Origin of the sequence: Phaeobacter sp. G2 (genome assembly GCA_025163595.1) — a bacterium.
Classification (GTDB): Bacteria; Pseudomonadota; Alphaproteobacteria; order Rhodobacterales; family Rhodobacteraceae; genus Pseudophaeobacter.
The window spans coordinates 685,535-740,719 of record CP104100.1 but is presented as its reverse complement, the minus strand read 5'-3'; the positions used below and the strand labels follow the sequence as shown (position 1 = coordinate 740,719).

Genomic DNA, 55,185 nt, shown 5'->3' with positions numbered 1-55,185 from the left:
ACAGCAGCCAGCCCCAGTATCAAGTCCTGGCGCGGAAATACCGCCCCGAGACATTTGCCGATCTGGTGGGTCAGGACGCCATGGTCAGGACGCTGAAAAATGCGTTTGAAACCAATCGTATCGCCCAGGCCTTTATCATGACCGGCATTCGCGGCACCGGGAAAACAACCACGGCGCGGATCATCGCCAAGGGGATGAACTGCATCGGCCCTGATGGCAGCGGTCAGCCCACCACCGAGCCTTGCGGGGTCTGCGAACATTGCACCGCCATCATGGAAGGCCGTCATGTTGATGTGATGGAGATGGATGCCGCCAGCCGCACTGGCGTCGGCGACATTCGTGAGATCATCGATTCGGTCCAGTATCGCGCCGCATCGGCCCGCTATAAGATCTATATCATCGATGAGGTGCACATGCTCTCCACCAGCGCCTTTAATGCGCTGTTGAAAACCCTGGAAGAGCCGCCCGCCCACGTCAAATTCATCTTTGCCACCACCGAGATCCGCAAGGTGCCGGTGACCGTGCTGTCGCGCTGCCAGCGCTATGATCTGCGCCGGATTGAACCGGAAGTGATGATCGCCCTGATGCGCAAGATCGCCACTGCTGAAAACGCCGAGATCAACGAGGATGCCCTGGCTCTGATCACCCGCGCCGCCGAAGGTTCGGTGCGCGATGCCACCTCGCTGCTGGATCAGGCCATTTCCCATGGCGCCGGCGAAACCACCGCCGATCAGGTGCGCGCCATGCTGGGGCTGGCCGATCGGGGGCGGGTGCTGGATCTGATGGACATGATCCTGCGCGGCGATGCCGCCGGTGCCCTGACAGAGCTGGGCGCGCAATATGCCGAAGGCGCTGATCCCCTGGCGGTCCTGCGCGATCTGGCCGAGATCACCCACTGGGTCTCAGTGGTGAAAATCACCCCTGACGCGGCAGAAGACCCCACCGTCAGCCCGGATGAACGCGCCCGTGGCCAGCACATGGCTGAGGCCCTGGCGATGCGGGTTCTGACCCGGATGTGGCAGATGCTGCTGAAAGCACTGGAAGAAGTCGCCGCTGCACCAAATGCGATGATGGCGGCTGAAATGGCGGTGATCCGCCTCACACATGTGGCCGACCTGCCCAGCCCGGAAGAGCTGATCCGCAAATTGCAGGACACGCCTCCGCCGCCCCCTAACGGCGGCCCCAGCGGTGGAATGGCGACGACTGGCTATGGCACAGGCGGCTCTGGCATAGGCAGCTCTGGCCCCATGCAGGGCATGGGTACGCCTGCGGCGGGCGGCGGCGCTCCTGACGGAGCGCCCATGGCATCCGGTGGCGCGCCTCACGGCGCGCCGGTTGCGCAGGGTGGCAATGGCACCGCAACAGCGCTGGCGCCAGAAACCCTTCAGGCCCTCGCCCGCTACCCAAGTTTTGAGCATGTGGTCGATCTGATCCGCCAGCGCCGCGACGGGTTGTTGCTGGAGTATGTAAAAACCTATCTGCGTCTGGTTTCCTATCAGCCCGGGCGCATTGCCATCCAGCCAACGGCGGACGCCCCCAAGGATCTGGCCGCCAGACTGGGGCAACAGCTGCAAAACTGGACCCAGGCCCGCTGGATCATCTCGCTGGAGAATGACGGCGGTGGCGACACCATCACCGAGCTGGAAAACGCCGCTGAAAACGCCCTGCGCGCCAAGGCCAGCGAACACCCGCTGGTACAGGCCGTGCTGGAGAGCTTTCCCAAGGCCAAGATCACCCGCATCCGCACCGCACAGGAACTGGCCGCCGAAGTCGAAGCCGAGGCCCTGCCAGAGGTGGAAGACGAATGGGATCCCTTTGAAGAGGACTAACCCTGTGCTGCACTGTTCTGTTCTGGCCGGCCCCGTTGCTGCAGGGCCAAGAGGTTGCCGATGGCAACCTCCTGCCTGCGTAGTCTAGCTTCCGAAGGGTGGATCGCAGCGCGTCAGGCTATCAGGCCTTCAGAACCTCAGCGGTTGAAACAACCCGCGCATAGCTCATGGCGAGGGGCGCCATAAAGGCCGCATGGACCTGCTGGGCGCTCAGCTCGACACCACCAAACACCATGGCCCGCGCGGCGCAGGCATCTTCTACCACAGTAACGTCAAAGCCAAGATCACGCGCCGCCCGCGCTGTCGCATCAATGCACATCTGGCTCATGGCGCCACAGAGGGTCAACGCCTCAATCCCGGCCTCTTGCAACAGCTCCAACAGGCCCGTGTCGACAAAACTATTGGGCCGCGCCTTGGTCAAAACCGGCTCACCTGTTGTGGGGGTAACGGCGCTATGGATGTCAGCCCCGTGGCTGCCCGCGCGAAAGAACGGTGCCTCGGGCGACGGGTTTTCATGGCGGATATGCACCACCATCTGGCCAGCCTCACGGGCCGAGGCAAGCAGAGAGGCGGCATTTTCCGCCGCCTGCTCCATCCCATGCAGCGCCCAGTCGCCACCTGGGAAGTAATCGTTCTGAATATCCACCAACAGTAATGCAGTCTTGCTCATCTTGAGCCTCCTTTTGATATCATGACCTTTGAAATGCCCGGGCTTGACTGCAAAACACATTGGCGCGTACGACAATATATATGCAGAAACTGCCAAATATCTCCCTTGCGCTGGTTGATTATCCCGGCGTGCAGAAATCCGCGCTTTGGGGGCTGGCGGATCTGTTTTCGCTGGTGCCGCGCCTGGCCCCGGATGTGCCCGGGCCAGAGATAACCCTGGTGACCCCCGCCACCCTGCCCAAGCAAAGCTTCACCGCCTTTGTGTTCCCACCTTCGCTGGAACAACAGCGTGGCAGCCCGCAGGACCCGCTGGCCCATTGGGCCAGATCCCAGCACCGCGGCGGGGCGATTGCCTGTTCGGTCTGTGCCGGCGCCTTTTGGCTGGGCGCTGCTGGCCTGTTGCAGGGACGCCCCGCCACCACTCATTGGGCATTGGAGCAGGAGTTTCAGGCACGGTTCCCGCAAGTAGACCTGCAGGCAGAAGAAATCCTGATTGATGATCACGATGTGATCACCGCCGGCGGGCTTATGGCCTGGCTGGATCTGGGACTGCACCTTGCCGGGCTATGGTATGGGCCAACCATGGTGTCAAAGCTGTCGCGGCACCTACTGGTCGATCCGGCCGGGCGGGCGCAGCGGCATTACTCCAGCTTTCGCCCCAACCGCAGCCATGGCAACAGCGGCATTCTGAAGGCCCAGCGCCACATGGACCAGCATCTTGCCGCCCCCCTTGCCAGCGCCGATCTGGCGCAGGTTGCCGGCATGAGCCTGCGCAGCTTCAGCCGCCACTTTGATCGGGCCACCGGCTATACACCTGCGGCCTACCTGCAAAGCCTGCGCATTGAAAAAGCCCGCAACCGGCTGGAGCAAAGCACCGCCACGGTTGCCGAGATTTCCTGGGCCGTCGGCTATGCGGATCTGCCAGCCTTTTCGCGCGCCTTCAAAGCCGTCACCGGCCTCACCCCCGGTGCCTATCGCGACCGGTTTCGCACGGCGCCGCAGTCTTGCAGGCCTTAGGAGCACCACCCCTTTAATCGCGCGCTTACCCTTGTGCGCCTTGCCCTGGCTTCGTATTTAGGTCCCAACAGAACTTTTTAGGAGAAGACAGATGCTCAAAGGCCTCGGCGGGCTTGGCGATATGGCCAAGATGATGAAATCAGCACAGGAACTGCAGACCAAAATGGCAGAGATGCAGGAAGAACTGCACAATGTCATGGTGGTGGGCGAAGCAGGGGCTGGCCTGGTCAAAGCCACGGCCTCGGCCAAGGGCGAGCTGAAAGAGCTCGATATTGACCCGTCGATCTTTTCCGGGGATGACAAAGAAGTTGTCGAGGATCTGATCCTGGCCGCGATCAAGGATGCCCAGTCCAAGGCGGCGCTGAAGGCGCAGGAAGAAATGACCAACCTGACCGAAAGCATGGGCCTGCCCAAGGATATCAAGCTGCCCTTCTAACTGCGCAGCACATGACCCAAGCTCAAAGGGCGGCTCTCAGGGGTCGCCTTTTGTCTGTCTGCGGCTTTGACCCTGTGTCCGCTGGGCTATGCGCAAAACAAAAACGCGGCCTCCAAAGGAGACCGCGTTTTCAGAATTCTGGCTCGGAAAAGGCTTACGCCAGTTCGAGGTTCACAGCGGACTCACGACCGTCGCGGCCGGGTTCGATGTCAAAAGTCACTTTCTGGTTGTCGGCCAGACCGGTCAGACCGGAACGCTCAACAGCAGAAATGTGAACAAATACGTCTTTGCTGCCGCCATCGGGTGCAATGAAGCCGAAGCCTTTGGTCGAGTTAAACCATTTTACGGTGCCTGAAGCCATGTCCGTAATCTCCTATTAAATGCTGCCCGCGTTGGTGCGGCAGCCCGGCGTTGTAGGTCTGGATCGAAGACTGAACGCCGTAAACGGGAGACAGTGGGTCGAAAAAGAAAAACGTTAGCAGTGCCTATATGCGCGGAGGTCGATTTTTTTTCAAGGGTGAATATACGTCCAAGGCTGTTTAGCGCCTCTGCAATCAAAAATGGTGATTGCCCCTGAGCAGCGCCTATCATGCTAAAAATATGGCAAAATCTGCGTTTTTGCCCAACTTGCGGTCGTTTTCTGGCGCCTTACCTGTTCTTTGCCCAGCCTGTCCGCCTCTTCTGGTGCCAAAGTTTTTTTCGACCTTTTACGCAAATGGCAGAAACTGCTTGGCTAAAACCGCTGTTGCTGGGGCTTTTCAGGGCTTCGCCGGGTCTGGTTGCGCCCATTTGCCCTTGATTCGGAAACCTGTTGAGGCAGGTTTCCCGCCTTGCCCGCCTTATCTGTCTTGATCTTGACCACACCCGGAAACAAAGCCCGAGTGGTTGCACCATGGGTCTTGCAGCGCCGGTGTGCTTTGCGCCTATATGCAGCAATCGCAAAGGACCCAAGACATGAACGACGACAGCATCAGCGAGATCGAGCATTTGATTGCTCTGATGGCAAAACTCCCGGGTATGGGGCCGCGTTCGGCCCGTCGGGCGGTGCTGCATCTGATCCGCAAACGGGCGCTGTTGCTTACGCCGCTTGCCGAAAGTCTGGGACAGGTGGCGGCCAGCGCGCGCGAATGCCTGAACTGCGGCAATGTCGGCACCCGTGACATCTGCGGCATCTGCACCGATGAGCGGCGGGCCAACGGAGAGATCTGCGTGGTGGAAACCGTCTCGGATCTTTGGGCGATGGAGCGCGCCGCCAGCTTTAAGGGCCGCTACCATGTGTTGGGTGGCACCCTGTCGGCGCTGGATGCCATTGGTCCAGAAGACCTGCGTATTCCGCGACTGGTGGACCGGGTTGCCAGCGAAGGCGTGCGCGAGGTCATTTTGGCGCTCAACGCCACCATCGACGGCCAGACCACCGCCCATTACATCGCCGACCAGCTGGAGGATCAGGTCCAGCTCACCACCCTGGCACAGGGCGTGCCAATTGGCGGCGAGCTGGATTATCTGGATGACGGTACAATCATTGCCGCGCTCAAAGCCCGTAAACAGCTCTGAGATAACAGTACAATGGCGACCACCGGTGCGCCCTCCTGTCGGGGTGTCAGCCGTAAAACTGTTGCACGGCCTGGGTCACCAGTTCCAGCCCTGCGTCACTGACATCACGGTGCAGCACCAAACGGATCGGCCCTGTTTCCCCGGTGCCAATCACCACGCCGTTTTCGGCCAAATGCTCTTGAAGATCCATATTTCGCCCGTCGCCGGGGGTAAAGAAGACCATGTTGCTGGCCTGGGTTACCGCACCAGATTGCAGGTTTCCAAGCGTTGCGGCCAGAGCTGCGGCCCGCGCGTGGTCTTCGCTCAGACGGGCGACATTGTGGTCCAGCGCATATAGCCCCGCCGCCGCCAGCAGCCCGGACTGCCGCATGCCGCCGCCCAGCATCTTGCGCCAGCGGCGCGCCTTGCAGATCAGATCCCTGGGGCCCACCAGAACCGAACCTGCAGGTGTGCCGAGACCTTTGGAGAGACAAATCGAAATGGTATCAGGGATCTGGGCCAGATCCTGCTCGGCACATCCCAGCGCCGCGATCGCGTTAAAGAACCGGGCCCCGTCCAGATGAACCGCCAGCCCCGCCCGGCGCGCCGCGTCGGCGGCGGCTTGGGTCTGCGCCAACGAGACGGCCTGGCCGTTATGGGTGTTTTCCAGCGACAGCAACCGGCTGATCGCCATATGGCTGTCATCGGGTTTGACGGCAGCAGCAATTGCATCCGGGTGCAAACCGCCATCTCCTTGGATCGGCAAAGGGCATAGCGCAATGCCCCCCAGCACCGACGCCCCGGCGGCCTCATATTTGTTTACGTGGTAATCGACGCCCACCAGGATTTCTTCGCCGCGCCCACAATGGGCCAGCAGCGCAACCAGATTGCTTTGAGTGCCGGTGGGCAGCAGCAGCCCAGCCTCTTTGCCCAGACGTTCGGCAAGCAGGGCCTCCAACCGGTTGACGGACGGGTCTTCGCCGTAGACGTCATCGCCAAGATCCGCCGCAGCGATTGCCGCCATCATACCCGCATCCGGTCGGGTCACTGTATCACTGCGCAAATCACACAGCGGCTGATTGCGCCCCAGGCTGGGGCTCGTGCCTGCATATTGGTTCACTTTGCGCTCTCCTGTAGCTGATCCAGTGCGAAACTAGGGGCGGTCAGGCGCAAAAACAAAGAGATTATTGTTTCGGTCACAATGACCTTTCCCCACCGGCGTCAGCCACGCAAACCGGGCAGCAAAAAAGGCCACACCCAGGGGGCATGGCCTTTGAACCTCTGCGCATCAGAGCAGATACGATTAACCGCGTGGGTCATCCGAATTGTCTTCGTCGTCTTCGTCATCCGCATCGGGAAGGTTAAAGAAGCTATCCGCATCGACCATAGGATCAGCCGAGGGGCGCTCATTGCCGCCACCCAGAGTAAAGGTTTCGAGACCTTCAATCCCGGCAGGGATCTTGGGTTCGGCCTCCGCCCCCAAAGACTGCTCGGTGGAGACCAGCTTACGGCGCTCATCATCGTTCATCACGCCACCTTCGGCGGCCTTCTTGGCGGCGGCCTTTTGTACAATCGAGTCCAGTTCGGACTGTTTGCACAGACCCAGAGCAACCGGGTCAATCGGCTGCATGTTGGAGATGTTCCAGTGGGTGCGCTCGCGGATCGACTGGATCGTCGGCTTGGTGGTGCCCACCAGTTTGGCAATCTGCGCATCCGACAGTTCCGGGTGGAACTTTACCAGCCAAAGGATCGAGTTGGGCCGGTCCTGGCGTTTGGACAGGGGCGTGTAGCGCGGGCCACGGCGTTTTTCTTCGCCAGCCGCTGCGGCGTTGAATTTAAGCTTCAGCTTGTACAGCGGGCTGGCCTCGGCCTTATCGATCTCGTCCTGGGTCAGCTGATTGTTGGTCACCGGATCAAACCCTTTGACCCCAGTGGCCACATCGCCATCCGCAATGCCCTGAATTTCCAATTCGTGCATGCCAACAAAATCCGCGATCTGTTTGAAGCTGATCGTTGTATTGTCCACCAGCCACACAGCGGTTGCCTTGGCCATCAATGGTTTTGCCATGTGCTCATCTCCTAAACTGCACCCTGTCCCAACATACAACTTTCCCGCCGCCTGAATTAGGCTGCCCCGGTGATTTGGGGTCGGTTTCCATTGTCGGGGAACTTCAATCCTATATAGTCGCGCTGTTTTCATAAGGAAAGAGGCGATGCACAGGTTCTTGTTCGCAGCTATTTTGGCTCTCACCGGGGTATTTGCCCCCGCCGCCTGGGCAGAGGGCGACAAGGCGGGTGAGTTTGACTATTACGTAATGGCGCTCAGCTGGTCGCCCAACTGGTGCGAGATCGAAGGCGATGCCAAAAACTCCGATCAATGTGATCCGCGCCATGATCATGGCTGGACCCTGCACGGGCTTTGGCCGCAGTTCCATCGCGGCTGGCCCTCCTATTGCAACACTGCCGAGGCCCCACCACGGCGCAGTGATACTGCACAAATGGCTGATATCATGGGAACTCCCGGTCTGGCCTGGCACCAGTGGAAAAAACACGGCACCTGTTCTGGCCTCAGCGCGCGGGCCTATCTGGACCTGTCACGCGCCGCCTATGACAGCGTCAACCGGCCCGCGATCTTTCGCAAGCTCGAGCGCCCCGTGACCCTGCCTGCCACATTGGTGGAACAGGCGTTTTTGCAAGCCAACCCGCAGTTTGATGCCGACAGCGTCACCGTGACCTGCCGTGATCACCACATCCAGGAGGTCCGCCTGTGCCTGTCCCGCGACCTGCAGCCGGTGCCCTGCGGGCGTGACGTGATCAAGGATTGCTCGCTGAAGGACGCGGTCTTTACCCCTGTGCGCTGAGGCCAAAACGGGGGCATAGAATCACAGGATCAATCAGCACGGGGTCAGATACAAACGCTAAAGGCGCGCTCAAGGGTGTTGAGCGCGCCTTTGCCATCTTTACGGTCTCGTCTTAACGGTGCGTTTGGCTCAGGTGAGATCGCCAGCGACCTGCAGAACGATCTTGCCGATATGGCCTGAGCTTTCCATCCGGGCATGGGCGGCAGAGGCCTCCTCCAGGGGAAAGTCGCTGTCCATTACCGGCGCCAGTTTGCCCGCCTCGATCAAGGGCCAGACCACCTCGAACAGATCCTGGGCAATGCGCGCCTTGGCCAGATCGCTTTGTGGCCGCAGGGTGGATCCTGTTACCGTCAGGCGCCGGGCCATGATCTGGGCAAAGTTCAGCTCGGCTTTGGGGCCGGACAGAAAGGCGATATGCACCATGCGGCCATCATCGGCGAGGGTCTTGATATTGCGGGGAATGTAGTCGCCGCCCACCATGTCGAGGATCAGATCGGCACCGCCCGTCGCGCGCAGCACCTCGACAAAATCCTCGGTTTTGTAGTTGATCGCCCGCTCGGCGCCGAGATCCAGACAGGCCTGGCATTTTTCATCCGACCCGGCGGTGGTGAAAACCCGCGCGCCCAGCGCAGTGGCCAGCTGGATCGCCGTGGTGCCAATGCCGGACGACCCACCATGCACCAAAAACCGCTCGCCCGCTTTTAGTCCGCCACGGGTGAAGACATTGGACCAGACGGTGAAACAGGTCTCTGGCAGGCAAGCCGCCTGTTTCAGGCTCATACCACCCGGAACAGGCAGACAATGGGCTGCCGGGGTTGCCACATATTCGGCATAACCGCCGCCGGGCAGCAGGGCACAGACCCGGTCGCCAATTTCCAATCCGGTGACACCAGCACCCAGGGCGACAACTTCGCCTGAAGCCTCCAGCCCTGGCAGATCGCTGGCACCGGGAGGCGGATTATAGGCCCCGGCCCGTTGCAGCGCATCCGGGCGGTTGACCCCTGCGTAGGCCACTTTCAGCACCACCTGACCATGCGCTGGCTGCGGCATTGGTCGTTGGCAAAGGGCCAACACCTCTGGCCCGCCGGGGGTGGAGATTTCAATGGCACGCATTGTGTCGCTCATATCTGGATATCCTTATTGCTGTGGTCCGGCGGTCAGCTCCGGCCGCTCTCTTGATTTGCACGCTACCCTGATCGTTTTGCCGGGCAAAGCCCAGCCGGATCCTGCGTCACAAACCGATGGCGCTGAATTCAGGCCTAAACCTACCCCGCCCCCAGGCCCTAGTCCTGGCGTCCTGGCAGATCATCCTGCACCGCAGGCGGTTTGATCTGGGAGGACAGCCATTCAGGCCCCGCCAGCAGCGGCTTGAGCAAAGGATTTTTGCGCAGGCCTGCCTTTACCTTTTCAAACTGCATCACGTTGTCGATGCGCCGGTCCAGAAACTCCCAGGTCGCCTGATGGTCAGGGCTGTCGTCCCCCAGCCAGTACAGCAGCGTCGAGGAGTAGACCCCCGACAGGATGGTGCGCTTGCTGTACCAATTCAGATCATCCGAGGCGTCGCCCAGCGCTGTCCAGATCGCATCACAAGTGCCCCAAACAGCCTTGGCTCCCGCTGCGGCATGTTGCGGCAAAGCAAACAGCGTCACCCCCCGGCGCACCGCTTCTTTGTCGTCGGCCACTTCCAACCGATAGCGCACCATGGCAGCGATTCGGTCACGGAACCGCAGCGCCGACAGGTCGCTCTGCGCCAGACGTGCCAGCATCATCTGATCGCCGCGCCGGTGATAGGCCAGGGCCAGATCCACCGCACCACGGGGGCATAGCGCCCGCGCCAACACCGGGTTGGTGCCGGTGTCGGCAATCGCCGCCTCAAATGTTGCCTCGGACCAGCCATCAAACACCACATGCAGCAGCGCTGCATCCAGCAATTGGCTCATCAGATCGCTCGGCTGGTCTGTCTGATTTTCCTGGCTGCTCATGGGGGATCTCCCGAAATGAAAGTGATGAAGCCCCCGGTATCCGGGGAGTCGCGCCCTGATATCACAGTACTAGACAACATACAGGAGCTTTGCTATATGGCCACTTCCTGCAAATCCTTGCAACTCTATCTAGAAAGGTGGTGAAAACCACATGCAGGTTAGTGTTCGTGACAACAATGTCGATCAGGCGCTCCGCGCTCTGAAGAAAAAGCTGCAGCGTGAAGGCGTCTTCCGCGAAATGAAGCTCAAGCAACATTTCGAAAAGCCGTCCGAGAAAAAAGCGCGCGAGAAAGCTGAAGCGATCCGCCGTGCCCGTAAACTGGCGCGTAAGAAAGCACAGCGCGAAGGTATGCTCTAAGCTCCTTCTATCGGCCTTTTTGGCTTCCAGTTCTTTTCTGGACACAAAGTTGATGACCCCCGCGCCATGGCTCGGGGGTTTGTCATTTCTAGCCCCCCTTATCCAGACCGCCAGCTATCCCGTCTACCGCCCTTCCGCGCAGGCCGCTTAGCACCATGGACGCACCCGCTTTGCTTGCTGAGCAAAGGCGTGACGGCCTGTCTTTTCAGCCTGTAGGCAAAAAACCCCCCACAACTAAACTTAAGCGTGTATTTTTTTCACACAGGTTCTATACTGGATGCATTGGGCGACACCTCTGGGTTTCCCCGCCCATGTGCTTGCAGCCGGATTTGGAACACCCGGCTCTACCCGAGGTGACATAGCGCACCCCCTAGTTATTAGGCGCGCCTTGCCCCCCTGCGCTCAAGGCATATGTCACCTCGGGACCTTTTCCTTCTTTCCCCAGGCCTTGCCCGTATTGCTCCCCGCGACTGCCGGGTTTCAAATTGCTTACCTCACCCCCTTGCCCGGATCCGCTCACCAGCTGGGCGCTCAGTTTGGCGGGACGGACCAGGTAACCGGAACTGAGATTGGTCCTCGAAAGGCCCAGCCGCCGAACTGGGTATCTCCTGAAAGGCGCAGATCCTGCGCCGCCTCGAACAGCATCGGCAGCGCCACTTGGCTGATGAGCGCCTTGGACAGCCAGGCCCCGGCGCAAAAATGCGGCCCGGCCCCAAAAGAAATCGCGGCAGCGCAATCGCGGTGCACATCAAAGACATCGGGCCGTTCAAAGATGCGTTCATCCCGATTGCCCGAGCCATACATCAAAAACACCCGATCCTCTGGCAGCAGGGTCGCCCCCTGCAGCTGGTATTCTTGTGCCACCCGGCGCGGCGACATCCCAATGGGAGAAATCCATCGCGCGTATTCCTCAAAGGCCTGCATCCAGGAAATCTGCCCCGACAGAACCTGTTGCAGCTGGTCGCGGTGGCGCAACAGGGCCCAGACCGTGCCGGCAATGGCATCGCGTGGTTCATTCTGGCCGCCAGAGATGGCCAGCTTGATATTGGCCCGTATCGCCGCATCCTTGAGCCCTGCCCGTTGCTGCACCGCCAAAAGAGAGCGATCTTCGGGATCCAACGGTTGCGCCAGCCTGGCGCTGATGCAGGTATCAATCCTGTCGGTTGCTGCGTGGCAGCGGCGTTCAATATCGGCATCGCCTGCATAATTGGCACAGCCATCAATCATATGCTGACTGACCTGATCCATCTCAAAAGCTGTCAAATTGGTCAGCCCGGTGATCCGCTTCAACGCCTCACCCGAGACAACCATCGCGTAGTCACGCACCAGGTCACAGCCGCCCCGGGGCACCAGCTCCGCAAGCACATCCTGGGTCAGGGTCTGAAACTGCGCCAACCAGTGATCACGCACCGTTTTGGGAGAGACCGTGGGGAAAATCGCCCGGCGCTCTTGCATATGCGCGTCGCCATCTTTGCGCATCATGTTTTCACCCATCAACTGGACCATCAACCCATCCGGCTGCTCAGAGGAGAAAACCGCCACTTTCTTTTCTTGGTGAAAAATGTCGTCGCGGCGTGTGATCAAATAGGCCTGCAGCTGCGGCACATAGACCACCGCAGCCCGCTTTCGCATCTGGGCAAGGTCGGGATAGGGGTCCTGCCAAAACCGATCAAGGTCAATATCATACCGTTCAGCCCGCTCCATCACCGCCCCCCTTGTTGTGCATGTCTTCACTGAAAGGTGAATGAGTTGTCATGTCAACACGCGAGCTCTAAGATGGGGCCATGAGTGAGAGACAATCCCTGCCTGACGATATGTTCCTGGTCACCGCCACCGGCAGCGCGGAAGATCCAGCCGCGCCAACGCTGAGTCTGCGCAACAGCCCTGTTGTGCTGGTGACCTTTGCCGGCAACCGGCTGACCCGGGAAGCCACCCGCGCCTATCAGGCCGAATTTGGCATCGGCGTGATGGACTGGCGTATGCTGGTGATGCTGACCCGCAGCCCTGGCTGCTCTGTCGCCCAGGCGGCCCGCCTTACAGGCATCGACAAGGCCGCCGTCAGCCGGTCTTTGCAGCGGCTCGAAAGCACCGGGCTGGCACAGTCTGAGGCCCAGGGCGGAGATGAGCGGCGCAAGTCCTGGAGCCTCACCCCAAAAGGCCAGGATCTTCACGGCAAAATCCTGCCCCGCGCGCTCGAACGTCAGCAGGATTTGTTAAAAGGATTCACCCCCGAGGAGACCGCCCAGTTTATCACCTACATGCAACGGTTTCTGGCCAATATCGAAACCTCACCCTAGGCGCCCCTGCGCTGTGCCCTCAGGCACAGCGCCAGGCCCAACAGTGTGGGGCCTTCGTCAGAAGGTCGCTAAGCTGGCGGGAGCCCCCCCTTTGCCTTTATGACCTTAGACCTTAGTAGATTTTTGGCACATACAGCTCATCCGGCAGCACCCGGCGTTCATAGTCAGGATTATACTCCCGATCCGGCAAAGACACTTTTTCGCTGCTCACCTCTTTATAGGGGATCTTGCTCAAAAGATGCTCGATGCAGTTCAGGCGTTCGCGCTTTTTGTCGTTGCCTTCAACGATATACCATGGCGCCTCGGGGATGTTGGTGCGCTCAAACATCTCTTCTTTGGAGGTGGTATACTGTTCCCAGCGGATGCGGCTTTCCAGATCCATCGGAGACAGTTTCCACTGTTTCATCGGGTCGTGAATGCGCATCATGAACCGCAGCTGCTGCTCTTCATCGGTGATCGAGAACCAGTATTTCAACACGATGGTGTTTGAACGCACCAGCATACGTTCAAATTCCGGCACATCTCGAAAGAAGGTTTCCACCTGGTCGTCGTCGGCAAAGCCCATCACCCGTTCCACCCCGGCGCGGTTGTACCAGGAGCGGTCAAACAACACGATCTCACCGCCCGCAGGCAGATGTGGCACATAGCGCTGGAAATACCACTGGCTTTGCTCCCGTCGGCTGGGAGCCGGCAGCGCCACCACCCGCGCCACCCGCGGGTTGAGCCGCTGGGTGATCCGCTTGATCACCCCGCCCTTGCCGGCACTGTCGCGCCCTTCCATGATCACCAGCACCTTGGCACCAGTCTCTACCACCCAATCCTGCAACTTGATCAGCTCGGCCTGAAGCCGCAGCAGGTTGCGGAAATAGACTTTGCGATCCAACATCTCTGGGTGCTGTTCGCGGTAGATCTTGCGCAGCTCCATGGACAACATCGGTTCGGCAAATTCAATTTCGATATCCTCGTCCAAGGTGTCCTGCAGCTCAGCCTCAAGCCAATCATAGGAGTCGGAGTCGATATCGCTGGTCACAGGCGTATTCCTTATATTGTGTTGTCTTTTGTCGATCCCACTACCAAGCCAGTGTGATCCTTTGATGTCACGCGCAAAAAAACTGCGGGATCGCGACTGTTGAGCAAAGCCGCGTCTGGTCAGTCAAATCGGGACCCGTCACGGCACTCTGCCATGGGTCAATGGAACCGCGTTTCCCCCTGGGGTGCAACCGCAATTTCTGCGGTTGCGACATCCCGGCACCACTGCATCGCCTCTCTGCTCAAAGGATCAGCAGCGCTATCCGCGCGCAGCCGCAAGGATCAGATCCGCAGCCTTTTCGCCGATCATGATACTGGGGGCATTGGTATTACCGCTGGGAATGGTGGGCATGGCGCTGGCATCCGCCACCCGCAGCCCTGTGACCCCTCGCAGGCGCAGCTCTGCATCCAGCGGCGCCGTGTCCTCCGCCCCCATATGCACGGTGCAGGTGGGGTGAAAAATCGTGGTGCCAATTTCCCCGGCGGCCTTTACCAGATCCTCCACCGCATCCGAAGCCCCTCCGGGCTTCATCTCCTGCGGGCCATAGCCCTGCATGGCCGGCTGCGCCATAATCTGGCGCGCCTGACGGATTGCCGCCACCGCCACCTGACGATCGCCCTCGGTGGACAGGTAATTTGGCGCAATCTCAGGCGCCTGATGGGGATCGTCCGACGTGATCTGCACCGTGCCCCGGCTTTCAGGCCGCAGGTTGCAGACACTGGCGGTCAGCCCGGGGAAATCATGCAGCGGCTGGCCAAAGGCCTCCAGTGTCAGGGGCTGCACGTGATATTCCAGATCCGGAGTTGCCAGATCAGGACGCGAGCGCGAAAACGCCCCCAGCTGACTCGGCGCCATCGACATCGGCCCCGAGCGCTTCAGCGCATATTCCAAGCCAATCTTGGCCTTGCCCAGTGTTGAGTTCGCCAGGGTGTTCAGGGTCTTTCCTCGCTCCAGCCGCCAGGCACAGCGCAGTTGCAAATGGTCCTGCAGGTTGGCGCCCACCGCTGGCATATCCCGCTGCACCGCAATGCCGTGGCGCTGCAACAGCTCCCCCGGCCCCAGCCCGGACAGTTGCAGGATCTGCGGCGAGTTCACCGCCCCGGCAGACAACACCACCTCAGCACGCGCCCGCACCTGATGAGTGCTGCCGCCCTTGTCATATTCCACGCCAACCGCGCGGCCATCCTCGATCAGGATGCGACGGGTATGGGCCTTGGTCTCAACCTTCAGGGTGCTGCCAGTGACCGTGCGCAAAAAGGCCTTGGCGGTGTTCATCCGCCAGCCGCCGCGCTGATTGACCCGAAAATAGCCGACGCCCTCGTTGTTGCCGGTGTTAAAATCGGTGACTTTGGGCAGGCCCCAGCTGGCGGCAGCCTGCATCCAGTCGTCCAGGACATCCCAGTGCAGCCGCTGGTTTTCCACCCGCCATTCGCCGCCAGCGCCATGCATTTCAGACGCGCCGTCCACATAGTCTTCGGACTTTTTGAAATAGGGCAGCACATCGTCCCAGCCCCAGCCCGCCAGCCCACGCTGGCGCCAGCCGTCATAATCCGCCGCCTGCCCGCGCAGATAAAGCATGCCGTTGATCGACGAACATCCCCCCAGAACCTTGCCACGGGGATACAGCAGGCTGCGCCCATTCAGCCCTGCCTCGGCAGCGGTGCGATACATCCAGTCGGTGCGGGGATTGTCGATACAATAGAGATAGCCCATGGGGATATGGACCCAGTGATAATTGTCTTTGCCGCCCGCCTCCAGCAGCAGAACCTTATGGCCTGCTTCGCTCAGCCGCTTGGCGACAACACAGCCAGCGCTGCCAGCGCCCACCACGATATAGTCCCACTCCATCGCCCGTCTCCTGCCTCAGTTTTTCCGCAACAGACCACAGATGCACCCAGCGCGACAGAGGGAAATCTGCAAAACCCACTGTCATCAAAGCCTTGACCATCAGAGCCTTGTCCGCAGCCCCTAGACCGGCAGCGCGGTGGTTTTGAACACGGTCCGCAGGGCAAAGCTCGACTGCATCTGCGCTACCCCCGGCAGCCGGGTCAGGTGCTGGCGATGGATGCGGGCAAAATCATCGGTATTTTCGGCGACAACCTTAAGCAGGTAGTCTGCGGTTCCGGCCATCAGATGGCACTCCAGCACGTCCGGAATACGCGCCACCGCCCGTTCAAATGCATCCAGCAGCTCATCCGCCTGGCTTTGCAATGTAATCTCGACAAAAACCGTGGTAGGCACCGCCATCTTGCGGGCATCCAGCAGGGCAACGTAGCTTTTGATATAGGCATCGCTTTCCAGCCGCTGCACCCGCCGATGGCAGGCCGAGGCCGACAGGTTTACCCGCTCGCTCAGCTCGGCATTGGAGATCCGCCCCTGCCGTTGCAGAACCTGTAGAATCCGACGATCCGTGTTATCAAGAGACATTTCTTCAAAGATCCTTGCTAGGTTCCGCCGGTTTAGGTGAAGATTCTTCGAATGTCATGTTTTTATTCCGCCCAAAAAAGCAGCATCTGTTGCCAGACCTGCGTCAGACTGACGCTAAGGAAACGGAGGATAGATAATGAAAATCGGCTGCCCCACAGAGATCAAGCCACAGGAATTCCGGGTTGGCATGACGCCTGACGCGGCCCGCGAAGCGGTCAATCATGGCCATCAGGCCCTTATACAAAAGGGTGCCGGTCTGGGTGCCGGCTTTACCGATGAGGATTACATCACCGCCGGGGCAATGATCCTCGACACCGCCGAAGAGATCTTTGCCAATGCCGACATGATCGTGAAGGTAAAAGAGCCGCAAGCGGTTGAGCGCAAGATGCTTCGCGAAGGTCAACTGCTGTTCACCTATCTGCACCTGGCCCCCGATCCGGCGCAAACCCAGGACCTGCTGGCAAGCGGCTGCACCGCCATCGCCTATGAAACCGTCACCGACGCCTCCGGCGGCCTGCCCCTGCTGGCGCCCATGTCCGAAGTAGCGGGCCGTCTGGCGCCGCAGGTCGGCGCCTGGACGCTGCAAAAGGCCAACGGCGGTCGCGGCATTCTGATGGGCGGCGTGCCCGGCGTGGCCCCGGCCAGGGTTGTGGTCATTGGCGGCGGCGTTGTCGGCACCCACGCGGCCAAGATCGCTGCTGGCATGGGCGCGGATGTCACCATTCTGGACCGCTCTCTGCCCCGGCTGAAATATCTCGATGATGTCTTTGGCCGCGACTTCAAAAACCAGTATGCCACCGCCGGTGCCACTGCCGAGCTGGTCCGCGAGGCCGACATGGTTATTGGCGCTGTGCTGATCCCGGGCGCCGAAGCCCCCAAGCTGGTATCGCGCGCCATGCTCAGCGATATGAAGCCCGGCGCGGCATTGGTGGATGTGGCCATCGACCAAGGCGGCTGTTTTGAGACCTCCCGTGCAACCACCCATGCAGATCCAATTTATGAGGTCGATGGCATCATGCACTACTGTGTCGCCAATATGCCCGGCGCGGTTGCCCGCACCTCGACCCAGGCGCTTGGCAATGCGACCCTGCCCTTCATGCTGAGCCTGGCAGACAAAGGCTGGCGTCAGGCCTGCGAGGATGACCCGCATCTGTTGAACGGTCTCAATGTCCATGCCGGCAAGCTGACCTACTATGCCGTCGGCAAAGCCCTGGGGCTGGATGTGATCTCGCCGACCCTGGCGCTCAAATCCTAAAGCCCCCCGCCAAACTGATGGCCCGCCAGTTTCCACCGACCGGCGGGCCGTTTTGTGCTCAGACGGTAACACGCAGATACTGTTGCCGGGCGCGGATCATAGGCATAATTTACAGACGCAGGCCCCCAGATCACTTTGGGGGCCTTTTCTTATGGATCTCCCCTTGTCTGGATCCGCCCACCTGTGCTTCATCCGCGCAAAACCACATAACCGGAAGAGTGAGACTGATATGGACGACATGATTGAAAAGGGCTTTGCCTACTGGCCCATGGTGCTGAATGGCGGCAAGGCCCTGGCCGTTCTCATCATTGGTTGGATCGCTGCCGGAATGGTGAGCAGCGCCCTGCGCAAACGCATCAATGCCACCCCAGAAATCGACGCCACCCTGGGTAATTTTGCTGCCAGCATGGTGCGTTGGGTACTGATTGCCGTGGTGATGATTGCCGTACTGGGCATCTTTGGCATCGAAGCCACCAGCCTGGTGGCGATGATGGGCGCGGCCACTCTGGCGATTGGTCTGGCGCTGCAGGGCACGCTGAGCGATCTGGCCGCCGGTTTCATGCTGGTGTTGTTTCGCCCCTACAAGATTGGCCAATACGTCGATATTGGCGGCACCGCAGGCACGGTCAAAGATCTCAACCTGTTTGTGACAGAGCTGGCAACACCGGACAATGTGCAGATCATTATTCCCAATGGCCAGGCCTGGGGCGCGGTGATCACCAATTTCTCGCACCACGCAACCCGCCGTGTTGATATGGTCTTTGGCATCGACTACGGCGACAGCGCCGATGCGGCCAAAGCGATCATTCTGCAACAGGCCGCCGCGGACAGCCGTATCAAACAGGACCCCGAGCCATGGGTGCGGGTGACCAATCTGGGCGATAGCTCGGTTGATCTGACCACCCGCGTCTGGGTGGATGCAGCCGATTACTGGGAAGTGAAATTTGCCATGACCCAGGCGGTGAAAGAAGCCTTTGACACCAAGGGCATCTCGATCCCCTATCCCCACACTGTGGAAATCAAACGCGACTCCTAATTCTCCCGCCCGTCATCGGGATTTTGAAAAACCCTCTTCCCGTTGGGCCCAGCACCCCGCCTTTGGCGGGGTGTTTTTACGAAAACGGAGGGCTACCACCCAGATTTGTCATGCCATCGGCATCTGCAAAGGCCCAACGAGAGGCCAGCAGCTGGAAGCTTCTGTGGTCCCAGCCGGAAACATCCCGCTGAAACCGCGACCGCCAAGAGCCTTCGACATGTATCGGCAGCCGGATTGCATTGACCTCTGGTGGCTTGCGGCCTGCTTTTGCAGCTGCTTGGCTGGCCTGGACAAACATGGCTTTCACCCGGCTCTCGATTGGCAGGGCCTCTTTGGCACGGCGCCCCGCAAATATCACAAAGACTTCTCTGGTGTTGTCGAGGTAGCCACGCACCACAAGGTCGCCGCGACTGCTGCGTTTGATGTGCGGCACCAAAGCAACCCGAAACTGACCCAGGTCCTTTTTGAACAGGCCCTGGTCTTCACTTGTGGCTGTAATCTCTTTCGGCGCGCGTCGTCGGTTCTGCATAGGTATCGTCCGTTGGAGCCCCAGAGCGGGGCTCACCAAGTGGTGGGATAAGAATGTGCTACGCCACAGTCTAGACAGCGCCCGTTAACGAGTGGTTTTTGCCGAGGCCAAACGCCTTAAAGAGCCGCAGTTTTTTGACGGGACATAATCAGGATCCTGTCGCCAAAATATGTGGCCTCTCCGGAGGTTTGATACCCTTGTTTTGCCGCAACCTGCTGCGAGGCCGCATGTTCAGGTGCAAAAATTGCCACCGTCTGCGCCCAGTCCTGCGTCTGGTCGGCCCAGTTGTGGATGCAGGCCACCGCTTCGCTGGCAATTCCGCACCCTTGGGCCTGTGTCGCCAGAACCCAGCCCGCCTCGGGGACATCCGGCAGCGGTGGTGCCACCGCGCGGCGATAGTTGGCAAAGCCAACCTCACCCAGGAACGCGCCGCTGTCACGATCGCAAACCACCCAATAGCCATAGCCCAAAGCCTGCCAATGGCCCATGTAGCGCAGCAATCGCGCCCAGGACTGTTCAGGGCTGTTGGGCGTGCTGCCGATGTATTTCACCACGACCGGGTCGGCCCAGAGCGCCGCCACATCGTCAAAATCCTGCACCCCATGTGGGCGCAGGATCAGCCGCTCTGTCCACAAGGTTGGAGCTGTCATTTGGGCAGCGTGCCCTGCAACACATAGGTCAGGATCTCTAACACCTGGCGTGGCTCATCCGTCACCGCCAGGGCTGCGGCATGGACCTCTTTCAGGGCGTGCTGATGCTCAGGCTGGCTCAGCACGATGATGGATTTCCCCAGCGCCGCCGCATAACCCGCATCAAAGGCGGCGTTCCACTGTTTGTATTTCTCGCCAAAGCGCACCACCACCACATCCGCATCCTCCAGCCCCTTGCGGGTGCGAATGGCGTTGAGCTTGGCGCCCTTGTGATCGTGCCAGAATTTGTTGTCCTCAGCCCCCAGAATCGCCACGCCACAATCATCGCTGGCGGCATGGTCTGTCACCGGGCTTTGAAAGCTCACATCCAGCCCCTTGGCACCTTCGGTGATCTGCTCGCGCCAATCGGTGTGGATTTCGCCAGAAAGATAAACGTTGAGTGTCATGTTGCGCTCCTGCTCCAGTTGGTTTGCCCCAGACCTATGTCGGATCGCCCAGCCGCACCAGAGCACAAATCATAGACGGCGCGCCACGATATAGCGCCCCAGCGTCGAAACCGGGTAATTTGCGGTTTCAACCAACTCAAAACCGGCGGCCTCAATCGCTGCTTCAAGCGAGGGGATATCGAAAAAATGCACCGGGCTGGTTGGCGCTTTGCCAAGAAGACGCATCACCGGGATCATGACCTTGAATGACCAATATTTGGCACTGCTCCGCGATTCTCTTAGGCAGGGTGTCTTGGATATGAACAAAGCGCCCTTTGGCAGGCGCGCAGAGACCAGCGCCAATGCGGCCTGCAAATCGGGCAGCAGGTGTAAAAGGTTATGCGCCAAGACCACATCATATGTGCCCTCTGGGGCCTGCGCCACGCTGCCCTGATGAAACTGCATGTTGCCCACCCCGGCGGTGGCGGCCCGCTCCCGTGCAATGGCAAGCATGCCCTGTGACAGATCTGAAACGGTGATCTCTGCCACTTGGCTCGCCAGCTCAATTGCTGTCGAGCCCGTACCGCAGCCCAATTCTAAAACCCGATCATCAGGTTTGAGGTAGCTACAGGTACGCGCCAACGCCTGACGATAGGCCGCCACATCGCGAATAGGATTTTGAGCATATTTGGGGGCAATTTTGTCCCAGAACGGTGCGTCGGTTTTCATCCAGTCTCTCCTGATTTACGCCCAGCTTATCCATACAGAAACAACATATAAATTGCTAAAATTCGGGGATAACTTATACACATTTGCATGAACAAACCTGACTGGACCCATATTCGCGCCTTTCTCGCGACTGCCGACGCTGGCACGCTGTCAGCAGCAGCGCGCCAACTAAACCTGACCCAGCCAACCCTGTCCCGGCAGGTCTCGGCACTGGAAGAAAGTCTGGGCGTCATGCTGTTTGAGCGCCTTGGGCGCAGACTTGCCCTAACGGATGCCGGGCGGGAACTTTTGCCGCATGGGCGCAAGATGTTAGAGGGTGCCGATGGGCTCTGCCTTGCCGCCAGTGCCCAGGCGCAGTCCATCGAAGGCACAATCCGCATCACCGCCAGCGACATGATGTCAGCCTTTGTGCTGCCTCCTGTGTTGCAGATACTGCGCCAACAGGCCCCACGTCTGTCCATTGATATTGTGGCCGCAAATGACATCCGCGATTTGATGCGGCGTGAGGCTGATATTGCCATTCGCCATGTGCGCCCTGACCAACCAGAGCTAATCACCCGTCTGGTGCAAGAGGCCACGGCGCATTTCTACGCCGCGCCCAGTTACCTGGCTCGCCGGGGTCAGCCCGGCTCACTGGCCGCGCTGTCTTCCCATGAATTTGTAAACTTTGGAGATATCCAGCGTTCTATCGAATTTCTTGCACCGCTTGGCGTCCACCTGACACCAGATAATTTTCGCATCGGGTCCAACAGCGGGCTCGCGGCCTGGGAGCTGGTCCGGCAGGGCTTTGGCATTGGCGCAATGGCAGATGATGTTGTCGAACGCTCCAGCGGCGTCGAACGGCTGTTGACCGATCAGCCCCCCATCCGCTTTCCCGTCTGGCTGACAACCCACCGTGAGCTACACAGCAGCCGACGCATTCGTCTGGTCTATGATCTTCTGGCCGAGTTCTTTGCAGCAAAATAAAACGCGCCCCGAAAGGCGCGTTTTACTGCGCTGGATCTGATAGCGCCTGACCGGCACTAGCCCCGCAGGGTGCCGCCTGTGGCCTTGGTCACCTTGGCAATGATCTTCTCGCTCACTGCCTCGATGTCCTTTTCCTTCAGCGTCTTGTCACTGGGTTGCAGGCGCACCGTCAGGGCCAGGCTCTTTTTGCCCTCGCCCAGCGACCCACCAATGAATTCGTCAAAGATACGCACATCGGTGATCAGCGCCTTGTCGGCACCAGAAGCGGCATTGACCAGCGTCAGCGCTTCGACCTCGGCATCGACCACAAAGGCAAAATCACGCTCGACCGCCTGCAGATCGCTTTGTCCCAGTGCAGCCCGGGTGGCGCCATTTTTGCGCGGCAGCGGTACTTCATCCGGCCAGATGCTGAAGGCGACAACCGGGCCTTTGATCCCCATGGCATTGATCACCTTGGGGTGCAGCTCGCCAAAGATTCCCAGCACCTTTTTGGGGCCGAGGCAGATCTTGCCGTGACGGCCGGGATGCCACCAGTCCTGTGCGCCGCGCAGGATCTGCACCTTGGCAGGGGCACCGATGGCGGCCAGGATGGCTTCGATATCGGCCTTGGCGTCAAAGGTATCAACGCCGCGCGCCGCGCCATGCACATCCTTGGGGCCGGTGTTGCCCACCAGAATGCCCGAAATCAGATTGTGCTGCTCGCCCGGCTCGCCGCCGTGGAAGGCCGGACCAACCTCAAACAGCGCCAGATCCATGAAGCCACGCGCCTGATTGCGCGCTGCCGCCTGCAACAGGCCCGGCAGCAAGGCAGGGCGCATATGGGACATTTCCGACGAGATCGGATTGGCCAGCATAGTGGCGTCATCGCCGCCGCCAAACAGGGCCGCCGAAGCCTGGTCGATAAAGGTGTAGCTTACCACCTCGTTATAGCCGAGGCTGGCTGCGGTGCGCCGCGCCATCTGCTGGCGGCGCTGCTGCGGGGTCATCACGGCCTTGGGGATTCCATCCGTCATCCGTGCCAGCGGCTTGCCCTGCAATTTGGTCAGCGAGGCAATGCGCGCAACCTCTTCCACCAGGTCCGCCTCGCCCTGCACATCAGGGCGCCAGCTGGGCACATGGGCCATATTGCCTTCCAGGCGGAAACCAAGGCGGGTCAGGGTCTGGCGCTGATCGCTTTCGGGGATATCCATGCCCACCAGCGACTGCACCCGTTCCGCATCCAGCCTATAGGCGCGGGAGTGATCGGGCACATCGCCTGCAATCACCACCTCCGAGGCCTCGCCACCGCAAAGCTCCAGAATCATCTGGGTCGCCAGATGCAGGCCCTGGATGGTGAACTCAGGATCGACGCCGCGTTCAAAGCGGTAGCGCGCATCCGAGTTGATCTTGAGCGCGCGACCGGCAAGGGCGATCTGCACGTGATCCCAAAAGGCGCTCTCCAGGAAGACATCCACGGTCTCATCCGTACAGCCGGTGTCTTCGCCCCCCATGATGCCGGCAATGCTTTCGGCGCCGTTGTCATCCGAGATCACCATCTGCCCGGGCGCAAAGGTATATTCTTTCTCATCCAGCGCCTTCAGGGTCTCGCCGCCTGCGGCGCGATGCACCCGCAGATTGCCAGCGACCTTGGCCGCGTCAAAGACATGCAGCGGGCGGTTCTGGTCATAGGTGAAGAAGTTGGTGATATCGACCAGCGTCGAGATCGGGCGCAGACCAATCGCGGTCAGCCGATCCTGCAGCCACTGGGGGCTGGGGCCGTTCTTGACGCCTTTGATCAGGCGACCCGTGAACAGCGGGCAGCCATCCTGGGTATCCTCATCAATGGTAACCTTGATCGGGCAGGCAAAGTTGCCGACGACCGGGGCAAAGTCTGAGGTTTTCAACGTACCAAGCCCACGGGCCGCCAGATCACGGGCAATGCCGTGAATGCCCAGCGCATCGGGGCGGTTTGGAGTGATGGCAATCTCGATCACCGGATCCACCTTGGCGGGCTGGTTTTCCGCCAGCCAGTCAACAAAGCGATCCCCCACTTCGCCCGAGGGCAGCTCGATAATGCCGTCGTGTTCATCCGACAGCTCCAGCTCGCGCTCAGAGGCCATCATGCCAAAGCTTTCGACGCCGCGGATTTTGCCGACGCCAATGGTGATGTCGAGGCCGGGAATATACATGCCCGGCTTACAGACCACCACGGTGATGCCTTCGCGGGCGTTGGGGGCGCCACAGATGATCTGCATCTCGCCCTCATCCGTGTCCACTTTGCAGACCCGCAGCTTATCCGCATCCGGGTGCTTTTCGGCGTGTTTCACATAGCCCAGGGTAAAATCCTTGAGCCGATCGCCAGGGTTGCTGATTTCTTCGACCTCAAGGCCAAGGTCAGTCAGGGTTTCAGCGATCTCATCCACTGATGCGTCAGTGTCGAGGTGATCTTTCAGCCAGGAAAGAGTGAATTTCATCGGTCAAGAGTCCTATGGCAAGCCATGCGTATACAGGCATAGGCAATGACAAAGATTGCCGCCCGGCGCAAGTCTTGCTGACCCTAACCGGCACACTGGATCAGGACTGCGCCTGAAATGTGCTGGGGGCAACGATCAATGAAGTTGGTTCTCTAGGGCTTCTCTTCTTCCGGTGTCTTGACAAAAAATACCTTTGCCGCATTTTCGGCGACTTCCCTAGTTTCACCAAGCTCCATCCGGATCGCAATGAATGCCTTTTTTCGTGCTGATTTGACTTCCAAGTATAAGTCAGAACGGTATTTATTAGGCTCTTTCTTTACCCATTTCTGAGCACGCTCAACTCCGCAATCCGCTTCAACCTTAGTTTTGTATTCGAGCAATGTCTGAAGATACATTTGGCAACGATCAAGAGCATTGTGGTGTTCGCCAGCAGGAACATATGCAGCAAGATCCGCAGTGACAGATATCAATTCAAAATAGCTATCCGTGACACCTGTCAGGTCCTTTGTCCAATGCGCAACAGTCAAACGCGCATAGTGCTCATTCGCCGCCTGCAAAAATCGCCGATACGCTTCTCTTCTCTCATGCGCTTCTTGAAGGATTCGGTCCGCGATTTTCTGAGCTGGATATGCTCTATAAGCAATCCAAAGGGCCGTACCTGATGCCAAAAATGCGGCACACAATGTCAACGCGCCCTGAATGACTCTTGGGCTACTAAGTACTAGCCAAGAAAAATCCCTGCAAACATTCTCACAAGCCGTCATCACTTCAACAGAAGCCATTCGCTCAAACCCTCAAATCAGCGCTTTGCAATTTTGAGGAGAGCATAGCGCCCGAACCGGGGTGGGCGCAATCGCGCCCGCCCATGGGGCGGGTCGGGCGCGACGCGGGGCTGACGCCCCACGAAACAGGTATTATTAACGGCTCAGACCACCATGCAGGGTCGGCACATCCAGGCATTGGAAGCCGTAGTGGCGCAGCCAGCGCAGGTCGGAATCAAAGAAAGCGCGCAGGTCGGGGATGCCGTATTTCAGCATCGCCAGACGGTCGATGCCGATGCCAAAGGCAAAGCCCTGATAGATATCCGGGTCGATACCGCCAGCGGCGATCACCTTGGGGTGCACCATGCCAGAGCCCAGGATCTCCATCCAGTCGTCGCCTTCGCCGATCTTTAGCTGGCCATTGTCCCAGCTGCAGCGAATATCGACCTCGGCCGATGGCTCGGTGAAGGGAAAGTGTGAGGCGCGGAAGCGCAGCTCGACGTCGTCCACCTCAAAGAAGCTTTTGACAAACTCTTCCAGCACCCATTTCAGGTTCGCCATCGAGATGTCCTTGTCCAACGCCAGGCCTTCGACCTGGTGGAACATCGGCGTGTGGGTCTGGTCATAGTCGGCACGATAGACACCGCCAGGGCAGATGATGCGCAGGGGCGCGCCCATTTTTTCCATCGACCGGATTTGCACCGGGCTGGTGTGCGTGCGCAGCACATGCGGCGGGCGGTCGTCGCCTTCCGCACGGTGCATGTAAAACGTATCCATCTCGGCGCGGGCCGGGTGGTGGCCGGGGATGTTCAGCGCGTCAAAGTTATACCAGTCGGTATCAATGCGCGGCCCTTCGGCAACGGAAAAGCCCAGTTCGGCAAAGATTGCGGTCAGCTCTTCCTGGGCCTGGCTGATCGGATGCAGGCTGCCCTGACGCGAAGGGCGGACCGGCAGGGTCACATCCAGCCATTCGGTGCGCAGACGTTCGTCCAGCGCGGCATCCGCCAGACCAGCCTTTTTGGCAGCAAGGGCCGAGTTGATCTCATCCTTCAGCGCATTCAGCGCCGGGCCGGCCACCTGGCGCTCTTCGGGCGTCATCTTGCCCAGCTCGCGCATCTTCAGTGCGACTTCGCCTTTTTTACCAACGGCGGCGAGACGGATGGCCTCCAGCGCGTTTTCATCGGCAGCATCGGCGATCTGCCCTAGATATTTTGCTTTAAGATCGTCCATGACGGTCCCCTGAGTTTTGGCTTATGCTCTGCTACCACAGGTGGGCGCGAAAGCAAGACCATGGCTGCGTTCCGTACCGCCCTGACGCGGGTTGAACCACAACAAACGCCCCGGAAACTGAGTTGCCGCTTGCATACCAGGGTTACGCGCCCTCCCCATGGCGCTGTTTCACAGTGCAGGGCGCAATCGACGGCCTGTCCGGCGGGCCAAATCCTCACCTCTGACAGGTCCGGCGTTTGCCCCATATAAAAAGCCCGCTCCCGATAGGAGTCGGCTTGGTCGCCGGTGCTGTTTCAGACCTGATCTGCGTGGATTCAAATCAAGCAGGTCTAGTTCAGCAATTTGACCGCTGTGCCAGTAGACACCCGGCAAGCCCAGCTAAAGGGACAGACCTGGATATTGCCAAACCGCGCATTGATCACCGCATCCGCCTTCAGTTTACACCTTTGATGTTCATGAGATTTTACCTGCTTCCCTACTGTTCAGCGGCAAACCTATAACAACAATCGACACAAGCAGCCTGAAATTGAAATGAGCCGATCAAAAACCACCGCTCCAGCTGCACTCATCGCGCCGGTTTTTCGGGTTCAGCCATAGAAAAAGGCCGCCCCCAAAGGAGCGGCCTTTCAAATCTGTAAAGCTATAAAAGCCTTAAGCTGCCAGTTCAGATTGCCAGCTTACGCTGCCAGTGCGGACTGGGCCTGGCGCACGATGGCACCAAAGGCTTCGGGCTCGTGCACGGCCAGGTCGGCCAGAACTTTACGGTCAACTTCGATGCCGGCCAGGGTCAGACCGTTGATGAAGCGGCTGTATGTCAGCGCTTCGTCGTGGCTGCGGACGGCGGCGTTGATACGCTGGATCCACAGAGCGCGGAAATTACGCTTGCGCGCCTTCCGGTCACGTGTTGCGTATTGATTTGCCTTGTCGACGGCCTGACGGGCGACTTTAAAGGTGCTCTTGCGGCGGCCATAATAACCTTTGGCTGCCTTGATGACCTTCTTGTGACGGGCGTGGGTTACGGTACCACCTTTAACGCGGGACATATCTCAAACTCCTCTTAGCGATCGTAGGGCATATAGCCCTTGACGATTTTGGTGTCGGGAGCGGAGAGCTCCGATGTGCCGCGTGCGTTACGGATGAATTTTTTGGTGCGTTTGATCATGCCGTGCTGTTTGCCGGCCTGAGCAGCCAGGACCTTACCGGTCGCTGTCACCTTAAAGCGCTTTTTGGCGCTCGATTTGGTCTTCATTTTGGGCATTTCCGTCTCCTTCAATGCGGGTTCGGTCTATGCGCGACTCGGCATGCCACTTCCGGCCGGCCACGCGAACAGGAGGGCCATGTACGAAAGCTGCTGCCAAAGGGCAAGCGAATTATCAGAATAAACGTCCCAAAACCGAGAAAAACACATCCGGGATCTGTTCCAGGCGGTAGCCACCGGGATGAGACAGCATCGCATAGGCGATCAGCCCCGCCCCCGCGAGCAGAAACAGACTGGGCACACGCGGCGGCTGGGTCTCGCTCACGGCTGACAGGATGGAGGGGATGGATAGCCCACCAAGGGCTATCCCCAGGATCAGTGCAAGATCAGTATCCATTTCACCCTCTTTAACAGCAGACTTATCACAACTGCTGAAAGGCTACTCTGGGTCTGTGCTGTAAATCAAACGCTCATCACAGGGTGCGACTCGCAGGATATTGGTGGTGCCGGGCACATTAAAGGGCACCCCAGCAGTGACCACGATCTGATCGGTTTCATTGGCAAAGCCACCAGCGCGGGCGGCACGGGCGGCGCCAACAACAGCGCCTTTGAAACGCCCCTGTTCAGAGGTCAGCACACAATAGCAGCCCCAGCTCAGCGCCAGCCGCCGGGCGGTGCGTGGCAGGGGCGTTAGCGCGATAATCGGCACGCCTGGGCGTTCGCGCGCCGTCAGCAGGGCGGTGGTGCCGCTTTGGGTAAAGCAGCAGATGGCCTTGATTTCGGTCTTTTCAGCAATCTCGCGGGCGGCAGCCACAATGGCATCCGCCACGGTGTCGCCCTTGGCAGAGCGCGAGGCGGCAATGATCTGGGCATAGGTGGGGTCGGCTTCGACCTCAACCGCGACCCGGTCCATGGTCTGCACCGCCTCGATGGGATAGCTGCCAGCAGCGGATTCCGCGCTCAGCATGATGGCATCTGTGCCTTCATAGATCGCCGTGGCGACATCCGAAACCTCTGCGCGGGTTGGCATTGGGCTGTCGATCATGCTTTCCAGCATCTGGGTCGCGACAATCACCGGCTTGGCCGCAGCACGGCATTTGCGCACCAGACGTTTCTGGATCGGCGGCACCGCCGCCACGGGCAGCTCAACCCCCAGATCCCCGCGCGCCACCATGATGCCATCGGACGCATCGAGAATTTCACTAAACCGGTCCACTGCCGAAGGTTTTTCGATCTTGGAGAGCACCGCCGCGCGGCCATCCGCCAGCCCCTTGGCCTCGAACACATCCTTGGCCCGCTGCACAAAGGACAGCGCCAGCCAATCCACCCCCAGACCACAGGCAAATTCCAGATCCGCCCGGTCTTTCTCCGACAGCGCTGCCAGGGGCAGGACGACATCGGGCACGTTGACGCCCTTGCGGTTAGAGATGATGCCGCCAATCACCACTTCGCAATCGGCAAAATCAGCCCCACAGCTCACAACCTTGAGACGGATCTTGCCGTCATTGACCAAAAGATGCGCACCGGGTTCCAAAGCGGCAAAAATCTCTGGATGCGGCAGGCACACCCGCGACAGATCGCCTTCGGTGGTGTCCAGATCCATCCGGAACCCCGCGCCGGGCACCAGGTTTTCTTCGCCCTTGGCAAAGACACCAACCCGCAGTTTTGGCCCCTGAAGATCCGCCAGAATCCCGATAGAGCGGTCCAGGTCCTGTTCAACCTGGCGAATGATGGCATGTTTTTCCGCGATCTCGGCCTGGGTGCCGTGGGACATGTTCAGACGGAACACATCTGCTCCGGCCTCAAACAGCGCCCGGATGGTATCATAGGTTTCCGACGCGGGCCCGAGGGTGGCAACAATCTTTACATTGCGCGAGCGTTTCATCAGGTTTCTCCTTCAGGGCATATCATGGGCCACCGTGCGGCCATGTGACTATAGAGCAAATGTTACCGCAAACGGTCTTTGGAGAGCTTATCACCCAATTCCCATTCTGCTGCAACTGCAGTAAAGCTATTCCCAACAACAGGCGACAAATCCATGACATACAGCCCATTTATTACCGAAGGGGTAAACCGCCCCAGCCGCTGGCTCATCACCTGCGATCACGCCAGCAATGTGGTGCCGCCCTTTGTTGGCAACGGTGACCTCGGCCTGCCGGCGGCCGATATGCAACGTCACATCGCTTATGACCCCGGCGCGCTGGCGCTGTGCAAACTGCTGGGGGAACGCCTGAACGCCCCGGTTGTGGCCTCGAATTTTTCTCGGCTGGTGATCGACCCCAATCGGGGCGAAGATGATCCCACCCTGGTGATGCAGCTGTATGACGGGACAATCATCCCCGCCAACCGTCACGTCGATGCGGCCGAACGCGAAAGGCGCCTTGCGCGCTGCTATCGTCCCTATCATGGGGCTTTGGCCGAATTGGCCGCGCGCCGCCCTGACACCGTGCTCGTCTCGGTGCATTCCTTTACGCCGCAGCTGCGGGGGCGCGCACCGCGCCCCTGGGAGGTCGGCATCCTGCAACCAGAGGCTGAGCGGTTCTCGCCCCATCTGATCGCCACCCTTCAGGCCCCGGGGGATCTCTGCGTCGGGATCAACGAGCCCTATACCGGCTACCTGCCCGGTGATACAATTGACACCCATGGCACCAAGATGGGCCGCCCCAATACCTTGATTGAGCTGCGCAACGATCTGATTGCCGATGACGCCGGACAACAGCTCTGGGCCGATCGGCTGGCCACATCCCTGTCGCAGGCCCTGATCGCTTCGGGGCTGTAGGGCGCTTTCACCGCATTGTGTGGCGACGTTGTGCCCTTTGGGCGGGGTTGCTAGAACATCACAGGACCCCAGCACAAATCAGGAGCCCCCAATGGACAAGCAGATCGCCCCACAGATCGACCCACAGACCGAGATCGAACTCCAGGCCGCCGCCTTTCGCCGCCTGCAAAAGCACCTGATGGAAGACCGCACCGATGTTCAGAACATCGACATGATGAACCTGACAGGCTTTTGTCGCAATTGCCTCAGCCGCTGGTATCAGGAAGCCGCCAATGAGCGCGGCATCGAAATGGACAAGGCACAAGCCCGCGAAATCTACTACGGCATGACCATGGATGAGTGGAAAACCAACTACCAGACCGAAGCCAGCCCGGAAAAACAGGCCGAATTCCAAACCGCCTTCAAAGAAAACGTAACGGACAAAACCTAGGGGGAAGCCCCCCTCCCTCTCTGCACCAATAGACTGGCGCGGTCGCACACAGGTGCTGTGCGGCCAGAGAGATGTAAACGGGCTGCGGCGGGGCCTAGGGTATCAGCACATATCGCTCGCCCCGGAGAATAACTATGGTCCAGTCTGCCGCCAGAATGCCCGCCTATTTCATCTCTCACGGTGGGGGCCCCTGGCCCTGGCTGCCCGATTGGCGGGCCGAGTTTGCGCCTTTGGAAGCCTCCCTCGCGCAAATGCCTGCCCAGTTGCCACAGCGCCCCAAGGCGGTGCTGATGATCTCTGGCCATTGGGAAAGTGATTGTTTTGCAGTCATGTCGGCTGCCAAGCCGCCGATGGTTTATGACTATTCCGGCTTCCCGGCTGAAACCTATGACATCACCTACCCCGCCCCCGGCGCCCCAGATCTCGCCACGCGCGTCGCGGATCTGGTCGCACAGGCGGGGCTGCCCAGCAAATTGGATTCGCAGATGGGGTTTGACCATGGCTGTTTTGTGCCCATGGCCATTATGTATCCTAAGGCAGACATCCCCCTGTTTCAGGTCTCCCTGCGCCATGGCTATGACCCGGACCAGCATTTCAGGCTGGGCCGCGCCCTGGCGCCGCTGCGCGACGCAGGTGTTCTGATCGTGGGTTCCGGGCTCAGCTACCACAACCTCGGCCTTTTTGGTCCTGCAGCCAAACAGCCGTCGCAACAGTTCGATGCCTGGCTCGACGCGTCTTTGGCCCTGCCGCAACCTGCGCGCACTGCGGCGTTGCTGAACTGGGAACAAGCGCCCGCCGCCCGCACCTGTCATGCAAAGGAAGACCACTTTGCGCCAATCTTTGCCGCACTGGGTGCCGCCGAAGATGAGACCGCGACGCGGATCTACCACCAAACTGGTATTTTTGGCGGCGTGACGGCCTCTGGCTATCGCTTTGGTTAGGGGCGCGCGGCGCAGCCCCCGGTGAAAATCGCCCCAGTGACTCTGGTCATATCTTATGGTCGAATAAACGTGGCCCCTGCATGACGCGGCCGTAGCCCTGCCCGCAACTGAAACGGCATAGGGCCCGCCCTGAGTTCCAGAAGACCAAGAAACGGACCCATCCCAGATGACCCGCAATGACGCCCTGACCCAAGCAACCGAGTATTTTGAAAGCGGGCGCCTTCAGTCCGACCTGGCCGCACTGGTGGCCTATCGCAGTGAAAGCCAGAACCCCGATCAGGCTCCGGTGCTGCAGCAGTATCTGCAAGAGGCCATGCAACCCCGGCTCGAGGCGATGGGCTTTGCCTGTTCGATCCACGAAAACCCACATTCACAGATGCACGCAGGTCCCTTTTTGCTGGGCACACGGATCGAAGATCCAGCCCTGCCGACGGTGCTGACCTATGGCCATGGCGATGTGATCTGGGGACAGGACAGCGAATGGCGCGACGGGCTCACTCCGTTTGAGCTGATTGAAGTGGAGGACCGTCTGTATGGCCGCGGCGCGGCGGACAACAAGGTGCAGCATTTGATCAATATCGCGGCGCTTGAATCTGTGCTGGCCGTGCGTGGCACGCTTGGCTTCAACGTCAAAATCGTTCTGGAAATGGGCGAAGAAATTGGCTCACCCGGCCTGGCAGACATGATGGACAGGCACCGCGACACTCTGGCAGCGGATGTTTTGATCGCCTCTGACGGACCACGGCTCAGCGCCGAAACTCCCACGATGTTCATGGGGTCACGTGGTGGGCTGGGCTTTGATCTGGTGGTGGATCTGCGCAAAAGCGCGCATCACTCGGGCAATTGGGGTGGGTTGCTGGCCGATCCCGCGATCATTCTGGCCCAGGCCTTGGCCAGTATCACAGATGCACGCGGCCAGCTGCAAATTCCCGAATGGCGCCCGACCAGCCTGACACCAAGAATACGCGCGGCATTGCGGGATTTGCCCGTGGGCACCGACGGAGGATCCACAGTCGACAGCGATTGGGGCGAAGAAAGCCTCACCCCTGCAGAACGCGCCTATGGCTGGAACAGTTTTACGATCCTGGCGATGAAAGCGGGGCTCCCCGAAGCCCCGGTCAACGCCATCGCCCCAATGGCCTGGGCCCGGTGCCAGTTGCGCTATGTGGTTGGCACCGACATTGAACAGACGCTGCCGGCCCTGCGCCGCCACCTGGACGCAAAAGGCTTCGACAAGGTCCAGATCAAACCTTTGGACGAAGCTGTGTTCGCCGCCACCCGACTAGATCCCGACCATCCTTGGGTGACCTATGTGCAGGCCTCTCTGCAGCAGACAACAGGCAAGCCCCCCCATGTTCTGCCCAACCTGGCCGGATCGCTGCCCAATGACTGCTTTGCCGAGGTGCTGGGCCTGCCGACCATCTGGATCCCGCACAGCTATCTGGGGTGCAATCAACACGCCCCGGATGAGCACGTCCTGAAATCGGTGTGCCGCGAAGCCATGCAGGTTATGGCAGGCCTGTTCTGGGACATCGGGATCCACGCCCCCGGGGGCGCAACGACTTAGCAGGTGATGCAGGACCCTATACCCAGGCTGCGCAGCTCTGCGCACCCTGGGAACCTGACAGCCCTAGAATTTTGAAAGCACCGAAACAACCCGGTGGTCAGCTGACAAAGCCTCCCCTCCGTTTTACCGCGTAAAGCCTAAGCATCAGGAGCTTGGCGGCTGTTTCAAGCCTGTTGTCACCGCCTTGAAAACCGCTGCCAGCAAATCACGGCGCTGGACCGGTTTCATCAGGCGTATGTCCTCGGGGCGCAGACCATTGCCATGAATCGTTGATTCACTGGCATACCCAGACATGAAGACAACAGGGAGCTCTGGCGCGAGCTCTCTCAGACGTCGGCTCAGTGTCGTCCCCTGCAGCTTGCCAGGCATCACGATATCCGTCAGCAGCATGTCAAATCCGTCTGGGTCACGTGTAAAGATCTCCAAAGCCTGATCCCCTGATGCGGCCTCAACAACCTCGTAGCCTGCCTTTTCAAGAACGGTTACCAAGATCGCCAGCACTTCAGCCTCATCTTCAACCGCAAGAATTCGGCCACTTTGGGTATGATCCGCATCGCTGCGCTCAATTGGGGGCGCGACAATGGCGTCAGGCTCATCTGCATTTACCGGGAAATACAGCTTGAAAGTTGTTCCGACATCGGGCTCGGAATACACTTGGACTGTGCCCCCTGATTGCTGCATAAAGCCTTCGACCATCGACAGCCCAAGCCCAGATCCAGCCCCCGGCGCCTTGGTTGAATAGAAGGGCTCAAAAACATGCTGAACTGTGTCTTCTGACATGCCATGCCCAGTATCCGACACGGCCAACATGACATAGCGCCCCGGTTCCAATTCCGCCAAGCGGCTGTCTACATAGGTCTGGTCAATGCGCATATTGGCTGTTTCGATCGTCAAACTACCCCCTTCGGGCATCGCATCCCGGGCATTCACAATCAAATTCAACAAGGCGCTTTCCGTTGAGCTTGGATCCGCTGTGATCTTCCACAATCCAGCCAAAAGCGTGGTTTCGACTGAAATGCGTGCTGACAAGGTGCGCCCGATCCAATTGCCTGCGTCACTCACCAAACGGTTGAGATCAATGATTTCGGGTTCCAGTCTGGCCTTGCGGGCAAAGGCCAGCATATTGCCGGTCAGATCCGCCCCGCGTTTTGTAGCGTTGATACTGCCGGTTATCAGCTGCCGGTGCTCTTCTTGTTCGATGTCATCCAGCAACAGTTCAAGATTGCCCATGATCACCGCAAGCAAGTTGTTAAAGTCATGGGCCACCCCACCGGTCATTTGACCAATGGCCTCGTTCTTTTGCGCACGGCTAGAGACCTCGCGTTCGTGTTCAAACCGGTGCTGCGCCTCGATCTCTCGTGTCACATCCAAGAAGAACGCCTCGACGACTTTTGCGCCATCGCTTTTACTGCGGGGTTGACTGCCAAAGAAATCCAGCCAGCGGGTCACTCCGCTTCGAGAGGTGATCTTGTACCGATGCTGGAATTGCGCACCTGTCTCGAGCGCCTGACGTCTGAGCTCTCTAAATTGTACCAGGTCGTCGGGATCATGGGCACGGCTCAAAATGCCAGGGTCCGCCAGGATTTCCTCGGCGCTGGCCTCCCAGATCGCCTCGCACTGCGGACTGACATAGGTGATCTTCACCTGCCCCTCTGCGGCATACTCACTTTGGATAACGGCACCGGGCAAATTACGAATGATCAGGTCCAGCCGCTCTTCGGCAGCCCGTTGCATCATTTCGGCTTCGTGTCGGTCTGAAATGTTTCGAATGACAAAAATCGTCTCTTTGCGGTCGGAAACCGGGCAGACCCGAGCCTCGAAATGTTGGGTCTTTCCAGCGACGCCTAAAGTGTACTCCCAGGCCGGAACCCCGCCGGTTTCAACAACCTTCAGACGGATTTCTTCAAATTTCGCCCCAAGATCCGCGGGCAGAATATCAGTGAACTTACTGCCCAGAAACGTTTCAGGCGACAAATAGAGATCGGCCTCATTATAGGCCCGGTAGTCGAGTATTTCCCCTTCGGGCCCAACGCGGAAATATGTGTCAGGCAAGGCCTCCAGCAGCGCGGACATCGTTTCAACCCGGTGCTGCCTATCGGCTTCTGCCTCTTGGCGTTCGTTTGAAATGCCCCGGATACTCTGCGTCAGGGCATCTATTTCAGTCACCGACGACGCGCTGACCGGCTGCGCGGCAGAGTCGGATCCACCCTGGCGATCCACCAGGCGAACTACCTCTCGATGGAGGGCATTAAAGGGTTTGTAGACAGTGCGCTCCATCACCCTGGCGGCAAGCCTCCAAAGCAAGACGACCACGGCAGTTATCAGGGCCAAATGGAGCAAAATGCGGTTGCGGCCCCCCTGCAACGCCTCATCACCTGCAAGCCCCAAGCTGAGAAACAGCTTTTGATCGGCACCTCCATCGTAGAAAACGCGATGAGAATAGACACGACGAACGCCGTCCCCGGCATCAAAGGTTTCAGCCGTTTCGGTCCTTTGCCAGTCTTTGCCCCCGCCAAAGTTTTTGGCGGCTCGGCCGTGCAGGTCCTCCTGTTTGGGAAAGGTGGCAACCATTTGATTATGAGAATCAATAATGTAGGCCACGGAATTTTCGGGCAAGCTCTCCTCTGCCAGCCTGTCGCTCCACCAGTCCAAAGCCACAAAGGCAATGAGCACCCCGGCAATGTCACCCGTGTCTTTTGTTCGAACCGGATAGGAAAAGCCAATGCTCGCCTGTTGCAGGCCCCTATCAAACATATATGTCCCGGCGTTAAAGCCTCCCTCTTGCATTGTTTTTTGGAAATAGCCCTGATCGCCGAGATCAACAGGCTCGGCACCTGCTGCCCCGGCACAGACCATTTTACCCGATGCATCTGACACCCCAAGGTTCAGGTAATTCGGAACAAGAGGCAGCACCCCTGCTAAAAACGCCCCGCATTCTGGCGATCCGGGATCTTGCAGCGCAGGCGCCTGTGCAAGCTCAATCAAAAACGCACGGGTTTCATCTATTCGCCGCGCCTGCGCCCGCTCTATCCGCGCGGTGATCGCATCTGTTTTTTCAGCTCGTTCTTCCAGGAGCCTAGCGCGTTCCATAACCCCCATTTGGATCATGATGGCAATCGCCGGCACGGCAATGATCAACAAGAGAATTTCCAACCGAAACCGAAGGGACTTAACGATTTCAGAGCCTTTCACAGCTGCTTTGATTGGCACATCTTCTAGTGGCTGATCATTCATTTACTTTCTCAACATGGCGGGAAGCGCAGGATATTTTATGACATCCGCACAGCTGCTAAATACCTTTCAGCAGCGGCTCACCCTCGACATGAAACTTTTATCTTTGCCAGACGGGGCTTTAGACAAAAACAGGGGGTGAGGCAGGCTTTCTAAAAACAGTAAGCCGCCAGTGGACAATGATGCAAGGACAATCCGTGCCCCCAAAAAGCTGGCGCATCCGCCGAATGTGATCTGCCCCCTGCCCACAAACACCAATGCACCAGCAGGGCAAAAACAAGGCCCCCGCCAAGCGTTGGCAGGGGCCTGTTCAAGAATACAAAATTCACTGCCCGTCGGCGCGGGATCTCTAAAGGAGCGTCAGCTCTTCAGATTTAGATCGCCGCCTTCAGGCTTTCATCCAGGTAGATCTCCCGCAGACGCTTGGCAATCGGCCCGGGCGTGCCATCCCCCAGCGCCACACCGTCGATTTCAACCACTGGCATCACAAAGGCGCTGGCAGAGGTGGTGAAAGCCTCATCCGCCTCTTTCGCCTCGTCAATGGTGAACAGACGCTCTTCCACTTCCATCTGCGCCTCAGCCGCCATGCGCAGAACCGCCTTGCGAGTGATGCCATGCAGGATATCGGTGCTCAGCGGGCGGGTCACGATTTTGCCATTCTTGACAAAATAGGCGTTGTTCGAGGTGCCTTCGGTGACATAGCCGTCCTCGACCAGCCAGGCGTCATCCGCGCCGGCTTTCTTGGCCATCATCTTTCCCATCGATGGGTACAGCAGCTGCACGGTCTTGATGTCGCGACGGCCCCAGCGGATGTCCTCAATCGAAATGATCTTGGCGCCTTTCTTGGCAGCCGGGTTGTCCGCCAGACCGGGCTTGTTCTGGGTGAACAAAACGATGGTTGGTTTTGTCGTCTCGGGGTCGGGAAAAACAAAATCGCGGTCGCCATCAGATCCACGGGTGATCTGCAGATAGACCATCCCCTCAACGATACCGTTGCGGGCAACCAGCTCCCGGTGAATCTCCAGCAGCTCATCCTTGGTACAGGCCGCAGCCATGTCCAGCTCGTTGAGCGACCGCTCCAGCCGCGCAGCGTGGCCTTCAAAATCGATCAGCTTGCCATCCAGAACGGATGTCACCTCATAGACGCCATCGGCCATCAGAAATCCGCGGTCAAAAATCGAAACGGTTGCTTCGGTCTCGGGCAGGTATTCGCCATTCACATAAACAGTACGGGTCATCGTGGTCTCCTCAACCCCAGAGCGCGGCCTTCGGCGGATGCACCCCGGCGGCGTCAAATTTCAATGGTTCATCGCGGTCTTCGGCCAGCAGAAGCGGCCCGTCAAGGTCTGTTACCAAAACACCCTGCGCCAGCAATGTCGCAGGGGCCATCGCCAGGGACGAGCCAACCATGCAGCCAACCATGACATCATAGCCCAGCGCCAGCGCCTCCTGGCGCAGTTTCAACGCCTCGGTGAGGCCGCCAGTCTTGTCCAGTTTGATGTTCACCACATCATATTTACCTTTGAGTTTTGGCAGGCTGGCGCGATCATGGCAGCTCTCATCCGCGCAAACCGGCACCGGACGCTCCATGCCAATCAGCGCGTCGTCCTCACCGGCAGGCAGCGGCTGCTCCACCAATTCCACGCCCAACCGCACCAGATGTGGCGCCAACTCGGCGTAGACCTCCGCAGACCAGCCTTCATTGGCATCAATGATGATCTTCGCCTCTGGCGCACCCGCACGCACGGCCTCAAGTCGGGGCATATCATCTGGTGTACCCAGCTTGATCTTCAACAGGGGACGATGGGCATTTTCCGCCGCCTGTTTTTGCATCTCTTCGGGGCTGGCCAGCGACAGGGTATAGGCGGTGATCTCAGGCCCCGGCGCAGGCAGCCCGGCCAGTTCCCAAACCCGCTTACCAGCTTGCTTTGCCTCCAGATCCCACAGCGCGCAATCCACCGCATTGCGGGCCGCCCCGGCAGGCAACAGATCTTGCAATTCTGCACGGGTAAACGCCGCCGGCAGGCCGGCTATCTCAGCGGTGACGCTTTCCAGGGTCTCATTGTAACGCGCATAGGGCACACATTCGCCCCAGCCCACAAACCCTGATTTTTCCACCTTTACCGTCAGCACCCTGGCTTCGGTCCGCGATCCCCGCGAGATGGTAAAAACCTGCGCCAGCTTAAATACATCCGCAGTCACTGTGATTTTCATAAAGCAGCCCTTTGTTCATGCCCCCTGAAATCACCAAAGAGCCATGGCTAGAGCCGCTGTAGAACGCGGCCCCATCTTTTCATCTTGCCAAAAATACCTCCGCCGGAGGCTCCAGTCCTAAAGGACAAGCACCTCCGGCGGGGATAGTTAGATCAGATCGCAGCCAAAGCGTCTACCAGACGGCCAGCCCCGTGACGGTATGGGTCGACCGCAGGCAGACCCATGCGCGCTTCGGTCTCTGCCAGATATTTTGTCGCTTCATCTTCAGACAGATGTTGCGTGTTCACAGAGATCCCAACGATCTTGCAAGCCGCATTGGCCCGCAGCGCCAGCGGCAGGGCCACATCACGCAGCTCTTCCAGCGAAGGAACCGAATAATCCGGCAGACCGCGCATATGCGACCGGGTCGGTTCGTGGCACAGAATCAGCGCATCTGGCTGACCGCCATGAACCAAGGCCATGGTCACACCGGAATAGGACACATGGAACAACGACCCCTGACCCTCGATCAGGTCCCAGTGGTCGTCGTCATTGTCAGGGGTCAGATACTCAACCGAGCCCGCCATGAAATCAGCGATGACCGCATCCAGCGGCACACCGTGACCGGTGATCAGAATACCGGTCTGGCCGGTGGCCCGGAAGGTCGATTTCATCCCGCGCTTTTGCATTTCGGCGTCCATCGCCAGAGCGGTGTACATCTTGCCAACCGAACAATCAGTGCCAACCGCCAGGCAGCGCTTGCCGGTGCGGTTCACGCCATTGGCAATCGGATAGCCATCGGTGGGCACCCGCACGTCATGCAAGGTGCCGCCATGGGTCTGCGCCGCTGCCACCAGATCGCCTTCGTCGCGCAACAGGTTATGCAGGCCCGAGGCCAGATCATAGCCCATCTCGAGCGCCTGAATCAGCACTTCTTTCCAGGCGTCGGAAATGACGCCCCCGCGGTTGGCCACGCCAATCACCAGCGTCTTGGCCCCCGCCGCCTTGGCCTCAGCCAGGGTCATTTCGGTCAGGCCAAGATCCGCGCCACAGCCAGGCAAGCGAATTTGGCCCACCGCGTGTTCCGGACGCCAGTCACGGATGCCAATGGCAACCTTGGCTGCCAGCATGTCAGGCGCATCGCCCAGGAACAACAGGTATGGTGTCTCGATCATCTCGGGCCCTCCATCAATTTACGTTTCCTCGCGACTCTAGTTGACTCGGCAAGCGATGCTGTCCCGTTTTTGCTTTTTCACGATCAGGATTTCGAAACATCCACCCCAAAACCCAAAAACCATCGAAGATTCTTCGTCAGGAGGCCAAACCACCGCCGATCCTTGCGCTGCAACGCCGCAAGTGACGCATATGCCGCGATAGCAATGCTGCAGATGCAAAGTTGCCCTTGCAAGCCTTCGCGCAATTTCTTACCACTTCCAGAGACAAAATCGTAATTTCCTTACTCAAAGGATTGCCGCTATGAGCTTTCGCCTCCAACCCACCGCCCCTGCCCGCCCCAACCGTTGCCAGTTGTTTGGCCCTGGCTCCAATACCAAACTCTTTGCCAAAATGGCCGTCTCTGCTGCCGATGTGATCAACCTTGATCTCGAAGATTCCGTGGCGCCCTCAGACAAAGACATCGCCCGCGCCAATGTCATAGAGGCGCTCAACACCGTGGAGTGGGGCAACAAATACATGTCCGTGCGCATCAACGGACTGGACACCCCCTATTGGTACCGGGACGTGGTGGATCTGCTGGAACAGGCCGGTGATCGCATTGACCAGATCATGATCCCCAAGGTCGGCTGCGCCGAAGACGTCTATGCGGTTGACGCGCTGGTCACCGCCATCGAGCGCGCCAAGGGCCGCAGCAAACCAATTTCCTTTGAGGTCATCATCGAATCGGCTGCTGGCATCGCCCATGTAGAAGAGATCGCCGCCTCCTCTCCACGACTGCAGGCCATGTCCCTGGGCGCGGCCGATTTTGCCGCCTCCATGGGCATGCAGACCACCGGCATCGGCGGCACTCAGGAAAACTACTACATGCTGCGCGACGGCGAAAAGCATTGGTCCGATCCCTGGCACTGGGCCCAGACCGCCATTGTTGCCGCCTGCCGCACCCACGGTGTGCTGCCGGTCGATGGCCCCTTTGGCGACTTCTCCGATGACGAAGGCTATATCGCCCAGGCCAAACGCTCTGCCACCCTGGGCATGGTGGGCAAATGGGCCATCCACCCGAAACAAATCGGTCTGGCCAACGAGGTCTTCACCCCCTCAGAGGCGGCTGTGGCTGAAGCCCGCGAGATCCTCGCCGCTATGGAACAGGCCAAGGCCAATGGCGAAGGCGCCACCGTCTACAAGGGCCGCCTGGTCGATATCGCCTCGATCAAACAGGCCGAGGTCATCGTCGCCCAGTCCGAACTGATCGCCAGGGGTTAATCCTATCGCAAGGGCTAACCCTATCGACGACGTCTGATATGTGACTAGAGTGAAAGGAGCGCCAATCCGGCGCTCCTTATTCCGTTTGGAGGCGCCCCTTGACCGCACTCACCCTGTTTCACACCGCCGATGTGCACGTAGCGACCTTTGACCGTCTGGCCCCAAAGGCAGACCTGACCCATGTGGTGCGCCCGGACTGGCTGGAGCGTGCCCAGGGCGGCATGGATACAGACCTGAGACAGGAGATCACCCAGGCCATCAAGGCTGCACCGGGGGCAAGCCTGTGCACCTGCACCACCATCGGCGCGGTGGCCGAAGACGCAGGTGCCACCCGCATAGACTGGCCAATGATGCAAAAGGCTGCCGAAATCGGCGGCCCGGTGATGCTGGCCTACTGCCTGGAAACCACTCTCGCGCCCTCCACCGCGCTATTGGAGCGTGCGTTCCTGGACCAGGGCATAAGCCCCGAAATCCGCAGCCTACCGCTGACAGGCCTGTGGCATCACTTCGCGGACGGAGAAAGCGACAGGTTTCATAGGCAAATCGCCGAGTGGATCACAACATCGCTGACCCTGGTGTCCGATACCAAATGCGTGGTGCTCGCGCAGGCCTCCATGGCGGGGGCGGCCCAATATATCGACAGTGACGTGCCGGTGCTGGCATCGCCCGAGATCGCAGCACGCGCCCTGCTGGCGAACGCCTAAGCGCGCATGTCCTTGGGCGAGCCCATGACAACATAGGTGGTGATCGCTGTGACATAGGGCGAGGTGCCCAGAATATCCGTGTGAAACCGTTTGTAGCTGGATAGATCAGCGCATTCGACCCGCAACAGATATTCGATGGTGCCGGTGATATTGTGGCATTCCACCACCTCGGGTGCTTCATCCATGGCCCGTTCAAAGGCCTGTTGCGCCTCTTTGGTGTGCTCCCCCAAACCGACGCCGATATAGGTGACAAACCCCACCCCCATGGCGTCGCGATCCAGCACCGCCCGGTAGCCGGTGATCACCCCTGCCTGCTCCAGATCCTGCACCCGGCGCAGACAGGCAGAGGGAGACAACCCAACCCGATCGGCCAGCTCCAGATTGCTGATCCGACCATCGCGTGACAGCTCCTGCAATATCTGCTGGTTTATGCGATCATTCTTAGCCATTCATTGCAAAAATAGACACAGAGCGCACAAAAACGCAATTTCATTCCGGGCAAAACGCGTCACTTTCACCAAATGACATATGACCTCTTCCTCGCCCTCGCGCTTTTTGCCTTTGTTTCCTCAATCACTCCTGGCCCCAACAATCTGATGTTGATGGCCTCGGGCGCCAATTTTGGCTTTCGCCGCACCATTCCGCATATGCTGGGGGTGGCGCTTGGCTTTGTCTTTATGGTGGTGCTGGTTGGCGCAGGCTTGGTGCAGGTCTTTGATGCCTTCCCAATCAGCTACACGGTGCTGAAAGTGGCCTCGGTGCTCTACCTGCTCTACCTCGCCTGGAAGATCGCCAATGCCGGCCCGGCAGAAGCTTCGGGGAGCGGTGGCACGCCGATGACATTCCTGCAGGCGGCGGCTTTTCAATGGGTCAACCCAAAGGCCTGGGCCATGGCCCTTACCGCGATCAGCGTCTACACCCCGGATCAAACGCTCTGGGCGATCTTTCTGGTCGGGGCAGTGTTTGGCGCCATCAACCTCCCCTCGGTTGGCTCCTGGACCATTTTGGGACAGCAAATGGCGCGTTTTCTCACCAATCCGCAGCGCCTGACCCAGTTCAACTGGCTGATGGCCGCGCTTTTGGTGGCCTCGCTCTATCCGGTGATCTGGCCGCAGTGACGGCGGCCAGACCCTGTCGCCCAAACAGGTAACAGATCTTACCTCAAAGGCAGGCAGATTTCGGTCAACAACTCCTCCGGTGCCACCTCGCGGGGATTGTTAAGATAAAGCTCATAGCAAGGCGCCTCTGCGGGCTCTTCGCCTGACCCAGGCAGCCAGTTGCCAAACAGACTGTGATAGGCCGCCGAAATACCGGCATAGGGGCCTTTATAGGTCAACACCGCCACCTTGCCCCCTGCCAGATGCCGCTCTTCCATGCCCTCCGGGGTTTCGGCTCCAAAAAACTCGCTCCCCGCATAGCTGCGCAGATCTGCGGCGGGAACACTGTCTGGATCATCGTAATAAATTGCCGCCATGGCCCCCAGATGCGGCCAGAGATTACGGGTTTCACAAAGCGTGCCAAAAGCTTCGAACTTTTTGCCAATCAGGTGGTAGTCGCCACTATGAGCCAAGCCGATCAGACGGCGGGCGGGTTCTTGGCGCAGGGTAACAGGATACATGGGATAGACTCCGGTTTTGAAATCAGGGCGCGAGGGCACATGGCACCCCGCTTTGCGAAAGGCCGCAGGGCTTGCGCCATAGGCCTCGGTGAACGCCCGATTAAAGGAGCCCTGATTGGCATAGCCAACTGAACGCGAGATCCGCGCAACAGCATCGTCCGTCATCACCAATGCGCTGGCGGCACGATGTAGACGAATGCGACGCACCGCTTGGGCGCAGGTCTCGCCGGTCACCGCATGAAAGACGCGGTGCCAGTGAAAGCGCGACATCGCCGCGACATCCGCCAACTGATCCAGCGACAGGTCCCCGGCAGGGTTATCGTGAATGTAGTCGAGGACACGCAGGATGCGCTTTTCATAGGGGGCAGACATTGCTGTTGGGCTCCTTCTCTCTGGCCTGTTCAGATCTGCCACGAAGCGGATTCACAAATCTTGCTGATCAGTGCCACTGCCATTGCTGCTTTGATTTTCCACACCGGAAACCAGACTATTGGGAATTTGGTTGACCCGAGGCAAGCCACAGAGTTGCATCTGGGCGCACAGAAGGCCATATACGGCAAAACCGCGTGAGCGAGGCGATATGACTCAGTACCTGGAATTTGAAAAACCGCTGGCCGAAATCGAAGGCAAAGCAGAAGAACTCCGCGCCCTGGCACGGGCCAACGAAGAGATGGACATCGCCGACGAGGCCGCGGCGCTGGACGCCAAGGCCGAGCAGCTGCTGAAAGATCTCTACAAGGAGCTCACCCCCTGGCGCAAATGTCAGGTGGCACGGCACCCGGAGCGGCCCCATTGCCGCGACTACATCGACGCGCTGTTCACCGAATACACCCCGCTGGCAGGGGATCGCAATTTTGCCGATGACCTCGCAGTGATGGGCGGGCTGGCACGGTTCAACGACCAGCCGGTGATGGTGATCGGCCATGAAAAGGGCTCCAACACCAAGGCCCGCATCCTGCATAACTTTGGCATGGCCCGCCCCGAAGGCTATCGCAAAGCCGTGCGCCTGATGGAAATGGCCGGGCGGTTTGGCCTGCCGGTGGTAACACTGGTCGACACCACGGGCGCCTATCCCGGCAAAGGCGCCGAGGAACGCGGCCAATCCGAAGCCATTGCCCGTTCTACCGAGATGAGCCTGAAGATCGGCGTGCCGGTCATTTCCGTCATCATCGGTGAAGGCGGTTCTGGTGGCGCGGTTGCCTTTGCCACCGCCAACCGCGTGGCGATGCTGGAACATGCGGTCTATTCGGTGATTTCCCCCGAAGGCTGTGCCTCGATCCTGTGGAAAGACGCCGAAAAAATGCGCGAGGCCGCCGAGGCCCTGCGTCTGACGGCGCAAAACCTGCGCGAGCTGGCGGTGATCGACCGGATTATCCCCGAACCGCTTGGCGGCGCCCATCGCGACGCCAAGGCGGCCATGGCATCCGTGGCCACCGCCATTCAGGATATGCTGGATGAGCTGAAAGACAAAGACGGCGCCGAGCTGATCAAGGACCGCCGTCAAAAGTTCCTCGACATCGGCTCCAAGGGCCTCGCCGCCTAAACGGTTTCAAAGCCCCCTGTCATAAAATACAAAACCCCAGCTGTTGCAGCTGGGGTTTTGCTTTTCAGGGGGGGCTTAAACCACCAGCAACCGCAAACCCTGTGTCACGTCAGACCGCACCGCCAGACGCAGGCCCGGTTCATCCCCCGCCTTGAGCGCGGCGATGATCAGACGGTGGTTTTGCGGCGGGTCGGTACGCCGTAGACGCCCATAAAGCGCCCGCATCGTCGGCCCCAGCTGCAGCCAGACGGTTTCAGCCATGGCCAGCATCGCCGGGGCCTGTGCCCGCAGATAGAGTGTGCGGTGAAATTCCAGGTTGCTGCGGATATAGCCAACCGCATCGCGTTTGGAGACCATCTCGGCGATGGTGACATTGATGCTGTGCAGCCGGTCAATCAGCGCCATATGCGCCCGTGGCAGGGCGCGGCTGGACAGCTCTACCTCCAACAACGCCCGCAGGGCGGCCAGCTCCTCTATCCGTTCGTTGCTCAGCTCGGGCGTTGTGACCCGCCCGGAGGAAGACAGCGACAAGGCGCCCTCGGCCACCAGGCGGCGCAGGGATTCGCGCGCAGGCGTCATCGACACCCCGTATTCGCGACCAATGCCGCGCAGGGTCAGGGCCTCGCCGGGGGCGATATCGCCATACATGATCCGCGCCCGCAACGCCCGGTAAACCCGGTCATGCGCCGAAGCCGTGGTATCTGAGGTAGATGAAGCGGTGGGTTTGGCAGAAATGGACATCGCCCATGCTGTGATCACAAATCAGCCCCTGGTCAACCTCCGAATACGCCGTGCTATCGAAATTGGCGCCTCTGACGCTAGCCAAACCGATAGCGGTGCAATCCAGCCCCCTCGCTCCGCAGCCACTGGCGCGGCGCGGCGCTATCACCATAGAGCTGCGCCACCACAGCCCAGAAATCCGCAGAGTGGTTCATCTCGACCAGATGCGCCACCTCATGCGCCGCCACGTAGGACAGCACCTCGGACGGGGCCAGGATCAGGCGCCAGGAATACATCAATGTCCCGGCAGAAGAGCAAGACCCCCAGCGCGAACGGGTGTCCCGCAGGCTCAGCTTACCGTAGGACCGCCCCACCTGGGCGGCATAGTGGTCCGACGCCGCCGCCAACCGGTCCCGTGCCAGTTCCTTGAGGTAGCGTTCAATCGACCTGGCCGGGTTATCGCCGCCGACCACAACCGCCTCCGGCTCCAGCCGCACACCGCGTTTGCCACCGGCCACAACCTGCCGCTGCTGCCCCTCAACGGGAAGCAGGGTCCCAAAGCCCACCTCAACCACCTCTGGGTGGCGCGCCAGGTGGGCGCGGATCCAGTCTTCTTTTTCGGCGGCAAAGTCCAGAGCCTCGCGGGCTGGCACACGGCTGGGCAGTGTCAGGGTCACCCTGCTATCCAGGGCAGAAATCCGCAGACTGATGCGCTTGGCCCGCGCTGAGCGGCGCAGGACAAGAGGAACCGGCGGGTTTCCTGGCAGGTGATATGCGCTCATGGCGGCGCCCCTTCACGGCAAAGGCTTTGACAGTGCTCACCTCATATGGCAAGGCAACTGAATCGTCGATACGACTCACCAGTAAATCAAGGGGACCCACATGCCCAACGAAGAATGGGGCGTAAAGCGCGTCTGCCCAACCACCGGCAAACGGTTTTATGACCTGAATAAAAACCCGATCGTCAGCCCCTACACGGGCGAAGTTGTCGAGCTGAGCACTGGCAAAAGCCGGATGATCGAAGCTGACGCCGCAGATGCTGCCAGCGCCAAGGCAAAAGAAAACGACGCGGATGATACAGACGTTCTGGAAGATGACGAAGATGTCGATCTGGATCTGGGCGATGATGTTCTGGACGATGATGACGATGATTCCGATACCGTGCCTCTCGAAGAGATCGCGGACGTCGCCTCAGAAGACGACGATTCCTAAGATCACCTGATGTGATTTTGCTCTCCCAAGCAGCCAGTAGGCTGCCTGGGGATCCAAGTGAGCAAATGCAGGCAGCCTTGCAAAACACCTGCAGGGGCGCCCGGCAAAAAAACTCTCGACGATGGTGCATTTTCCACTTGCGGCCTGCTGCATCGTCCCTTAAATCACCCTCACACCGCAAGACGGAGCGGCCAAATGGCCAGGATGTTCTAACGGTGTGATTTGGGGCCTTAGCTCAGCTGGGAGAGCGCCTGCATGGCATGCAGGAGGTCAGGAGTTCGATCCTCCTAGGCTCCACCAAATCACTCTTACAAGCATCAGACAAGTCTCGCCGCCGCTTCAGAGCATTTGCATCTGCCGTGCAGACGGGTGCTGTTTTTCCTGCAAAATTCATGCTGCTTCGATTCGTGCCCTTCGGCGTGTTGATCCCGTCGCAGCCTTTCCCCTGTCACACCCGAGGATAGCCCATGAGCGACAAGTTCTTTGTCGTGACGGGCGGGCCAGGTGCGGGCAAAACCAGCCTGATCACCGAGCTCGCCCGCCGCGGCTTTCACACAGTTCCCGAATCCGGCCGCGCGATCATTCGCGATGAGGTCCAGAGCGGCGGAGATGCCCTTCCCTGGGCGGATCGCCAGGCCTTTGCCCAGAAGATGCTAGAGCGCGATCTGGATGCCTATTCCACCGCACAGGCGCTCACAGGCCCGGTGATCTTTGACCGTGGCCTTCCCGACACCCTCGGCTACCTGACCCTCTGCGGCCTCACCGTGCCGCCTCACGTCACCGCAACAGCCAAGGCAACCCGGTACAACCGTCGCGTCTTCCTGGCGCCGTTCTGGGATGCCATTTTCCAACAAGATGCCGAGCGCAAGCAGTCCCGCGCCGAAGCTGAAGCAACCTGCACAGTCATGCGAGAGACCTACACCGCGCTCGGATACAAAATCACGGAGCTGCCGCGTATCGCCATAAAGCCGCGCGCTGACGTGCTAGCGAGGCAGGTGGTCTGCTGACGTGCCACAAGCGCCACCGCAAAGCCCAAGCGCGCCGGATAAAGTGGCTTGCCCTTTTGGAAAGCTTCTCTGCCGGTGCCGCCACCACTGTTTTGGAGCGCGGCCCCCGCAAGCCGTCATCGGGTCAAAACCACCCTGGGAGGCTGAGACCGTAAGCCTAAAACAGAAAAACCCCCGCCGATTTCTCGGCGGGGGTTTCTATTTTTTCCGAAGGCAGGGCTTACCAGTCTTCGCGAACCACGACGCGGGTTTTCACCGGAAGCTTCATCGCGGCCAGGCGCAGGGCCTCACGGGCGATTTCTTCGTTGACGCCGTCGATTTCGAACATCACACGGCCAGGTTTGACCTTGCATGCCCAATAATCCACGGAACCTTTACCCTTACCCATACGAACTTCGACGGGCTTGGAGGTCACTGGGGTATCTGGGAAGATACGGATCCAGACACGACCCTGACGTTTCATGTGACGGGTCATGGCACGACGGGCAGCTTCGATCTGACGCGCGGTGACGCGCTCAGGTGTGGTTGCCTTGAGGCCGAAAGTGCCAAAGTTCAGATCGGAGCCGCCTTTGGCGTCGCCTTTGATCCGGCCTTTGTGCATTTTACGGAATTTGGTACGCTTTGGTTGAAGCATCTATTCTCTCCTTAGCGACGACCGCCACCAGCACCACGAGGTGCAGGGCCGTCCTGGAGTTCCTGTGCTTTACGGTCACGTGCCTGAGGATCGTGTTCCATGATCTCGCCTTTGAAGATCCAGGTTTTGATCCCGATGATACCGTAAGGTGTCATGGCTTCGTTGTGAGCGTAATCGATGTCGGCGCGCAGAGTGTGCAGAGGCACACGACCTTCGCGGTACCATTCGGTACGGGCGATTTCAGCGCCACCCAGACGGCCAGCAACGTTCACCCGGATACCCAGGGCGCCCATACGCATGGCAGACTGTACGGCACGCTTCATCGCGCGACGGAAGGATACACGACGTTCCAGCTGCTGAGCAATGGACTCACCAACCAGCTGCGCGTCCAGCTCGGGCTTGCGCACTTCAACGATGTTGAGGTGCAGTTCCGAGTCTGTCATCGAGGCCAGCTTCTTGCGAAGCACTTCGATGTCAGCGCCTTTTTTGCCGATGATCACGCCAGGACGTGCAGTGTGGATTGTCACACGGCATTTCTTGTGAGGGCGTTCAATGATCACGCGAGCGATGCCGGCCTGCTTGCACTCATCCTTGATGAAATCGCGCAGCTTGATGTCTTCCAGCAGCAGATCACCAAAATCTTTGGTGTCGGCGTACCAGCGGCTGTCCCAGGTGCGGTTGATCTGCAGGCGCATGCCAACCGGATTGACTTTATGTCCCATTAGGCTTGCTCCTCAACTTGACGCACCTTGATGGTGATCTCAGCGAACGGTTTCAAGATCTTGCCGAAACGACCACGCGCCCGTGGACGACCACGCTTGAGGGTCATGTTCTTACCAACCCAGGCCTCGGCAACGATCAGCTCGTCAACGTCCAGGTTGTGGTTGTTTTCAGCATTGGCAATCGCGGACTGAAGGCATTTCTTCACGTCCTGCGCCACGCGCTTGTTCGAGAAAGTCAGGTCGATCAGAGCCTTGTCGACTTTCTTGCCGCGGATCATTTGCGCAACCAAGTTCAGCTTTTGCGGGGAGGTACGCAGCATGCGAGTTTTCGCCATTGCTTCGTTGTCTGCCACGCGGCGGGGATTTTGTACCTTACCCATGACTTATTTCCGCTTCGCTTTTTTGTCAGCGGCGTGACCATAATAGGTGCGCGTTGGCGAATACTCACCAAACTTCTGACCAATCATGTCTTCCGAGACGTTTACGGGAATGTGCTTGTGGCCGTTGTAAACACCAAATGTCAGACCCACGAACTGGGGCAGAATGGTGGAACGACGAGACCAGATTTTGATGACATCATTACGGCCCGACTCGCGCGCAGCTTCGGCTTTTTTAAGCACGTAGCTGTCGACAAAAGGACCTTTCCATACAGAGCGAGACATAAATTAACGTCCCTTCTTCTTGGCGTGACGCGAGCGGATAATCAGCTTTTGCGACGCTTTGTTTTTGTTACGGGTGCGCTTACCTTTGGTCGGCTTACCCCATGGGGTTACCGGGTGACGACCACCAGAGGTACGACCTTCACCACCACCGTGTGGGTGATCGATCGGGTTCATGACAACACCACGTACCGAAGGGCGGATGCCCTTGTGACGCATGCGGCCCGCTTTACCAAAGTTCTGGTTGGAGTTGTCGGGGTTCGACACGGCACCAACTGTGGCCAGGCATTCCTGACGCACCAGACGCAGCTCGCCCGAGGACAGGCGGATCTGAGCGTAGCCACCGTCACGACCAACGAACTGAGCGTAGGTACCGGCTGCACGGGCGATCTGGCCGCCTTTGCCGGGCTTCATTTCGATGTTGTGAATGATGGTACCAATCGGCATGCCAGAGAAAGGCATTGTGTTGCCGGGCTTGATGTCTGCCTTTGCTGAAGCAATGACCTTGTCACCAACGCCAAGACGCTGAGGCGCCAGGATATAGGCCTGCTCACCATCTTCGTATTTGATCAGAGCGATAAACGCGGTCCGGTTCGGGTCATACTCGATCCGTTCAACGGTTGCCGCAATATCGAATTTGTTACGTTTGAAATCGACGATACGATAGAGGCGTTTTGCCCCGCCACCTTTGCGGCGCATCGTAATCCGTCCGGTGTTGTTCCGGCCGCCCTTTTTGGTCAAACCCTCAGTGAGAGATTTAACCGGACGCCCTTTCCAAAGCTCCGAACGGTCGATCAGAACCAGCCCACGCTGGCCCGGCGTCGTCGGCTTATACGACTTAAGTGCCATGCTTTCTGTCTTCCGTTTAGCTACGATGGGTTTCCCCATCGCTGCGGATCCTTAGGTTTTTGTCTTTGGACCCGCTATGTGTAAGCCCCCCGTCCGCCTGTCCCTATTGGACAATGACTACTAAGGTGGCCAGTCTTTAGGGCCCCGAAGGTCCCCAGCTCATGTCATCCCACAAAGATAACGGCCCCAGAACGAATCTGAGGCCAGTAGGATTTCTGGGAATTATCACCTGTCAGAAGGGTTGTCCATAGAGATCCCTCTGAAAATCGCTTCGTCTTTTTGCCAGTGGACTGCAATTCAGGAGCGCCCCTTACTCTCTAAGGCTACACCCTTGCTAACATACTGGAAATATCCCGATCCAAGCCATACAATTCACCATCCGTTCTAAATAGATGAGAAATTAGAACATCAACAGACCTCACCTCAGGAACCCAATGGAATTGGGAGAACTCCATCTTAAACCTCGCATAGATTTCTTTGTGTGTATGGTAGGGTGTCGACCCAAAATGACGACAAACCTTCTCTACAACCTGTCTGAACCTAGTCGGCTTAGGTTTTCTGACATCCGTCAAATCAGCGTACAGTCTATGTATGGTGATATTCCAGAATTTGTGGACCGCGCTGTCATAACATTGATACGTCAACTTAATCGTGCTGTCTTGTATCTGTCGGCACAGATTTTGCCCATTCAATCGAAGCTCTTCCATGAATAGAGAGCAGAAATCTTCGTTTTTAAGAAGAACGGACTTTTGAAAATCGAATGGATCGAACAAAATTTCTCCGTAGTCCGCAGCCGCTTCCTCACACACCAGATCGACGACATCATTAACTCCAATGGAAAAGTAATTGTCCAAATCAATCACTTCAATTTTCACCCCCCCCTCACCCGCTGATAGCTTTTTTTCTTTGGCAATATGCGTTGGGCAACGAAGAGCTACACTTTCAACCTGCTGCCCTGCAAGTGAGGGAGCCGCACGTCTACGTCCACCCGATCGACACAACTTTGATATTTTTTGCTCGGACCTGGAAAATTGCAATACAAAAGAGTCTCTCTTTTTTAGTTTGGTTTGTATGTCTATTCCTGGAAATGAGTAACCTGAGCTTAAAAATTCGCGAGACTTATTGCAGATCGCTTCTACTAAGTCTTTATTGGGAGCTTTGCTCAAGTGACTGTGCCCTAGGTGCTTGTAGAAATCATCATGGGTAACAAAAGGATTATCCAGCGTTCCATCTATTGCGTGGTCTGGCTTTACGATATTGTCAGCAAAACTTGCGCAAAACAGATGTGGTACAAAAAAACGGTCTCTGTCATGCCAAATTTTGTTCTTTGTATGCCGCATTACAAGAAGGCTCCTGTTTCGGTGCGGGGTATGCAATGAAACAACCAACACCGACTGTTCAGATGTAGACTGCGCCCCATAGGAGCAGGCATACATCTTTGCCACTAGACCTCCCTGACTGTGGCCAACAAGTATGACATTTCTAAAATTTACAAGGTGACCATACATTTCTCTAGAAAGGTTTATTAGAGTCTGATTTAGACGTCGCCCTTCGGTGAAATGGAAAGGATCGAATCTACCATAATTAAACGCAAAGAAGCTACTGTCACCAAATGGATGGAGATCTTTAATGAGATCCCAAAAATGCATATCCCCCCACTCTAGCTTAAATGCGTCGTCACAATGACTTCGAATACCGTGCAAAAATACAACTGCGGTGTTCTGCCCTCGCATGGCAATTGGGACCATAGCGGAGGTTCTAAACCAATACTCGAGACTCAAAATGTTCCCCATCAATACATGGCTGGATTCAATTCTGACATATTAGGGCTCTTCGCCTTCTGCTCAACAAAAAAAGGCCCTCGCTTGCGCGAGGGCCTCTCCATTTTAAAAGAACCTAAGTCTCAGAGTCCGGTGGACACGTCGATTGTGTTGCCCTCTTCGAGCGTCACATAGGCTTTTTTCACGTCTTTGCGACGGCCAATCTGGCCGCGGAACCGCTTTTGCTTACCCTTGGTGATGGTGGTGTTGACCGCCTTCACTTTCACACCAAAGAGGCTTTCAACAGCTTCTTTGATCTGGGGTTTGTTGCTGTCGATCGCAACTTCAAAAACAACCGCACCGTTTTCGGATGCCATGGTGGTTTTCTCGGTGATGATCGGCTTGCGGATCACGTCGTAGTGTTCTGCTTTAGCGTTCATTTCAAACGAGCCTCCAGTGCTTCGAGACCAGCCTTGGTGATAACCAGGGTGTCACGCTTCAGGATGTCGTAAACGTTCGCACCCATTGTTGGCAGGATATCCAGACCTTCAATGTTGCGCGAGGCTTTCAGGAAGCCTGCGTTTACTTCGGCACCGTCGATGACCAGCGCGCGCTTCCAGCCCAGGTTTGCAACCTGTTTGGCCAGAGCACCGGTTTTGCCTTCGGCAGCAGCGTCAGAGATCACCACCAGTTCACCGGCTTTCGCCTTGGCGGAGAGTGCGTGACGCAGACCCAGCTTACGGAACTTTTTGGTCAGCTCGTGGCCGTGCGAACGCACAACGGGGCCTTTGTAGATACCACCACCGCGGAAGATCGGAGCAGAACGTGCGCCGTGACGTGCGCCGCCGGTGCCTTTCTGACGATAGATCTTCTTGGTCGAGTATTTGACTTCCGAACGGGTCTTTACCTTGTGGGTACCGGCCTGTGCGTTGTTACGCTGCCAGCGGACCACACGGTGCAGAATGTCCGCACGTGGCTCCAGACCAAAGAGGTCAGCGTTCAGCTCGATGTCGCCAGCTTTGCTGCCGTCGAGATTCATCACATCAAGTTTCATGCTTCACCACCTTCCGCAGGGGCTTCGCTCGCAGCGGCTTTGATACCAGCTGGGAAGGGAAGACCTTCAGGAGCTTTCTTCTTCACGGCATCCTTGACGGTGACCCAGCCAGACTTTGGACCAGGTACGGCGCCTTTGATGAAGACCAGACCACGGTCGGCGTCAGTTTTGACGACTTCCAGGTTCTGTGTGGTTACGCGGGCAGCACCCATGTGACCAGCCATCTTCTTGCCTTTGAAAACCTTACCGGGATCCTGACACTGGCCAGTGGAACCGTGCGAACGGTGCGAAATCGAAACACCGTGTGTCGCGCGCAGACCACCAAAGTTCCAGCGCTTCATCGCACCGGCAAAACCTTTACCGATGGATGTACCGGTCACGTCAACTTTTTGACCTGCCAGGAAGTGCTCGGCCGAGATTTCGGCGCCGACTTCGATGAGAGCATCAGCAGGCACGCGGAATTCCACGAGCTTACGCTTGGGCTCTACCTTGGAGGCCGCAAAGTGACCACGCATCGCCTTGGAGACGCGCTTGACCTTAGCGGAACCCGCACCGAGCTGAACAGCTGTGTAGCCGTCTTTGTCATCGGTACGCTGAGACACAACCTGCAGCCCGTCCAGGTGAAGAACGGTCACAGGGATCTGCTGACCATCTTCCATGAACAAACGAGTCATGCCGACTTTTTTTGCAATAATACCAGAGCGCATTATTTATACCCTCCGTTCTTAAGATTGCAGTTTGATCTCGACGTCCACACCAGCGGCCAGGTCGAGCTTCATCAGCGCGTCCACGGTCTGGGGGGTCGGATCAACGATGTCGAGCATACGCTTGTGCGTACGGATCTCGAACTGGTCACGAGATTTCTTGTCAACGTGGGGACCACGCAGAACGGTGAATTTCTCGATCTTGTTTGGCAGTGGGATCGGGCCGCGAACAGTCGCGCCGGTCCGCTTGGCAGTGTTGACGATCTCTTGTGTGCTGGCGTCCAGTACACGATAGTCAAATGCCTTGAGCCGAATACGGATATTTTGGCTTTGCATTAGTCAGCCTTTATCTAGGCGTGGGGGTTGAGAGGAGGGGCAGCGACCACCGCTTACCCTCATCGAACCCAAAAGGCGGGAATCACCCCGCCTTGTTGTTCCACCAGGGAACTAGCGCCCTATACGCCTGAATGGCCCATGGGGCAAGACGTTTCGCGCGCGAAACAGTTGCCTAAGGGGCGGACGGTGGGTTTGGGGTTTGTTACGGTCGACCAATGCAAACAAATGCACGCCTCATACAAGTTTGGCACAAGTCTCAATTGAACGGCACGCCAACTCCAAAGCCAGCTTGGTTTTGTCTGAGATCGTCTTGTCTGAGTACCTTTTAGGCTTCACAAGATCCATGATGCAGAACCTGGAATTCCCCAATGCTGTTCCCTTGAAGGAATCAAGCAAAATTAGAGAGCCTATGTTT

General features: G+C 58.6%; 60 protein-coding genes and 1 tRNA gene (2 of these 61 only partly in view). 21 read left to right on the top strand and 40 right to left on the bottom strand.

Features of this window, described 5'->3' with window-relative positions:
* Positions 1-1,829 carry the 3' portion of a DNA polymerase III subunit gamma/tau gene (locus tag N1037_03605; GenBank protein ID UWS80125.1) on the top strand. The gene continues 19 nt to the left of window position 1, outside the view, so only the last 1,829 of its 1,848 coding nucleotides appear in the window; the start codon falls outside the window, past its left edge; the stop codon is at positions 1,827-1,829.
* A 121-nt stretch (positions 1,830-1,950) separates the two neighbouring features.
* Here N1037_03605 and N1037_03600 read toward each other — a convergent pair whose 3' ends face one another.
* A complete protein-coding gene (locus tag N1037_03600) occupies positions 1,951-2,499 on the bottom strand; it encodes a cysteine hydrolase (protein ID UWS80124.1) in 549 nt (182 codons plus the stop codon).
* A gap of 80 nt (positions 2,500-2,579) precedes the next feature.
* Between N1037_03600 and N1037_03595 the strand changes: the two genes are divergently transcribed.
* A complete protein-coding gene (locus N1037_03595) occupies positions 2,580-3,515 on the top strand; it encodes a helix-turn-helix domain-containing protein (protein ID UWS80123.1) in 936 nt (311 codons plus the stop codon).
* Between the two features lie 91 nt (positions 3,516-3,606).
* Complete coding sequence (locus N1037_03590) at positions 3,607-3,951, top strand: YbaB/EbfC family nucleoid-associated protein (protein ID UWS80122.1); 345 nt, start codon at positions 3,607-3,609, stop codon at positions 3,949-3,951.
* 154 nt (positions 3,952-4,105) lie between these two features.
* Here N1037_03590 and N1037_03585 read toward each other — a convergent pair whose 3' ends face one another.
* On the bottom strand, positions 4,106-4,312 hold the full coding sequence (locus tag N1037_03585) for a cold-shock protein (protein UWS80121.1): 207 nt from the start codon (positions 4,310-4,312) through the stop codon (positions 4,106-4,108).
* A 593-nt stretch (positions 4,313-4,905) separates the two neighbouring features.
* Here N1037_03585 and recR point away from each other — a divergent pair.
* Positions 4,906-5,505: a recombination mediator RecR gene (recR, locus tag N1037_03580; protein ID UWS80120.1), complete on the top strand. Its 600-nt coding sequence runs from the start codon at positions 4,906-4,908 to the stop codon at positions 5,503-5,505.
* Between the two features lie 46 nt (positions 5,506-5,551).
* Here recR and ltaE read toward each other — a convergent pair whose 3' ends face one another.
* Together ltaE and N1037_03570 are read right to left on the bottom strand one after the other, a co-directional pair.
* Positions 5,552-6,511 (bottom strand): low-specificity L-threonine aldolase, encoded by a 960-nt coding sequence (gene ltaE, locus N1037_03575; GenBank protein ID UWS81301.1) that lies wholly within the window; start codon positions 6,509-6,511, stop codon positions 5,552-5,554.
* A gap of 276 nt (positions 6,512-6,787) precedes the next feature.
* Positions 6,788-7,552: a DUF1013 domain-containing protein gene (locus tag N1037_03570; protein UWS80119.1), complete on the bottom strand. Its 765-nt coding sequence runs from the start codon at positions 7,550-7,552 to the stop codon at positions 6,788-6,790.
* Between the two features lie 145 nt (positions 7,553-7,697).
* Here N1037_03570 and N1037_03565 point away from each other — a divergent pair, with 145 nt between their 5' ends.
* The gene (locus N1037_03565) at positions 7,698-8,345 is read left to right on the top strand and encodes a ribonuclease T2 (protein UWS80118.1); all 648 of its coding nucleotides are present in this window, start codon (positions 7,698-7,700) and stop codon (positions 8,343-8,345) included.
* A gap of 129 nt (positions 8,346-8,474) precedes the next feature.
* On the opposite strand, the gene N1037_03560 is transcribed toward N1037_03565, so the two are convergent.
* Together N1037_03560 and N1037_03555 are read right to left on the bottom strand one after the other, a co-directional pair.
* A complete protein-coding gene (locus tag N1037_03560) occupies positions 8,475-9,470 on the bottom strand; it encodes an NAD(P)H-quinone oxidoreductase (GenBank protein ID UWS80117.1) in 996 nt (331 codons plus the stop codon).
* Between the two features lie 158 nt (positions 9,471-9,628).
* Positions 9,629-10,327: a COQ9 family protein gene (locus N1037_03555; protein ID UWS80116.1), complete on the bottom strand. Its 699-nt coding sequence runs from the start codon at positions 10,325-10,327 to the stop codon at positions 9,629-9,631.
* Positions 10,328-10,478: 151 nt separating this feature from the next.
* On the opposite strand from N1037_03555, the gene rpsU reads away from it, so the two are divergent.
* On the top strand, positions 10,479-10,685 hold the full coding sequence (gene rpsU / locus N1037_03550; protein UWS80115.1) for a 30S ribosomal protein S21: 207 nt from the start codon (positions 10,479-10,481) through the stop codon (positions 10,683-10,685).
* A 531-nt stretch (positions 10,686-11,216) separates the two neighbouring features.
* Here rpsU and N1037_03545 read toward each other — a convergent pair.
* Positions 11,217-12,389: a cytochrome P450 gene (locus N1037_03545; protein ID UWS80114.1), complete on the bottom strand. Its 1,173-nt coding sequence runs from the start codon at positions 12,387-12,389 to the stop codon at positions 11,217-11,219.
* A gap of 80 nt (positions 12,390-12,469) precedes the next feature.
* On the opposite strand from N1037_03545, the gene N1037_03540 reads away from it, so the two are divergent.
* A complete protein-coding gene (locus tag N1037_03540; protein UWS80113.1) occupies positions 12,470-12,982 on the top strand; it encodes a MarR family transcriptional regulator in 513 nt (170 codons plus the stop codon).
* Positions 12,983-13,094: 112 nt separating this feature from the next.
* Here the strand turns inward: N1037_03540 and ppk2 are convergent, their stop codons facing one another.
* The 3 genes from ppk2 to N1037_03525 form a co-directional block, all read right to left on the bottom strand.
* Positions 13,095-14,012, bottom strand: a complete 918-nt coding sequence (gene ppk2 / locus N1037_03535; protein UWS80112.1) for a polyphosphate kinase 2 — start codon at positions 14,010-14,012, stop codon at positions 13,095-13,097.
* Positions 14,013-14,270: 258 nt separating this feature from the next.
* Positions 14,271-15,860 carry a GMC family oxidoreductase N-terminal domain-containing protein gene (locus N1037_03530; protein UWS80111.1) on the bottom strand — a complete coding sequence of 530 codons (1,590 nt, stop codon included), beginning with the start codon at positions 15,858-15,860 and terminating at the stop codon, positions 14,271-14,273.
* 120 nt (positions 15,861-15,980) lie between these two features.
* Positions 15,981-16,439, bottom strand: coding sequence for an Lrp/AsnC family transcriptional regulator (locus N1037_03525; protein UWS80110.1), 459 nt, complete (start codon positions 16,437-16,439; stop codon positions 15,981-15,983).
* A gap of 136 nt (positions 16,440-16,575) precedes the next feature.
* Here N1037_03525 and ald point away from each other — a divergent pair, with 136 nt between their 5' ends.
* Together ald and N1037_03515 are read left to right on the top strand one after the other, a co-directional pair.
* Positions 16,576-17,694, top strand: a complete 1,119-nt coding sequence (gene ald, locus N1037_03520; protein ID UWS80109.1) for an alanine dehydrogenase — start codon at positions 16,576-16,578, stop codon at positions 17,692-17,694.
* 229 nt (positions 17,695-17,923) lie between these two features.
* Positions 17,924-18,730: a mechanosensitive ion channel gene (locus N1037_03515; GenBank protein ID UWS80108.1), complete on the top strand. Its 807-nt coding sequence runs from the start codon at positions 17,924-17,926 to the stop codon at positions 18,728-18,730.
* A 76-nt stretch (positions 18,731-18,806) separates the two neighbouring features.
* On the opposite strand, the gene N1037_03510 is transcribed toward N1037_03515, so the two are convergent.
* The 4 genes from N1037_03510 to N1037_03495 form a co-directional block, all read right to left on the bottom strand.
* Positions 18,807-19,259 (bottom strand): hypothetical protein, encoded by a 453-nt coding sequence (locus N1037_03510; GenBank protein ID UWS80107.1) that lies wholly within the window; start codon positions 19,257-19,259, stop codon positions 18,807-18,809.
* A gap of 116 nt (positions 19,260-19,375) precedes the next feature.
* Positions 19,376-19,909 (bottom strand): GNAT family N-acetyltransferase, encoded by a 534-nt coding sequence (locus tag N1037_03505; GenBank protein ID UWS80106.1) that lies wholly within the window; start codon positions 19,907-19,909, stop codon positions 19,376-19,378.
* Positions 19,906-20,355, bottom strand: a complete 450-nt coding sequence (locus N1037_03500; protein ID UWS80105.1) for a YtoQ family protein — start codon at positions 20,353-20,355, stop codon at positions 19,906-19,908. Before N1037_03500 ends, N1037_03505 begins: the two co-directional genes overlap by 4 nt.
* 69 nt (positions 20,356-20,424) lie before the next feature.
* Positions 20,425-21,063, bottom strand: a complete 639-nt coding sequence (locus N1037_03495) for a class I SAM-dependent methyltransferase (protein UWS80104.1) — start codon at positions 21,061-21,063, stop codon at positions 20,425-20,427.
* Positions 21,064-21,150: 87 nt separating this feature from the next.
* Between N1037_03495 and N1037_03490 the strand changes: the two genes are divergently transcribed.
* A complete protein-coding gene (locus N1037_03490) occupies positions 21,151-22,029 on the top strand; it encodes a LysR family transcriptional regulator (protein UWS80103.1) in 879 nt (292 codons plus the stop codon).
* Between the two features lie 56 nt (positions 22,030-22,085).
* Here N1037_03490 and pheT read toward each other — a convergent pair whose 3' ends face one another.
* The 7 genes from pheT to pyk form a co-directional block, all read right to left on the bottom strand.
* Positions 22,086-24,482: a phenylalanine--tRNA ligase subunit beta gene (pheT, locus tag N1037_03485; GenBank protein UWS80102.1), complete on the bottom strand. Its 2,397-nt coding sequence runs from the start codon at positions 24,480-24,482 to the stop codon at positions 22,086-22,088.
* A gap of 152 nt (positions 24,483-24,634) precedes the next feature.
* Positions 24,635-25,264, bottom strand: coding sequence for a hypothetical protein (locus N1037_03480; GenBank protein UWS80101.1), 630 nt, complete (start codon positions 25,262-25,264; stop codon positions 24,635-24,637).
* Positions 25,265-25,399: 135 nt separating this feature from the next.
* Positions 25,400-26,473 (bottom strand): phenylalanine--tRNA ligase subunit alpha, encoded by a 1,074-nt coding sequence (gene pheS / locus N1037_03475; GenBank protein ID UWS80100.1) that lies wholly within the window; start codon positions 26,471-26,473, stop codon positions 25,400-25,402.
* A 677-nt stretch (positions 26,474-27,150) separates the two neighbouring features.
* A complete protein-coding gene (gene rplT, locus N1037_03470; protein UWS80099.1) occupies positions 27,151-27,516 on the bottom strand; it encodes a 50S ribosomal protein L20 in 366 nt (121 codons plus the stop codon).
* Between the two features lie 14 nt (positions 27,517-27,530).
* The gene (gene rpmI / locus N1037_03465) at positions 27,531-27,731 is read right to left on the bottom strand and encodes a 50S ribosomal protein L35 (GenBank protein ID UWS80098.1); all 201 of its coding nucleotides are present in this window, start codon (positions 27,729-27,731) and stop codon (positions 27,531-27,533) included.
* Positions 27,732-27,846: 115 nt separating this feature from the next.
* Entirely contained in the window at positions 27,847-28,068 is a 222-nt protein-coding gene (locus tag N1037_03460; protein UWS80097.1) for a hypothetical protein, read from the bottom strand.
* A gap of 42 nt (positions 28,069-28,110) precedes the next feature.
* Positions 28,111-29,556 (bottom strand): pyruvate kinase, encoded by a 1,446-nt coding sequence (pyk, locus tag N1037_03455; protein ID UWS80096.1) that lies wholly within the window; start codon positions 29,554-29,556, stop codon positions 28,111-28,113.
* 153 nt (positions 29,557-29,709) lie between these two features.
* On the opposite strand from pyk, the gene N1037_03450 reads away from it, so the two are divergent.
* The 4 genes from N1037_03450 (at position 29,710) to N1037_03435 (ending at position 33,388) form a co-directional block, all read left to right on the top strand.
* Positions 29,710-30,450 carry an N-formylglutamate amidohydrolase gene (locus N1037_03450; protein ID UWS80095.1) on the top strand — a complete coding sequence of 247 codons (741 nt, stop codon included), beginning with the start codon at positions 29,710-29,712 and terminating at the stop codon, positions 30,448-30,450.
* Between the two features lie 115 nt (positions 30,451-30,565).
* The gene (locus N1037_03445; protein UWS81300.1) at positions 30,566-30,880 is read left to right on the top strand and encodes a DUF1244 domain-containing protein; all 315 of its coding nucleotides are present in this window, start codon (positions 30,566-30,568) and stop codon (positions 30,878-30,880) included.
* Between the two features lie 134 nt (positions 30,881-31,014).
* Positions 31,015-31,821 (top strand): dioxygenase, encoded by an 807-nt coding sequence (locus N1037_03440; protein UWS80094.1) that lies wholly within the window; start codon positions 31,015-31,017, stop codon positions 31,819-31,821.
* A 166-nt stretch (positions 31,822-31,987) separates the two neighbouring features.
* Positions 31,988-33,388: a M20 family metallopeptidase gene (locus N1037_03435; protein ID UWS80093.1), complete on the top strand. Its 1,401-nt coding sequence runs from the start codon at positions 31,988-31,990 to the stop codon at positions 33,386-33,388.
* A gap of 144 nt (positions 33,389-33,532) precedes the next feature.
* Here the strand turns inward: N1037_03435 and N1037_03430 are convergent, their stop codons facing one another.
* The 4 genes from N1037_03430 to N1037_03415 form a co-directional block, all read right to left on the bottom strand.
* Positions 33,533-36,622, bottom strand: a complete 3,090-nt coding sequence (locus N1037_03430; GenBank protein UWS80092.1) for an ATP-binding protein — start codon at positions 36,620-36,622, stop codon at positions 33,533-33,535.
* A gap of 371 nt (positions 36,623-36,993) precedes the next feature.
* Positions 36,994-37,857 carry a D-amino-acid transaminase gene (locus N1037_03425; GenBank protein ID UWS80091.1) on the bottom strand — a complete coding sequence of 288 codons (864 nt, stop codon included), beginning with the start codon at positions 37,855-37,857 and terminating at the stop codon, positions 36,994-36,996.
* A 10-nt stretch (positions 37,858-37,867) separates the two neighbouring features.
* Positions 37,868-38,833 carry a dipeptide epimerase gene (locus N1037_03420; GenBank protein ID UWS80090.1) on the bottom strand — a complete coding sequence of 322 codons (966 nt, stop codon included), beginning with the start codon at positions 38,831-38,833 and terminating at the stop codon, positions 37,868-37,870.
* Positions 38,834-38,985: 152 nt separating this feature from the next.
* Positions 38,986-39,987, bottom strand: a complete 1,002-nt coding sequence (locus tag N1037_03415) for a DUF1611 domain-containing protein (protein ID UWS80089.1) — start codon at positions 39,985-39,987, stop codon at positions 38,986-38,988.
* Positions 39,988-40,288: 301 nt separating this feature from the next.
* Here N1037_03415 and N1037_03410 point away from each other — a divergent pair, with 301 nt between their 5' ends.
* Together N1037_03410 and N1037_03405 are read left to right on the top strand one after the other, a co-directional pair.
* Complete coding sequence (locus N1037_03410) at positions 40,289-41,248, top strand: L-malyl-CoA/beta-methylmalyl-CoA lyase (GenBank protein UWS80088.1); 960 nt, start codon at positions 40,289-40,291, stop codon at positions 41,246-41,248.
* Between the two features lie 98 nt (positions 41,249-41,346).
* Positions 41,347-41,952: a hypothetical protein gene (locus tag N1037_03405; protein UWS80087.1), complete on the top strand. Its 606-nt coding sequence runs from the start codon at positions 41,347-41,349 to the stop codon at positions 41,950-41,952.
* On the opposite strand, the gene N1037_03400 is transcribed toward N1037_03405, so the two are convergent.
* Positions 41,949-42,401 carry an Lrp/AsnC family transcriptional regulator gene (locus N1037_03400; GenBank protein ID UWS80086.1) on the bottom strand — a complete coding sequence of 151 codons (453 nt, stop codon included), beginning with the start codon at positions 42,399-42,401 and terminating at the stop codon, positions 41,949-41,951. The genes N1037_03405 and N1037_03400 overlap by 4 nt on opposite strands.
* Before the next feature lie 72 nt (positions 42,402-42,473).
* Between N1037_03400 and N1037_03395 the strand changes: the two genes are divergently transcribed.
* A complete protein-coding gene (locus N1037_03395; GenBank protein UWS80085.1) occupies positions 42,474-43,070 on the top strand; it encodes a LysE family translocator in 597 nt (198 codons plus the stop codon).
* A gap of 38 nt (positions 43,071-43,108) precedes the next feature.
* Here the strand turns inward: N1037_03395 and N1037_03390 are convergent, their stop codons facing one another.
* Positions 43,109-43,942 (bottom strand): AraC family transcriptional regulator, encoded by an 834-nt coding sequence (locus N1037_03390; GenBank protein ID UWS80084.1) that lies wholly within the window; start codon positions 43,940-43,942, stop codon positions 43,109-43,111.
* 208 nt (positions 43,943-44,150) lie between these two features.
* On the opposite strand from N1037_03390, the gene N1037_03385 reads away from it, so the two are divergent.
* Positions 44,151-45,113, top strand: a complete 963-nt coding sequence (locus N1037_03385) for an acetyl-CoA carboxylase carboxyltransferase subunit alpha (protein UWS80083.1) — start codon at positions 44,151-44,153, stop codon at positions 45,111-45,113.
* Positions 45,114-45,188: 75 nt separating this feature from the next.
* Here N1037_03385 and N1037_03380 read toward each other — a convergent pair whose 3' ends face one another.
* Complete coding sequence (locus tag N1037_03380; GenBank protein ID UWS81299.1) at positions 45,189-45,854, bottom strand: GntR family transcriptional regulator; 666 nt, start codon at positions 45,852-45,854, stop codon at positions 45,189-45,191.
* A gap of 77 nt (positions 45,855-45,931) precedes the next feature.
* Positions 45,932-46,615, bottom strand: a complete 684-nt coding sequence (locus tag N1037_03375) for a M48 family metallopeptidase (GenBank protein ID UWS80082.1) — start codon at positions 46,613-46,615, stop codon at positions 45,932-45,934.
* Positions 46,616-46,715: 100 nt separating this feature from the next.
* On the opposite strand from N1037_03375, the gene N1037_03370 reads away from it, so the two are divergent.
* The 3 genes from N1037_03370 (at position 46,716) to N1037_03360 (ending at position 48,052) form a co-directional block, all read left to right on the top strand.
* On the top strand, positions 46,716-47,045 hold the full coding sequence (locus N1037_03370) for a TIGR02300 family protein (protein ID UWS80081.1): 330 nt from the start codon (positions 46,716-46,718) through the stop codon (positions 47,043-47,045).
* Positions 47,046-47,269: 224 nt separating this feature from the next.
* Positions 47,270-47,345 (top strand) — tRNA-Ala (locus N1037_03365).
* A 167-nt stretch (positions 47,346-47,512) separates the two neighbouring features.
* Complete coding sequence (locus tag N1037_03360) at positions 47,513-48,052, top strand: AAA family ATPase (GenBank protein UWS80080.1); 540 nt, start codon at positions 47,513-47,515, stop codon at positions 48,050-48,052.
* 220 nt (positions 48,053-48,272) lie between these two features.
* Here the strand turns inward: N1037_03360 and rplP are convergent, their stop codons facing one another.
* From rplP to N1037_03305, 11 genes are all read right to left on the bottom strand, one after another.
* Positions 48,273-48,686: a 50S ribosomal protein L16 gene (rplP, locus tag N1037_03355; GenBank protein UWS80079.1), complete on the bottom strand. Its 414-nt coding sequence runs from the start codon at positions 48,684-48,686 to the stop codon at positions 48,273-48,275.
* Positions 48,687-48,697: 11 nt separating this feature from the next.
* On the bottom strand, positions 48,698-49,408 hold the full coding sequence (gene rpsC / locus N1037_03350; protein ID UWS80078.1) for a 30S ribosomal protein S3: 711 nt from the start codon (positions 49,406-49,408) through the stop codon (positions 48,698-48,700).
* Positions 49,408-49,788: a 50S ribosomal protein L22 gene (gene rplV / locus N1037_03345; protein ID UWS80077.1), complete on the bottom strand. Its 381-nt coding sequence runs from the start codon at positions 49,786-49,788 to the stop codon at positions 49,408-49,410. Before rplV ends, rpsC begins: the two co-directional genes overlap by 1 nt.
* Positions 49,789-49,791: 3 nt before the next feature.
* Entirely contained in the window at positions 49,792-50,070 is a 279-nt protein-coding gene (gene rpsS / locus N1037_03340) for a 30S ribosomal protein S19 (GenBank protein ID UWS80076.1), read from the bottom strand.
* Between the two features lie 3 nt (positions 50,071-50,073).
* Entirely contained in the window at positions 50,074-50,916 is an 843-nt protein-coding gene (rplB, locus tag N1037_03335; GenBank protein ID UWS80075.1) for a 50S ribosomal protein L2, read from the bottom strand.
* 323 nt (positions 50,917-51,239) lie between these two features.
* On the bottom strand, positions 51,240-52,256 hold the full coding sequence (locus N1037_03330; protein ID UWS80074.1) for a hypothetical protein: 1,017 nt from the start codon (positions 52,254-52,256) through the stop codon (positions 51,240-51,242).
* Between the two features lie 563 nt (positions 52,257-52,819).
* Positions 52,820-53,116: a 50S ribosomal protein L23 gene (locus tag N1037_03325; GenBank protein UWS80073.1), complete on the bottom strand. Its 297-nt coding sequence runs from the start codon at positions 53,114-53,116 to the stop codon at positions 52,820-52,822.
* On the bottom strand, positions 53,113-53,730 hold the full coding sequence (gene rplD / locus N1037_03320; GenBank protein UWS80072.1) for a 50S ribosomal protein L4: 618 nt from the start codon (positions 53,728-53,730) through the stop codon (positions 53,113-53,115). The genes N1037_03325 and rplD overlap by 4 nt, the downstream gene beginning before the upstream one ends.
* Positions 53,727-54,437 carry a 50S ribosomal protein L3 gene (gene rplC, locus N1037_03315; GenBank protein UWS80071.1) on the bottom strand — a complete coding sequence of 237 codons (711 nt, stop codon included), beginning with the start codon at positions 54,435-54,437 and terminating at the stop codon, positions 53,727-53,729. The genes rplD and rplC overlap by 4 nt, the downstream gene beginning before the upstream one ends.
* 18 nt (positions 54,438-54,455) lie before the next feature.
* Positions 54,456-54,770, bottom strand: a complete 315-nt coding sequence (rpsJ, locus tag N1037_03310) for a 30S ribosomal protein S10 (GenBank protein UWS80070.1) — start codon at positions 54,768-54,770, stop codon at positions 54,456-54,458.
* 234 nt (positions 54,771-55,004) lie between these two features.
* On the bottom strand, positions 55,005-55,185 hold the 3' portion of the coding sequence (locus N1037_03305; GenBank protein UWS80069.1) for a hypothetical protein. It continues 419 nt past the right edge of the window; only the last 181 of its 600 coding nucleotides appear in the window; its start codon lies off the right edge, out of view — the gene reads right to left on this strand; the stop codon is at positions 55,005-55,007.

Bases quoted from the DNA above. Each gene is read 5' to 3' on its own strand.
- N1037_03600 (UWS80124.1), bottom strand. From the start codon at position 2,499: ATGAGCAAGACTGCATTACTGTTGGTGGATATTCAGAACGATTACTTC.
- N1037_03595 (UWS80123.1), top strand. From the start codon at position 2,580: ATGCAGAAACTGCCAAATATCTCCCTTGCGCTGGTTGATTATCCCGGC.
- N1037_03590 (UWS80122.1), top strand. From the start codon at position 3,607: ATGCTCAAAGGCCTCGGCGGGCTTGGCGATATGGCCAAGATGATGAAA.
- N1037_03585 (UWS80121.1), bottom strand. From the start codon at position 4,312: ATGGCTTCAGGCACCGTAAAATGGTTTAACTCGACCAAAGGCTTCGGC.
- recR (UWS80120.1), top strand. From the start codon at position 4,906: ATGAACGACGACAGCATCAGCGAGATCGAGCATTTGATTGCTCTGATG.
- ltaE (UWS81301.1), bottom strand. From the start codon at position 6,511: ATGATGGCGGCAATCGCTGCGGCGGATCTTGGCGATGACGTCTACGGC.
- N1037_03570 (UWS80119.1), bottom strand. From the start codon at position 7,552: ATGGCAAAACCATTGATGGCCAAGGCAACCGCTGTGTGGCTGGTGGAC.
- N1037_03565 (UWS80118.1), top strand. From the start codon at position 7,698: ATGCACAGGTTCTTGTTCGCAGCTATTTTGGCTCTCACCGGGGTATTT.
- N1037_03560 (UWS80117.1), bottom strand. From the start codon at position 9,470: ATGAGCGACACAATGCGTGCCATTGAAATCTCCACCCCCGGCGGGCCA.
- N1037_03555 (UWS80116.1), bottom strand. From the start codon at position 10,327: ATGAGCAGCCAGGAAAATCAGACAGACCAGCCGAGCGATCTGATGAGC.
- rpsU (UWS80115.1), top strand. From the start codon at position 10,479: ATGCAGGTTAGTGTTCGTGACAACAATGTCGATCAGGCGCTCCGCGCT.
- N1037_03545 (UWS80114.1), bottom strand. From the start codon at position 12,389: ATGGAGCGGGCTGAACGGTATGATATTGACCTTGATCGGTTTTGGCAG.
- N1037_03540 (UWS80113.1), top strand. From the start codon at position 12,470: ATGAGTGAGAGACAATCCCTGCCTGACGATATGTTCCTGGTCACCGCC.
- N1037_03530 (UWS80111.1), bottom strand. From the start codon at position 15,860: ATGGAGTGGGACTATATCGTGGTGGGCGCTGGCAGCGCTGGCTGTGTT.
- N1037_03525 (UWS80110.1), bottom strand. From the start codon at position 16,439: ATGTCTCTTGATAACACGGATCGTCGGATTCTACAGGTTCTGCAACGG.
- ald (UWS80109.1), top strand. From the start codon at position 16,576: ATGAAAATCGGCTGCCCCACAGAGATCAAGCCACAGGAATTCCGGGTT.
- N1037_03515 (UWS80108.1), top strand. From the start codon at position 17,924: ATGGACGACATGATTGAAAAGGGCTTTGCCTACTGGCCCATGGTGCTG.
- N1037_03510 (UWS80107.1), bottom strand. From the start codon at position 19,259: ATGCAGAACCGACGACGCGCGCCGAAAGAGATTACAGCCACAAGTGAA.
- N1037_03505 (UWS80106.1), bottom strand. From the start codon at position 19,909: ATGACAGCTCCAACCTTGTGGACAGAGCGGCTGATCCTGCGCCCACAT.
- N1037_03500 (UWS80105.1), bottom strand. From the start codon at position 20,355: ATGACACTCAACGTTTATCTTTCTGGCGAAATCCACACCGATTGGCGC.
- N1037_03495 (UWS80104.1), bottom strand. From the start codon at position 21,063: ATGAAAACCGACGCACCGTTCTGGGACAAAATTGCCCCCAAATATGCT.
- N1037_03490 (UWS80103.1), top strand. From the start codon at position 21,151: ATGAACAAACCTGACTGGACCCATATTCGCGCCTTTCTCGCGACTGCC.
- pheT (UWS80102.1), bottom strand. From the start codon at position 24,482: ATGAAATTCACTCTTTCCTGGCTGAAAGATCACCTCGACACTGACGCA.
- N1037_03480 (UWS80101.1), bottom strand. From the start codon at position 25,264: ATGGCTTCTGTTGAAGTGATGACGGCTTGTGAGAATGTTTGCAGGGAT.
- pheS (UWS80100.1), bottom strand. From the start codon at position 26,473: ATGGACGATCTTAAAGCAAAATATCTAGGGCAGATCGCCGATGCTGCC.
- rplT (UWS80099.1), bottom strand. From the start codon at position 27,516: ATGTCCCGCGTTAAAGGTGGTACCGTAACCCACGCCCGTCACAAGAAG.
- rpmI (UWS80098.1), bottom strand. From the start codon at position 27,731: ATGCCCAAAATGAAGACCAAATCGAGCGCCAAAAAGCGCTTTAAGGTG.
- N1037_03460 (UWS80097.1), bottom strand. From the start codon at position 28,068: ATGGATACTGATCTTGCACTGATCCTGGGGATAGCCCTTGGTGGGCTA.
- pyk (UWS80096.1), bottom strand. From the start codon at position 29,556: ATGAAACGCTCGCGCAATGTAAAGATTGTTGCCACCCTCGGGCCCGCG.
- N1037_03450 (UWS80095.1), top strand. From the start codon at position 29,710: ATGACATACAGCCCATTTATTACCGAAGGGGTAAACCGCCCCAGCCGC.
- N1037_03440 (UWS80094.1), top strand. From the start codon at position 31,015: ATGGTCCAGTCTGCCGCCAGAATGCCCGCCTATTTCATCTCTCACGGT.
- N1037_03435 (UWS80093.1), top strand. From the start codon at position 31,988: ATGACCCGCAATGACGCCCTGACCCAAGCAACCGAGTATTTTGAAAGC.
- N1037_03430 (UWS80092.1), bottom strand. From the start codon at position 36,622: ATGAATGATCAGCCACTAGAAGATGTGCCAATCAAAGCAGCTGTGAAA.
- N1037_03425 (UWS80091.1), bottom strand. From the start codon at position 37,857: ATGACCCGTACTGTTTATGTGAATGGCGAATACCTGCCCGAGACCGAA.
- N1037_03420 (UWS80090.1), bottom strand. From the start codon at position 38,833: ATGAAAATCACAGTGACTGCGGATGTATTTAAGCTGGCGCAGGTTTTT.
- N1037_03415 (UWS80089.1), bottom strand. From the start codon at position 39,987: ATGATCGAGACACCATACCTGTTGTTCCTGGGCGATGCGCCTGACATG.
- N1037_03410 (UWS80088.1), top strand. From the start codon at position 40,289: ATGAGCTTTCGCCTCCAACCCACCGCCCCTGCCCGCCCCAACCGTTGC.
- N1037_03400 (UWS80086.1), bottom strand. From the start codon at position 42,401: ATGGCTAAGAATGATCGCATAAACCAGCAGATATTGCAGGAGCTGTCA.
- N1037_03395 (UWS80085.1), top strand. From the start codon at position 42,474: ATGACATATGACCTCTTCCTCGCCCTCGCGCTTTTTGCCTTTGTTTCC.
- N1037_03390 (UWS80084.1), bottom strand. From the start codon at position 43,942: ATGTCTGCCCCCTATGAAAAGCGCATCCTGCGTGTCCTCGACTACATT.
- N1037_03385 (UWS80083.1), top strand. From the start codon at position 44,151: ATGACTCAGTACCTGGAATTTGAAAAACCGCTGGCCGAAATCGAAGGC.
- N1037_03380 (UWS81299.1), bottom strand. From the start codon at position 45,854: ATGTCCATTTCTGCCAAACCCACCGCTTCATCTACCTCAGATACCACG.
- N1037_03375 (UWS80082.1), bottom strand. From the start codon at position 46,615: ATGAGCGCATATCACCTGCCAGGAAACCCGCCGGTTCCTCTTGTCCTG.
- N1037_03370 (UWS80081.1), top strand. From the start codon at position 46,716: ATGCCCAACGAAGAATGGGGCGTAAAGCGCGTCTGCCCAACCACCGGC.
- N1037_03360 (UWS80080.1), top strand. From the start codon at position 47,513: ATGAGCGACAAGTTCTTTGTCGTGACGGGCGGGCCAGGTGCGGGCAAA.
- rplP (UWS80079.1), bottom strand. From the start codon at position 48,686: ATGCTTCAACCAAAGCGTACCAAATTCCGTAAAATGCACAAAGGCCGG.
- rpsC (UWS80078.1), bottom strand. From the start codon at position 49,408: ATGGGACATAAAGTCAATCCGGTTGGCATGCGCCTGCAGATCAACCGC.
- rplV (UWS80077.1), bottom strand. From the start codon at position 49,788: ATGGGTAAGGTACAAAATCCCCGCCGCGTGGCAGACAACGAAGCAATG.
- rpsS (UWS80076.1), bottom strand. From the start codon at position 50,070: ATGTCTCGCTCTGTATGGAAAGGTCCTTTTGTCGACAGCTACGTGCTT.
- rplB (UWS80075.1), bottom strand. From the start codon at position 50,916: ATGGCACTTAAGTCGTATAAGCCGACGACGCCGGGCCAGCGTGGGCTG.
- N1037_03330 (UWS80074.1), bottom strand. From the start codon at position 52,256: ATGCGGCATACAAAGAACAAAATTTGGCATGACAGAGACCGTTTTTTT.
- N1037_03325 (UWS80073.1), bottom strand. From the start codon at position 53,116: ATGAACGCTAAAGCAGAACACTACGACGTGATCCGCAAGCCGATCATC.
- rplD (UWS80072.1), bottom strand. From the start codon at position 53,730: ATGAAACTTGATGTGATGAATCTCGACGGCAGCAAAGCTGGCGACATC.
- rplC (UWS80071.1), bottom strand. From the start codon at position 54,437: ATGCGCTCTGGTATTATTGCAAAAAAAGTCGGCATGACTCGTTTGTTC.
- rpsJ (UWS80070.1), bottom strand. From the start codon at position 54,770: ATGCAAAGCCAAAATATCCGTATTCGGCTCAAGGCATTTGACTATCGT.